The sequence below is a fragment of the Paenibacillus sp. P22 genome, assembly GCF_000469945.2.
GTDB classification, from domain to species: domain Bacteria; phylum Bacillota; class Bacilli; order Paenibacillales; family Paenibacillaceae; genus Paenibacillus_O; species Paenibacillus_O humicus.
Genome location: NZ_CBRA020000037.1, coordinates 1 through 45,038, shown reverse-complemented (window position 1 = coordinate 45,038; position 45,038 = coordinate 1). Strand labels below are relative to the sequence as shown.

Sequence of the window (45,038 nt, the reverse complement as noted above, 5' to 3'; positions counted from 1 at the left end):
GCTGGCCGGAGGCGGCGAGCGGGCCGTGCTGCTGCGCGAGTCGCTGGTCACGGGAGCTGCCGGAGCCGCTTTCCTGCTGTCTCTGGCAGGACGGCGTCCGCTCGTCTACCGGCTGGCGGCGAGGTTCGTGCCGGCGGAGGATGCCGCAGCGATGGAGCAGAGATGGGAGCTTGCGGAATACCGCCGGGCCTCGCGGGTGTCGACCGTGTTCTGGGGAGGGCTGCTGCTGTCGGAAAGCCTGCTGAGGACAGGGCTGGTTTTCGTTCTGAGCGTCGAGACTTTTTTGGCCGTATCCGGCCTGCTCCTATATGGCGGGCTTGGACTTGGAGCCTTATGGAGTATGGCATACCGCCGGCGTACGCTGAGACGAATCGGCGCGGAGAGAGCCGGGCTGAAGGCTTCGGAAGCATGATGGAGTTAGCAGGACGAGGACTTGACGGCAAAAAAGCAGGAGGGGGCGAGGCCCCTCCTGCTTTTTTTGGCGATGCAGCGTCGTCAGCGGCGGCTCCTGCTCCTGCTCCGGCTGCGGTAGAACAAATAGACGGCTGCGGCGGCGCCTGCGGCGAGCAGTCCATAAACGACGTTGGAGAAGACGTCCATGAACCCGACGACCGATTCCCAGGAAGCTCCGACGGATGCGCCGACGCTTACAAGCACGATATTCCAGATGAGCGAGCCGATCGTCGTATACAGCAGGAACAGGGGCAGATTCATGCCCGACATGCCGGCCGGAATCGAGATCAGGCTGCGCACGAGCGGCACGAGCCGGCAGAGCAGCACCGCCCATGGGCCATAGCGGTCGAACCAGCGGTCGGCCTTGCGCACATCCTCCGGCTTGAGGCGCAGCCAGCGGCCGTACCGTTCGACGATCCGCTCCAGCCGCTCGGCATGGAGCCAGGCGCCGATTCCGTATAGGATCAGCGCTCCGGAGACGGAGCCGATCGTGGCGGCGATGACCACCCCTGTCACGGTGAGGCTGGTCTGTGTCGTCATGAATCCTCCGAACGTAAGAATGACCTCGGAGGGAATCGGAGGGAACAGGTTCTCGAGGGCGATCAGCAGCGCGACGCCGGCGTAGCCGAACTTGTCCATGACCTCCGTAATCCAGGCTTCCAAAAAAGCGCACTTCCTTTCGGGAGTCCCGCCTCGGGCGGCGGACATTGGTTTCCCCTTATACGCTTGATGCCGCCGCTTGGATTCAGAAGATGCTTCCATGGCGGCCGCTCGTCTCAGCCCCGCTCGATCGATGAACAACATCGAATGTTGCTGGAGGATGCTTCAAGCTGTCGCAAGCAAGCCGGTTCCATGCTGCATGAGGCTCAAATGTCGGGCTTCCATTCTGCACTCCAGAAGAACGGATTCCTCTTGTTCATCGAAAAAAAGGGCAGCCGCCAGTCCTGTTCAAGACTGGCGGCTGCCCTTTATACCGTTCCGAGGTGTTGGGGAAATAGGCTATCTATGTCCAAGGCGCTGTCTCCCGCCGGGTGGCGGAGGGAGACAGGAGGCCGAATCAGCCCAGATGCTGGAGATAAGGAGTGAGATCGACGCCCAGCTCCGCGGACAGCCGCTTGCCGAGCTCGGCATCGGCGCGGAAGAAGTTGCAGATCGCGCGCAGCTGTGTGGACGCCTCGACGGAGGCGAGATCGGCGGACAGGTTGCGGACAAGCGCATCCTGCTCGGCCGGGGAGTAGCGGCGGAACACTTGGCCGGCCTGGCCGAAGTCGTTGGTCTTGGCGATGCGCTGGCGTCCTGCGGCAGCTCCGGCTTCGAGAGGAGCGGCAGCTTCGGCATAGGCCGGATCCGGCTGAGGCGCGTCGAGGTGGCGGCTCGGCTCATAATTGACGGAGCCGCTGAACTTGCCGTGCTGCATGGCGCCGTCACGCTGGTTGTTGCTCACCTGGGCGAACGGGCAGTTGACCGGCAGCTGCAAGTAGTTCGGTCCGATCCGGTAACGCTGCGTATCGGAGTAGGAGAAGAGGCGTCCTTGGAGCAGTTTGTCCTCGGACGGCTCGATGCCCGGGACGACGACGCCGGGATTGAAGCCGACCTGCTCCGTTTCGGCAAAGACGTTGTCGGGATTGCGGTTCAGCTCCATCGTGCCGACATGCACGTAAGGGATATCCTCCTCGAACCAATCCTTGGTCGGATCGAGCGGATCGAAGTCGAAGGAATCGAGATCGGCCGGATCGAGGATCTGGACGAACAGATCCCATTCCGGGAAGTCGCCGCGGTTAATGGCGTCGATAAGGTCGCGCGTGGCGTGGTTGAAGTCGCGGCCCTGAATCTCCGACGCCTGCTCGGCGCTGAGGCTGCGCACGCCTTGCTTCGGCACCCACCGCAGCTTGGTGTACACGCGGTTGCCATGCTCGTTCACCCATTTGAACGCATGGACGCTGGAGCCGCGCATCTCGCGGTAGTTCGCGGGAATGCCTTCGTCGGAGAACAAATGCACCAGCATGTTGGTGGACTCGGGAGTCAGCGACATGAAATCCCAGTAGCGGTCGGCTGTCTGCAGGTTCGTGCTTGGATCCGGCTTCAGGGAGTGGACCATGTCCGGGAACTTCATCGCGTCGCGGATGAAGAAGACCGGCAGGTTGTTGCCGACAAAATCGTAGTTCCCCTCCGTCGTATAGAACTTGACGGCGAAGCCGCGAGGATCGCGCAGCGTCTCGGGGGAATGCTGGCCGTGGATGACGGTGGAGAAGCGGACGAAGACCGGCGTCTCGGTTCCGGCATCCTGCAGGAACGCCGCCTTGGTCCAGCGCTTCATGCTGGCCGCCGTGCGGAATACGCCATGCGCGCCTGCGCCGCGGGCATGGACGACGCGCTCAGGCACGCGTTCCCGGTCGAAATGGGCCAGCTTCTCCAGCAGCTGGTAATCCTCCAGCAGCGTCGGGCCGTTCTGTCCGGCAGTTCTGGAATTCTGGTTGTCTCCGATCGGGACACCCTGGTTCGTCGTAAGTCTGTTCATCGCAAGCTCCCCTTCCTTCGGCTCGAATTTTTCGGCATAAGCGCCCATGTATGAGTTCATTCTGTTGCCATAAACTTTATACGTTTCTAATTTGATAGTCAATACTTTTTTATAATGATTATAATAAACTTATGGAAGGATTTTTCTGGAAGACCGTGAAGTAATATAGAGCATCGGGAGCCGCTGCGGAGCTGCCGCAATTCCATCAGCCGGGAGTGTGAATCATGTCGTCCAAACGCGTGAATTCCACCTTTATGTACGCGCTAGGAATGTTCGCCATCATGGTGCCCAGCCAGGCTTTCACGTCGTTCTACAGTTATTACTACGTGGAGAAGCTGGGGCTCGGCATCGGTCTTGCGACGCTGGCCCGATCGGTCTATCTCGTATGGGATGCGGTCAACCAGCCGCTTCTCGGCTACTGGTCCGACCGGACCCGGTCTCCCCGAGGCCGGCGCAAGCCCTGGCTCTATGGAGGACTCCCCGCATTCGCCATCCTGTTCGTGCTGATGTTCTCCGTCCCGCCCGGGCTGTCCGGAGCCTCGGCTGCCGGAGAGCTGTTCTGGTGGTTTCTGATCGTGCTGATTTTGTTCGAGAGCGCTTCATCCGTCCTTTGGGTCAATTACGGCTCCCTCCTTCCCGAGCTGTTCGCCGGAGCCGCGCTCCGGGCCAAAGCCTCCGCCGTCCAGCAGAGCTTCCAGATGCTGGCCATCCTGATCGGCACGGCGGCCACGCCGCTGCTGTTCAAAGCGGTCGGCTTCAGCGGCATGTCTGTCGCATACGCCGCTCTCTTCCTTCTATGCATGCTCGTCTTTCTGAAGCATCTGCAGGAGAGCCCCCGCAGCCCGCGTCCCGTCTCCGCTGCCGCTGCGGCAAGCTTTCCGCGAAACGCTGCGCAACCGCAACTTCTGGATTTTCCATCTGGCGAATTCGTTCGCCCAAACGGTGAACGGGCTGCTCAGCTCCATGATTCCGTTTTATGCCAAGTATGCCCTGCATATTCCGGAGAGCCAGGTTTCCATTCTGCTTGCCTCCGTATTCGTTTCCGTCATTCCGCTGGTCGCGGTCTGGTATCTCATTGCCCGGCGTCTCGGCGGCTTGCGCAGCTGGCGGCTGTCGCTTGCCGTGTACGGAGTCACGGCGATTCCGCTCTGGTTCGCGGGAAGCCTGGGGACGGGGATCGCGGCGGGAATCTCGATCGGCTTCGGTCTGGCCGGATTTCTGGTGACTCCGGCGGTGCTGAACGGGCATATCATCGATCAGGATGCGGAGCGCACCGGGCGGCGGCGGGAGGGGGTCTATACCGCAGTCGGAGGGTTCATCAACCGTTCCAGCGGGCTCATATCCGCTGTGGCTTTCTGGATTGTAGGCCGCATGTTCGGCTATGTCAGCGGCCATGACCCGGGACCGGATCCGGAGCAGGCCTTCCGCTGGCTGATCAGTCTCGTGCCGCTCGGCCTCATGGCCGTATCGCTGGCGATATCATTGCTGTACCGGGAGGAGAAGCGGCATGGGGAGCAAAAAGCTGATTCTTAACTGCGACGACTTCGGCCAAAGCCGGGCCGCCAACGAAGCGATCATTTGCCTGCTGGAGGAGAAGCTTGTCTCTTCGGCCACAATCATGGCGCCTGCCCCTGCATTTTCCGAGGCGGCGGCATGGTGCAGGCGGACCGGCGCCGTCAATATCGGGGCCCATCTGACCTTCACGAGCGAATTTCCCGGGTACAGATGGGGCAGCCTCACCGGAGGCAGGTCTCTGCAGGACGCGGAAGGGTACTTGCATCTCACCGTGGAGGCGTTCGAACGCCGCGTCGATGCGCGCGAGCTTCGCACGGAGATGAGGGCGCAGTTCGATGCGATCCGGGAGGCGGGCATCCCGGTCTCCCATGCGGACAATCACATGGGCAGTCTGTTCGGCCTCGCTACGGGCAGAAGCTTTCTCCCGATGGCGCTGCGGGAATGCTCGCGGAGAAGGCTGCCGTACCGGTTGTTCCGCCGGATCTGGGAGCGGGATCAGTTCCTGGCTTCGATACCGGGAGCCCAAGGAATATTGGATAAGGTCCTCGTGCTGGCGGATGCCTTGAATGTTCCCGTTCCCGACTATCTGGTCAGCCATTCCTATCATGCGGAGCCCGGAGAGACGTACGATTCCTTCAAGGAGATGATGATTCGCAAGCTGTACGCCCTGCCGGAAGGCATTGTCGAGACGTATATCCATCCCGCCGTGCCCGATCCGGCGATGGCCGCCATCATACCTTCCTGGGAAAAACGGGAGTGGGAATTCCTGCTTCCGCAGGATGCCGACTTCCGTTATGCGATCCGGGATGCCGGCATCGAGCTGACGACTTATGCGGAAGTCGACCGGGTGCAGCGTCAGCCGAGGCTGCGCTCCTGGTGCCGTCTTTGGCGCTTATTAGGAAAATAAGCAAGAAAAGGCTATTATTCGACAAACAATCATTAATTTCGCCAAAATCTAACAAAATACAACTCTACGGGCGATAATAAGGAGAGCAATAGGTCCGGCACTGAGGCTGGGACCCTCTTCGCTCATGTAAGGTGCTCCGAGGCAAGGCGCACGGAATCGAGGTCTTCATGTTGTCCAGCAGCTACCGTCATTTTCAACGGAATCTTATCCGCAATTATTGGGCTGGCTCTCTCCTGGCCGTTTTGGGTGTAGGAGGAGCTGTCATATGGATTACGCTCGGCGTCGAGGGCGAGCAGCTGGCCGTTGTGACCGCCGTGCTGCTCGTATCCTTGCTGATCATGGGATCGTTGGAGGGACTTGTGTTCCGCAGCCATCTGAAGCCGATCCGCAAGCTGTTCATGGCGGATCAGTTCAGTGAAACGGAGATCCGCGCAGCTTATCTGAGAGCCCACCGCCTGCCGATGCTCGCCGTGTTGCGAATCATAGGGCCGCATTTGTTCGGCTTCATAGTACCCGCTCTCATCTTGGCCTCCATCAGCGTGGAATTCGGCTGGCTTACCCTCAAGCCCTACTTCCTGAGCATTGCCGCGATCGCTTCGTTTCTCGTCGCCTGCCTGCATGCGCTCGTGGAATTTTTCCTGACGGTCCAAGCGGTAAGGCCGGTGCTTGTGCAAATCCGCGACTGTGCCGTCAAGGCGGGAATCAGCGGCCTGTCGCTTGAAGGCAAGGTGCTGGTGCCGATCCAGCAGAAATTCCAACTGAGCGTATTCGTCATCGGAACGCTGCCCGTCATCCTGTTCCTGCTCTCCACGCAGATCCGCCAGACTGTCCACGGCAGCGGCCATCACAATCAGGATTGGGGCTGGTCGGGATTCGTCCTGATCGTCAGCCTGGGCTTCGCTTCCTTTGCCGCCTGGCTGCTCGGTCGCAACATCAAGCAGCCGATCGAGGAGCTGTACGGGACGATGCAGCAGGTCCGCCGAGGCGATCTGGGCGCTACCGTTCCGGATCTGTACTCGGATGAATTCTCCCGGCTCGTCGACGGGTTCAACGATATGATCCGCAGCCTGGAGGAGCGCGCCAAGATGAACGAGCAGCTGCTGCAGAGCTACTTCTCGACGCTTGCCGCCGCGCTCGATGCCCGTGATACCTATACGGCGGGCCATTCCGACCGGGTGGCGGGGTACGCGCTCATGATCGGACGCTCCGCCGGCCTGAATGCATGGACGCTAGATGCGCTGCACAAGACCGCTCTCCTGCATGATATCGGCAAGATCGGGGTCCGGGACAGCGTGCTGCTCAAGGAAGGCCGCCTGACCGACGAGGAGTTCGACCAGATCAAGCTCCATACCGTTATGGGCGAGAACATCCTGAGGCAGATCGAGCCTGCCGAGGCGATGGCCGCCTTCCTGCCCGGCGTCCGATCCCATCATGAACGCTATGACGGCCAAGGGTACCCGGACGGCCTGAGCGGGATGGATATTCCGATGATGGGCAGAATCATCGCCGTGGCCGACGCCTTCGATGCGATGACTTCCGACCGTCCTTACAGGCGCGGGATGCCGATCGACCGTGCGCTCCGGATTCTGGAGGAAGGCAGCGGCACCCAGTGGGACCCGGAGTATGCCAAGCTGTTCATCGATGCGATGGGCGGAGTGGGTCAATCCGGCACGTCCGATTCGGATTCTTCCGCTCGCGCAGGCGGGCTTTTGCCCGGCGGGAAAATGGAAGAACGGGGACTGGGGAAGCGGAAGAGCTCCTGACGGAGCAAGGTTTTCGGCAATCGGCCGGGCGGGCAGCCCGGTTTTTTTGCATTTCCGCTCCACTAGCCGGATTTCGGCGTCTAACGCTTGAGGCGATGCTTCGTTGATGAATTTTTTGTTTCCTGACAACAAGCTGTCAGCATTGCATGGGTATAATGGGAAGAAGATCGGCATGAGGAAAAGCGGGGAGAAGAAAAATGGCGGGAATGGACCATGCCGGATGGGAACGGTATCGCGGCAGCAGCCCGCTGCAGAGAGCGGATTGCGGCGGAGAAGGCAGCAGCCGATGGAGCTGGCCCGCTCAAGGCTCGGCCATGGCTGAGCTTGGCGGTTATGGGCTGCAAGGGCTGGATCGCCTGCGCCGCCCGGAAGCGTTCGTCCGTGCGGCGGAAGTGATGGCGTCGTTGCCGGAGCGGGACCGGTACGAGCGCGGCGAGCTGCTTGTCCCCGGCTTGCTGCTGAAGAGCTCGGGGAGACTGCAGGAATATTACGCTCCCCATAATGAAATCGCAAGCAGCCGGGCGAAAGTTCTGATTGCCGGACTCACTCCCGGCTGGAGGCAGATGGAAATCTCGCTTCGGACGATGCGCCGCGCCTTGATCGATGGCCGGGATGCCCCCGGGGCTTGTCTGATGGCCAAGCGGGAAGCGAGATTCGCCGGATCGATGCGGCGCGACTTGCTGGCCATGCTGGAGCGGCTCGGCCTTCCCGGCAAGCTGGCGGAATGGGAAGCGGCGGAGAGCGCGGCTCGTGAACCGGCTGGCAAGCATTCGCCAGCCTCCGACGGGCTTGCTGGTTCTCCGGCCGGCCTTGACGGGCATGAGGCTGCGGATGGAATGAAGGAGCAGAATTCTGCCGGGCAGGCACACCTGCATTTTCCGGCAGGGGAGCCGTTTGCCCTGCTGGATCACCGCTTGGTCCATACGACATCGGTGCTGCCTTGTCCGGTATTCATGGACGGGGCGAATTACTCGGGCCATCGTCCGCCGCTGAGACGAAGCCCGCTGCTGGCCGAGATCATGATTGGCCATATGGGGACCGAGCTGAGCTCGATGCACAAGCCTCTGATCATTCCCCTCGGCCGCGCCGTCGAGGAGGCGCTGCGGCTGCTTGCCGCAGACGGATGGCTTTCCGAAGCTCAAGTGCTCTGGGGCTTTCCGCATCCGTCGGGCGCCAATGGCAGCCGCCATTCGCAGTTTGAAGCCGCACTGCCCGGCATGCTGGAGCGCATGCGGGATTTCAAGCCGGATTTTGCCTATCAGTCTCCTGCAATGGGAGCTGAGCGGTCTTTATTAAACCTAGAGGAGTTGTGAAGCCGAACGATGGAGCCGCTGCGCAATTTGTACACCGATGAGAAGCTTGAAGCCGTCGCGGATACGCTCCGCAAGCTGGAGCCGGCCTTTCCGGCGGGACGGTTCATGGACCTGGTTCACCGCGACCCCTGGGGGGAGGCTCCGTTCAAGGAAAGGATGAGGCTCGTCACGCTCGCGCTGCGGGACACGCTGCCGGAATCGTACGAAATGGCTCTGCATCTCTTATGTCAGGCGGCGAAAGAGTTCCGTGGCGTCGAATATATCTTCTTTCCCGATTTCATCGAGCTTAGAGGCATGGAGAAGCCGGAGCATGAGCCGGCCTCCCTCGCGGCATTGGCCGAGATCAGCCGGTATTCGACATCGGAATTCGCGATTCGTCCGTTCCTGCAACGCCGCCCGGAGGCCGTCATGGAGCGGCTCGCGCTCTGGTCCAAAAGCCCCGACGAGCATGTCAGGAGGCTCGCAAGCGAAGGCTGCCGCCCGCGGCTTCCTTGGGGGACGAGGCTGCCCGTGTTCGTCCGGAATCCCGAGCCTGTGCTCAGCCTGCTGGAGACAATGCTGGACGATGCCAGCGAATATGTCAGGCGCAGCGTTGCCAACAATCTCAACGATATCGCCAAAGACCACCCGCAGCGGGTGCTGGAGCTGGCTGTCCGCGAGATCGGAAGCTCGGCCCGGACGGACTGGATCCTGAAGCACGGCTGCCGCACCTTGCTCAAGCAGGGATTGCCGGAGGCGCTGGCGCTGTTCGGCTATCCGGCCGCGGCCGATGCCGGCGTGGAGCGGTTCCGCATCCTGACGCCGTCGGTAGAGTTCGGGGGCGAGCTTGAATTTTCCTTTGAAGTGCACAATCGGGGAGAATATTCCGTGCCGCTGCGAATCGAATATGAGATCGGCTTCGTCAAGGCAAGCGGCAGCCTCTCGGGCAAGCGGTTCAAGCTGTCGGAGCGCAGCTACCCGCCGGGAATCTCCGCCGTCGCCCGGCATCATGCCTTGAAGCCGATCACGACCCGCCGCTACTACCCGGGCGTCCATGCCCTGAAGGTGCTGGTCAACGGCGTCGAGCTCGCGGCCGGACCGTTCGAGCTGACGATGCCGGCGGCAGAAGCGCGCGCATAATCCGAAAGCCCGGCTATGGATGAAGGTCATCCGCAGCCGGGCTTTCTTGCCGTGATCCCACTATGCAGGCTCCCGCCTTGGAGCCAGAGGCCGGGGAGCAGGTCGCCGGCCGTCCGCAAGGCCGACTATAGGGAGGCGGAGGCTCAGGAATAAGGATCAGAGGCGAGGAGCAGGCTGGGGCCGTGCTTTAATCTCTTTTCAAGCCTATTCAAGCCCCCAGGCTGCCGCTAACCGTTCCGGCGGCCCGGATACGGACGGCCATGAGAGCCGCGAACAGGCAGGCGAAGCCAGCCATCGCGAATGCGACGGTATAGCTGCCCATGAAATCCCGGATCAGGCCGGCGCCATAAGCGGCCGTTGAAGCGCCGATCTGGTGGAAGACGACGATCCAGCCGAAGATCATGCCGGATCTCTCTTTGCCGAACGCCTCCGCGGCCAGCTTGACGGTGGGAGGGACCGTGGCGATCCAGTCCAGTCCGTAGAAGACGGAAAAGATCAGCAGGTTGACGGGGCTTGCATGGAGGGCGTATGGCAGGAAGAGCAGGGACAGTCCGCGCAGCCCGTAGTACCAGAACAGCAGCCGGCGGCTGTCGAACCGGTCGGACAGCCAGCCCGACAAGGTCGTCCCGACGAGGTCGAACATGCCCATGAGCGCCAGCAGCCCGGCGGCCGTCACGGCGGCGATGCCGGCATCGCCGCAGGCGGGAATGAGGTGGGTGCCGATCAGGCCGTTGGTCGAGAACCCGCAGAAGAAAAAGGTGCCGGAGAGCAGCCAGAACACCGGCGTCCGGGCCGCATCGCGCAGCGCCTGCAGCGGGCCGAGGAACACATTGCCGCGGAACGGTTCTGGCGGCGATGTGTCGTCGGATCCGTAAGGGGCGAGACCAGCCTGATGAGGATGGTCTTTCATGAACAGGGCGACGAGCAGCAGGACGGCAATGACCGCCGCGACCGCCGCAAGCACCGCCGTTCTCCATCCGGAGCCGACGGTGATCTTCGCCAGCAGCGGCAGGAACAGCAGCTGGCCGGTGGCGGCGCTGGCGGTCAGCATGCCGACGACGAGTCCGCGGCGCTTGACGAACCACCGGCTGGCGACGGTCACCCCGAGCACATTGGCCATCATGCCGGTGCTGAGGCCGGACAGGACGCCCCACAGCAGCTCGAATTGCCATAGGCGGGTGATGAACGGAGTCAGAGCCAGGCTTGCGGCGAGAGCGGCCAGAGAGAGCCCAACGACACGCTTGATGCCGAATCGGAGCAGGAGGGCGGCCGAGAAGGGGCCGGCCAGTCCGTAGAGCAGGATTCCGATGGAGACGACGCCCGAGATGCTGCCCCTGCTCCAGCCGAATTCGTTCTGGAAGGGGAGCATGAACAGGCTCGGCATGGAGCGGACGCCTGCGGACACAAGCAGCGTGACGAATGTGACGGCCAGCACGAACCAGCCGTAATGGAGCGGCTTTGCTTGCGGAGGATTGAGGTTCAAGAATCAGACCGCCTTTAATTTTAGTTGTACATACAATATATGAAAACGAATCTCCGCAAGTCTTGCAGCTTGGCGAAGTCCGGATTTAAGGGCGGTTATTCCAGCGTTCCGCTGGCGGTCTTCAAATCTTCCGACAGCTTGCGGGCCATCTCGGGTCCGAGCAGCTCCTCGTAGCGGATGCGAAGGCTGCGGGAAGCCTCGACGATCGTATCGCCAAGCTCCAGTCCTTTGGGCGTCGGATAGACGCGGACGGTTTTGCCGTCGACACGGCGCTCGGCAAGCCGCCGAATCTCCAGCTTGTCGATGAAGCGGGTCAGAGTGGAGGGCGCGATGGAGAGCTTGGAGGCCAGCTCCTTCTGCGAGATGCCCGGCGATCCATTGACGAGGCGGATGACATAGCCGTACATGGGCGTCAGTCCGGTCGGCGCAAATTCCTCCTCCGCCATTCGGGTGATGGCGCGTCCGAGACGGTTGGCGGTGAAGAACAGGCATGTATCCAGGAAGCCGTCATCCGGTCCCTGTTGAGCTTGAGGATTGGTATCCATGGATCAACCATCTCCTTTCAATTTTGTATGTACAACGAATATAATGGGGTAGGGCGTCGCTGTCAATGGGCGCGGACGGCACAATGCAAAAAAGAGCGCCGAGGCGCTCTTCGTCCTGCAAACCCGCCAGCTGCCTTCTGCCTGAGGCAGGGCTTCAGCGTCTCATATCGGATTGGATGTCCTTCACCAGCTGAATGGAAGCTTCGATCTCGACCTTGCGGGTCGATACGCTCTCGATGCTGCAGCCGATCGGGATGCCCTTCTCCAGGCCGAACTGATACAGCTCGCGGAAGGTCTCCCGCGAGAGCTGGACCGATTTGTCCAGAATATCGTGGGAATGAATCAGCTCGTTCTCGAGCCACTTGGGGATGCTGATGCCGAGCCACTTCATGAACTCCAGCGTTTTCGCGGAGCCGCATGGCGCCAGATTGAACAGAATCGGCGCCATGCCGATGCCGTTGTCGCGGCAGTGGTAGTAGTAGTCGGACAGAAAGCTTTTGGACGCCTCCACGTCGTAGGTCGCCTGGGAGATGAAGAAGGCGCAGCCGGACTCCTGCTTGTGGAGCGCGCGCAGATGCTCGTCTCCCTTGCCCCGGTGCCGTTCCGGGATGACGACGCCGCCGAGCATCAGCTTCTCGTTCAAGCTGGTGCCCAGACGATAGGCTTCGGGCAGCTTGACCTGCACCTGCTGCCTGCTCGACGAGGCGCCGACGAACACCGAATAACGCTGCTCGTCGCGGTTCTGGTGAATCCATTCCTCCAGCTCGCTTCGGCTCCCGCCGGCGACGCAGTGGTAGATGACAGCCGGAAGGCCGAGCTCCTGCTGGAGATAGTCCCGATAATAGGCGGTCGGATCAAGCGAGGCCAGATAGGGGAAGGGCCGGTCCTTGTCGGTGCGCTGGGCTTCGTCCTGGACGTCGTACAGCACGAGGCCGTCGAGGCCGATGCCCTGCAGACGCTCGATCTGCTTGTCGGCGATTTCCCTCACCTTCTCCGCCGGATGCGTATTTTTGGGCGGGGTCATGCCGTAGGTGATGATGCCGCTCTGCCGGCTCAGCAGCTTGTCCTTAAGGGTGGGGGTACTCATGAAGGGCCTCCTTGTGCCGCGCTTGCTAGTCTTTTACCTAGTTTAGCACTTCGAATACCTGTCTTGATATTCCTTTTCCGAATAGCTGGTTATAGGCCGAAAAAGCCCCTGCCGGAGGCAGGGGCTCTTCGCTATTCTCCTTTTTTGGATCGGAAGCCTCGTCAGGTTTGCAGCAGCCACAGGGCCGGCGTCGATGGCGGCTCCCAACCTGTCAGGGAGGTGTGGTTCTGGCGGCAGGAATACGTCTTGCCGCCGTAAGTGACGAGATCGCCTATTTTATAGGCGACGCCAGCGGCCCAGGCTTGAGGGCCGGTCGGCGGCGTCGTGGAGTCGGAAGTCTTGCCGGCAACGGTCGCCGACGGGCTGACGTTGCCGGCCGCATCGACAGCCTGCACGCTCAGAGTGTAGGAGGTGCCGGCGCTGAGGCCGCTCACCTTGTACTCGAGCGTCGTACCGGAGACGGTGGCGACCAGGGTGGAGCCGTTGTAGATGCGGTAGCCGGTGACGCCTACGTTATCCGTCGAAGCGCTCCACATGAGCGAGATGCTGGAGGCGTCGAAGGTATGGATATGAAGGCCGCCAGGCACGGTCGGAGCCGTCGTGTCCGGCGTGGAGCCCGTCGGCGTCGTGACGTTCAGGGGGGCGCTGGAAGCGCTGGCGTTGCCTGCGGCGTCAACGGCCTGGACCGTGAAGCTGTAGGCGGTGCCGGCCGTCAGGCCGGTTGCCGTGTAGGTCGTCGTGGAGCCGGACACGGTGGCCAGCAGCGTCGTGCCGCGATAGACTTTGTAGCCGGTAACGCCGACATTGTCGGAGGAGGAGTTCCAGGCGAGGCCTACGCTCGTGGAAGATACCGTCGTGGAGCGCAGGTTGCCCGGGACAGATGGAGCTGTCGTGTCGACCGGCGTGCCGCCGCCGTTCGTCAGGTTGACGTCGATGGCTTGGTAGAAGGCGTTGCCGGTGTCCGCGATTTCCCAGACGCCGAGGATGACGTAGTAGCCGCTGCGGTCGGTCGGCACGCTGCAAGTATGCGTGACGGTGGCTTCAGGCTGCTTGCCTGTATCCTTGATGTAGCAGAACTGCTCCAGATCCGCGCGGGCGATCGCCTTGTTCGGATCCCAGCCTTTTTTGGTGATGTAGTATTTCCATTCGGCCGTGGCATGGCGGGCCGTCAGCTTCCACGTGAACGTGTTCGTGCCGCCGCTCAGGTTGACTTTGCTCCAGCGCGTCGCGGATTGCACATTCATCTCCGGGAAGGCGCCTGCGCCCGTAATTTGGCCGTCGGCCGGGCCGCCTGTCGGGAAGTTGCCTTTGGCCTCAAGACTCTGAGGCTCGTACTGAATCGCGCCGCAGCCGGTGTTGACGCCGGTGCTGCACAGCTTGGAGCGGCTGGACGGGGAATCGATATAGCCATGCGCGGAGGCGCTTCCGGCAAAGGCTTTGGCGCAGGCGAGGGCCAGCAGCATCAACGCGAAAGCGGCTGCCAGCTTCCAGATGAACATGCGGCTGTCATTCATTCGTACACTCATTAATCATGCCTCCTGTAAGATGGATAAATGAAGTTCCTTCTGTCTGATCCGTGGCGGGAACGGGGTTCCTCCGGGTCGGCGACAGGCCTCCTTTGCGATAAAGTGGGAGACATTGGAAGGTCTCTTGCTACCACAATAAGGCATTTAACGTGAAAGCAATAGGGGGAAAAATATTCCTAGCAGGGGGTAAATAATGCTTTATCCAGACGAAGCGAAAGGAAATGCCGCCTTTGCCGCTCTTTTCGGCGGGAGGCGGTTTTTTGCTTCGGCGAATGCCATAGGAGCATGCGCGCAAAAAAGACCGTATCCGCCTTAGGCGGGATACGGTCTATCTAATTCCAGCAAGCTTCGGCAAGTGATGTCGGTCAGCTTCCGCTCTTCAGGCCTGCGGCAACCTCCCGGATCTGATCCAGGTGGCGCGCTTCATGGAGAGGAATCAGCTCCACCCATTGCTTGGCGCTCATCGGCCCGAACGCAGGGTGGTCGAAGCCGTGGCTGTCCATGGCGTCGGTGCCTATCGACGAAGCCAGAGCTTCGAGCGTGCGCTGCCGCGCGCCATGGAGAGCCTCCAGCGCATCTGCGAGCGTATGGTAGCGCCCGGAAGGCTCGGCCTGGCTTGGAGCTTGAAGCTTGCGGGAGCGGTCCTTGACGAGCTCCAGCGGGGCAGGGCGGAGATCGGCGCGTTCCGGGGCCAGCAGCGAGGCCTCGATGCCCTTGACGATGCGCGCCTCCAGCAGCGACAGATGCTCGAGGATCTCCATGACGGACCAGCCGCCTCCAGCGGGCTTCTGCGTCAGCAGATCAACGGGTATGGCATGGACCTCTTCCACAAGCTCCGAACGGGTCATTTCCAGGGAGTCGATTACATTCATGGTCACAGCTCTCCTTTTTTGGGGGACAGGCTGCAGGCTCAGGCTTTGAGACGCTGCTCCTGCTCTTCTTCTTCTTTGCAGGCAAGCCGGTCTGCAAACGCAAATGATCTGCGGGGCGTCCTATTCGCCGCCCTCAGGCTCTACGTCGAACTCGGGCAGCGCCCATACCGAGACGCTGCCGCCATTTACCGGGAAATCAGCGAATCCGTCCTCGCCGATGACGATCCGCTCCGCGCGGGTATTGGTAAGATCGACCCACACCTGGCCGGAGCGTTCCTCGCCGACGAACATCCGCTTGGAGCATTCCTCCTTGTTGCAGACCACGACCGCGCATCCGGAGCGCTCGAATTCCTGCACGCCCCTGCGCACCCATCCGATCACATTCGGATCGTCGAAGTAGTCGTCCTGATCGCCGTAAGCGCGGTGATAGCGGGCGTACAGCAGCGGGTCGATGGCCATCTTCTTGCCTTCCACCGGAGCCTCTCCGCCGATGCCGTAATAATCTCCGTAGAAAACGACCGGATAGCCGTCCTTGCGGAGCAGGATAAGCGCATATGCGCTCTGCTTGAACCAGTCGTCCACCCACGATTCCAGCGCTTCCCCCGGCTGGGTGTCATGGTTGTCGACGAGCGTCACCGCCTCCAGAGGGCGTTCCTTGACGATGGAGCCGTCGAAGATCGTGCGCAGGTCGAAGCCTTGACCGGCCTGGGCCGCTTCCTTGAACCGGTAATGAAGGGGGGCGTCGAACAGGTCGACGCTGCTCTCCACCGCATCCAGATAAGCGAAGCAGTCCTCCGGAATGCTGTTCCAGAACTCGCCGACGATGTAGAACGGACCGTCCTGGTCCTCCCGGACGGCATGGGCGAAATCACGGATGAACGTATGGTCGATATGCTTGATCGCGTCCAGCCGGAAGCCGTCCACGCCCGTTTCCTTGACCAGCCATTTGCCCCATTTGATCATTTCTTCCCTGACCTCAGGGTTGTTGTAATCGATGTTGGCGAACATCAGGTAGTCGTAGTTGCCGAACTGGTCGTCGACATTCTCGTTCCAGTCCTTGTTCTCGCCGAGGATGCGGTATACGCCGGTCTCGTCCCGCTTGGCGTCGAAGTCGGTTCCATTGAAATGGTTGAAGTTCCAGGTGAAGTCCGAGTACTTGCCGCCGCGTCCGGGGAACGTGAATCTCGTCCATCCCTCGATGTTACGGGCATCGGATATCTCCTCCTGGCGGTTGTCGCCTTCGACTTCGACCACCTTGAACTTCTCCTTCTCGTCCGCGCCGGCCTTATGGTTCATGACGAGATCCGCATAGACGGCGATGCCTTCCAGCTTGCAGGCCTGAATAGCTTCGAGCAGCTCCGCCTTCGTCCCGTATTTCGTGCGGACAGCGCCCTTCTGGTCGAATTCGCCCAGATCGTACAGGTCGTAGATGCTGTAGCCGTTGTCCTCCGGAGAGGAGGCTTTGGTGGCGGGAGGGATCCAGACGGCATCAATGCCGGCTGCCTTAAGCTCGGCGGACCTTTCCTTGAGCCGCTGCCAATGGCGGCCGTCGGCGGGTACATGCCATTCAAAAAACTGCATCATCGTATGGTTGCGCTCCATCGTGCGGAAATCACCCTTCTGCTTGTCGTTTCCGCATCATTAACCTTCGGAGGCGGCCGGTTAATCAAGGCAGCGGAGCCTCGCCAAAAAGCCCGCCTCGGGCGGGCGGGCATAATCAGTCGGAAGCCGGGCTGACGGGGACCCCGCCTCGATTTCGAAGGCTTCCCGCCTGAGGGGTGAAGCGCCGCTTCCTTCCCCTCTGGACGGACTTGTCAGGGTGCGAGCCCCTTCGCCAGAAACGCGATCGTCGCTTCGAGCTCGGCCGTCTCGTCCCAGCCGTCGGCGTTCCGATCGGCGGCGACCAGATGGGCGAGGATATAGCCCATGATGCCGGAGGCGGTAAGCCGGAGAACGGTCAAGGGCGGCAGCGGGGCGAGGCTGCCCTCGTCCTGGAACTTCCGAATGACCGACAGCAGCTGGGGAAGGACGAGCGGCATCAGCGTTTCCCTGGCCTGCTGCTGAAGCTCGGGGTGGAAGGGCAGCTCCTGGAGCAGCACCTTGAACAGCCGCTTGTTCTGGGAAATGAACTGCAGCCGGTTCGTAGCCATTGCCCGGAGGAACTCCTCGTAGGCGCCGTAGCGGGCATGGAGCACGTCCTTGAATTCCCGCAGCAGAAAGGGGGCCAGCAGCTTGATGATCGCCGGCTTCGCAATCGTCAGCAGCAGGTCCTTCTTCGTCTTGTAGTGGCGGAATATCGTTCCTTCGGCAACGCCCGCCCTGGAGGCGATCTCGCTCGTGGAGGAGGAGGCATACCCTTTCTCGGCGAACAGATCCGCTGCGGCGGCGATGATGCGCGCCTGCTTGTCGGTCATCTTGCCTTCGCCGCCCTGCAGCAGCTCCTCCAGCCATGGTTCTCTCTCATCGTTCATCATTGCCAACTCCTTATGGCGTCCATCGTAACACAGCCGGCAGGCTCGTTTAAATGGAGCGCTGCTTCTTGAGCGCCAGCACATTGAGCAGGGCGAACAACAGGGAGAAGCCGAACAGCACGGCGAGATCAGGCCATATGGAGGCAAGCCCTTCTCCCCTCAGCATGACGCCCTTCAGCGCGTCGGCGCCGTAATAGAGGGGCATGACGAGGCGGATATGCCTCAGCCATTCATTCATGGCATCGAGGTTGAAGAGGCCGGAGAAGAACACTTGCGGCACGATGACGAGGGGGATGAATTGAATGATCTGGAACTCGTTGCCCGCATAAGTGGAGAGGAGCGTGCCGAGAGTGAGCGCCGTCAGCGCCAGCAGCAGGTTCACGAGCATGAGCAGCCAGAAGGAGCCCTCCATATACAAGCCAAGCACCGACGTGGAGTACCAGGCGATGAGGGCGGCTTGAAGCAGAGTGAACAAGCCGAATCCGCCCAGATAGCCGGCGACGACTTCCCATCTGCGGATCGGCGCGGCCAGCAGCCGCTCCAGCGTCCCGGTCGTCCGCTCGCGCAGGAAGGAAACGCCGGCCAGCAGGAAGACGAAGAAGAACCCGAACAGGCCGACGAGCACGGGGCCGAAGGCGTCGAAGGAGCTTAGGCTTGCGGAGCCGTGCAGGTAGTCCACCTGCAGCTTGCCGTCCATGCTCCCGGATGCCGCGGCGCCGGGGGAAAGAGCTTGTTGGAGAAGCCCGAGCGACGCCTTGGATACGGCAGGATCGGTTCCCTCCAGCGCGATGCGCGGCGCGGCGCCTCCCAGATCCAGCAGAGCGTCGATATCCCCATGCTCCAGAGCGGTCTCTCCCGACTTGGAGTCTCCATAGCCGCGGATGGTCGCACCGGCCTGACGAAGCTGTTGGGACACGGTCTCCTGCGAAGTCCCCGGGACGGTGACGAGGCCGATGGAAGGGGCCGGGGAGGCGCCGCCGAAGACGAAATGCATGAGCGTCAGCACGAGCAGCGGCGCCAGGAACAGCAGCGCGAGCGTGCGCTTGTCGCGCAGGAACTGGCGGATGATGCGGTAGGCGAGAGCGCGCGTCCTCATGCGGTGACACCCTCTCCCATGGCGATGAACGCCTGCTCGATGCTGGAGGCGCCGCTGCGCTCCATCAGCTCGCGCGGAGATCCGGCGGCGGTCAGCTCGCCGCTGCGGATGAAGGCGATGGAGTCGCATTTCTCGGCTTCGTCCATGACGTGAGTCGTCATCAGAATCGTCGTGCCGCCGTCGCGCAGCTGCAGCAGCTCCCGCCAGATGGATTGGCGCAGCACGGGGTCGATGCCGACCGTCGGCTCGTCGAGCAGCAGCAGCTCCGGCTCGTGCAGCAGCGAGATGGCCAGCGACAGCCGCCGCTTCATGCCTCCGGAATAGGCTGCGACGCTCTTGTGGAGATGATCGTCCAGGGCGACGAGCGCCATTACGGCGGCGATCCTTTCCTGCAATCGGCTTCCGCGCAGCCCGTAGAGCTTCCCGAAGAAGACCAGATTGTCCTTGGCGGTCAGATCGGCATAGAGAGCGTCCGACTGCGCCATATACCCGATGCGCTGCAGCACGGGCAAGGCTGGCATGCTCCGGCCAAGAACGGTCACTTCGCCTTCATCGGCCTTGTCGATGCCGGCCAGCAGCTTGACAAGCGTTGTCTTCCCGGAGCCCGACGGGCCGAGCAGTCCGGTCAGCCGGCCGCGAGGAATCTGCAGGCTGAGGTTCCTCAGCACTTCACGATTGCCCAGGCGGCGGGTAATCTGCCGCAGGTCGGCGGCTGGAAGCGTTGGATGATCCATGGAGGCTTCATCTCCTTCAAAAAAAGTGATTACTCACTTCTATTTTAAGCCGAAAAAAGGAAATAAAGAAGGGTTATCTTTCGATACCTATTCCATTCCTGACCTATGCTTCTTCTGCGCAGGTATGGAAAGGGGCCGGCTCCATCGTTGCTTTCGCCGGAGCAGCCGGCTCCAATGTTGCGGCCAAGTCCGTCGTATTCTCTATTTGAACCCTTCGGTTTGGTCCCACAGCGTCAGAAGCGGTCCTTCCCTTCCGAAGACGGGATCGGAGACGGGCATCGGCACGAGCCGGATCTCCTCCAGAACGCGCGGACGCTCGCCGGGCTTGCCTGTGCGGATGTTGTAATCCATGCCTCCGGGATAACCGCCGGAGACAAGGAAATCGGCGCTCGCCTGAAGCTTCTTGTGTCCGGTTCCTGCCGGCAGGACGATCACGTCGCCTGCCTGAACCTCGACGATCTCTCCTTGCTCTCCTCCCAGCTGGAGCTTGGCGCTGCCGCGCACGACGCCGAGCGCCTCATGGGCATTGCTGTGGTAGTGATGATAGGAAAAGACTCCGTTCGTCCACGTATTTCCCCATCCGTTGGAGGCGAAGAGCGGCTCCATCCGTCCCGGCCCGGAGACGGCCGAAGGATAGAGAAGGACGGGAAGGCTGTGATGGTTGGGAATGCTGCCGTCATCGCGGAATGAAAATGTTCGGACGGAAGGGCGATGCTCGGGAACGGGTTTCATAGCGGGCCTCCTTGGTTTTACGGTTATGAGGCTATCATACCCGCGGCGCGGTGCGGGCAACCTTTTCTTCCGCTGCGCGGCGCTTCGCCAGAGATTCACGCCGGGCCTTTTCGAGGTAAGAGAGAGAAAGACTTCATGACGGTCGAATACGGAAGAGCCGAAGGGAGAACTGGGAATGGAAGAGCGGGTATATGGACACGACGGGGGACGGGAATTGCCGGAAGCGGATCGCGTTCGGAAAATGGCCGAGGAGGCCATGCAAGGCGAGGCGGATGCCATGATCGAAGCGGGGCGTGCGGCGGCGGCCGGATTGCCTGCCGGAGCGGCTTCATCCGAAGCCTCAGGCGCCCCCGCATCGCTGACGGATGGCATCGCATCGTACGCGGCGGCGTTCCCGGATGGCTCCGAGGACGGGGCAAGCGCGGCGGCGCCCTCGGGAGGGGATGCCGCCGATGCTTATGCCGCCGCTGCCGAGCTGGATCAGGCGTCGAGCCAGCAGAGCGCCGGCGCTCTGCTGGTCCACCCGGCGGAAGGAGGCTCCATGTGCGCGCTTGCAGCCGGCATGGATGATTCCCGCCCGGACTCCAGCCTGCTCTCGCCTCCTCTCGGGGAACGCTTGAATGAGCTTCTGCCCGCAGCTTCCGGCTGGGAAGTCGAATGGAGACGAGCCGCGGAGGCGCAGTACGAGCAGCATATGGCCGAGATCGGCAGGGAGCTCGACCAGGATATTCTGATCGCGCTCGTCGGCGACGTGAACGCCGGCAAATCCTCGACCCTCAACCGCATTGTCGGCGAGACGGTGGCGGCAGTCGGGGCGGAGCCTGGAGAAACGGCCGATATCCGCCCGTACCTGTTCAAGGAGCGGATCTTCTTTGTCGATACGCCGGGCTTGAACGACGTGCGGGTGGAGAATTCGCAGCAGACGATGGATTATTACCGTCAGGCGGACATCATCCTGTTCTTCCTGAATGCAGCCGGAACGGTATATTCGGAGGCGGAGAAGCGCTCCTTCGAGGCGATCCGGGACACGAATCCGAATATTCTGATCGTGCTCAACAAGATCGATGCGGCGGACGAGGTCGACCGCATCACGGCAAGGGTGAAGCAGGAGACCGGAGGCAAGTACGATGTCGTTCCCGTCTCCTCCCGCACCGGCGAGAATATCGAAGCGCTGAGGGCCGCCATTCTGGAGCTGCTCCGAAAAAAGTCCAAGGATCTGCTGTTCGCGAAAAATCTCAAGGAGAAATCGGCGGCGGCTAACAAGTGGATCCTCGGAGCGGCCGCCTCCGCATCGGCCATCGGAGCGGCTCCGATTCCCGGTGCGGATATCGTGCCGATCACGGCGGTGCAGATCGGACTGCTGACGCGGCTGGCCGTCTTGTACGGCAAGCCGATCAGCAAGGAGACGGCGCGCGAGCTCGTCGTCGCCACTGTGGTCGGCAATATCGGCAAAAGCGTATTCAGGCAAGTGCTGAAGCTGTTTCCCGGAGCGGGGTCCGTAGCCGGAGCTTCGGTGGCGGGAGCGATGACGCTGGCGCTCGGCTACGCGGTCAAGTATGCCTACGAGAACAATATGGATATCAATACCGCTACGATCGGCAAGCTGTACGGCATGTTCCGCAAGCAAGCAAAAGGGTAAGGAGGCTTTGGGAAATCGGGGCCTTGCATTGGGAAAAGGGATCGACGGGCCTGCCGGAGCCATGCTGCCGGCGGGCTTTTTTGTGCGCGGAGATCCGTTCGGGGCAACGGTTTCTGAGCATGATGGCGATGAAGGTCGTATTCCCGCCGAAAAATAGTTTTCTCGATGGTGAACAGAAACGGTTCAAGCCGCCGAATGAAGGGTAATGAACGTCCATATGCCTGCCGACATCTAGATTCCTAAACCAGCCGCGGGGAAGTGTCATCTTTGAGTACAATAGCCCACCTAACACCTGAGAGCACGCAAGTGCTGGAGGGGAATTCCGTCCTGGCTGCGCTTGAGCAGGCTTTGGCGATGATCGAGTTCGATGCCCAAGGAAATGTGCTCTGGGCCAATGAAAACTTTGCCGCGGCAATGGGATACCGGAAGGACGAGCTGCCGGGCCTGCATCACAGGGAGTTTTGCACGGCTGAATTTGCAGCCAGCGAGGCCTATCTGAAGCTATGGGAAGAATTGAGGAAAGGCCGCAAATTCCAGGAGAAGATTCTGCGTCTGGCCAAGGACGGGAGGAAGCTGTGGCTGGAAGCGACCTATATGCCGATTATCGGAGCCGACGGCGGCGTGAAGGCCGTCTTGAAGGTGGCGACCGATATTACGGAACGCGAAGCCGCAGCCGCGGGCGTGAGGGAGAAGCTGACGGGAATGGCGGAGGAGCTGCGGGAGCGGACAGAAGTCGGCATCGGGCGCAATGAGCGCATTGCGGCGACGTTCGAGGAACTGGTCGAAGACAGCGAGTCGAAGCTCGGCTTTCTTCTGGATCTGGAGCAGCAGGCCGAAGCGGTCGGCGGCATCGTCCAGATCATCGGAGAGATTTCGTCCCAGACGCATCTGCTCGGCCTGAACGCGGCGATCGAAGCCGCGCATGCCGGGGAGCATGGACGGGGGGTTCAATGTCGTGGCGACGGAAGTGAGAAAGCTCGCCCAGAGAGTGCAGACCTCCGCCAAGGAGATCGAGGAGACGGTCGAGGCCATATCCGGAAAGATCGGCCGGCTCAGCCAAGACACCCGCAGGTCGCAGTCCGCGATGCGGGACAGCCGAGCCCGGATCCGGGAGGCCGTAGCGGAGTTCCATTCGATCGGAGATGCTGCGGAGCAGCTGGAAGTCGAAGCCCAGGCTTTGAACCGGCTCCTCTGAGCGGCTGTCTGGATCTGCAGAAATAAATGCCGCGACAAAAAGGCGCCTAGGCGCCTTTTTGTCGTTTGGCAGACCGACAGGCTTTCGACCGCCGCCGGCTCGGCCGGCACCGTTCCAACTGCCGGCAGTTGAGCGCATGAAGCCTGCACGCCGCTTCGGAAGAGCGGAGAAGAAGGAAATCAGGCGGTAGCTTCCTGCTGTCTGGGCTCGAACGTGCGGCAGCCCGCTTCCTCGGCCTTGCGGTCCGTCCGCTCGCCGGACAGCGCCACTGTGATCGCTGCCGCCGCGCAGACGTTGTTGAGAGACCAGTTCTTGCAGCTGCTGACCTCGCATGTTACTTCGCATGCCATTGCATTCACCTCCGTCTCGATGCTGCTGGATACCTGTCCCTAATAGGGTATGCGGGCCGCTGAACCGGCATGACTCGCATGAATGCGGAGCGGACTTTGATTCTCTTGCAACCTTCCCGTGTATATACCGTCTGAAAGGGTAAGCAGGGTGCGCACCTGAAGCAAAAGCGGAATGATCAGGGAGGAACAACATGATGAACAAGACTTGGAAACGAACCGCAGGCTCTCTTTTGGCTTTGACGATGGCTCTCTCCGGAGGCGGCGCTGTATTTGCCCTCGAAGGCCAGCCGGCACCCGCAGCAGGCGAAGCGGCCATAACCGCCGTTCCCGGAAATGCGGCAGCGATCAAGAAGATGTACAACGAATATATCAGGCTGGCATCCAGCTCCAAAACGCTGGGCCAGGCCGTTGCCTATTTGAACAAGCATATTGGCGAAGCCGACAAATGGACGGCCTCCATGATGGTGCTGCGTCTGGAGAATGCGCAGACTGCCGGGCTGGAATCGCTGCAGGACCGCATCGCCGCGAGCTCCGTGCAGAAGTCGATCGACGCGGCTTGGCGCAAGGGAAGCAGCGGCTCGATCGATTCGCTGATCAAAAACGCGGCCGACGAGAAGACGAAGAAGCTGCTCGGCGAAGCCCGCAGCCAAGGCTACCGCATCTCCACGGCGGAAGGAATGTACTTCCCCGAAATCGATTATGTGTCCTATGAAGCCTACAAATCCCATGTCGGGGCCGATATCGCCGCATATATCGCGATGATGTCCCTCGAGACGTCGAAGCCGACGCTTAGAGATGCGGCGATCATCATCGGCTGGGGAGAGCTGCTGCAGCGCAACCTGGCCCAGGAGAAATTCCTGCGCAGCTATCCGTCCTCGAACCGCAAGGCCAAGGTGGAGTCCATGTACCGCCTGACCAAGTGGAACGTCTTTTATGGCAGCAACAACACGCCTTTGTTCGATTACGAGAGCAAAGTCATCGATGCCAAGGCGGTTGAAGCCTACAAGAAAGCCGTGGCGGACGGAGATGTCTCCAAGAGCCCGCTGCTGCTCAAGCTGTCCAACTTCCTCAAAGTCTCCGACCGCAATGGCGGCAAGCTGACCGATGAGCTGAGTCTCTGGAGAAGCAAGCAAATTCCGATGCAGTACAACTGAGTGCTCGACAGCCGGCCGGATTTTCCGGGCCGGCTTTTTTATGGCCGGCGGCTCCTCCGCCCCGTGCCCAGGCTCGCGGCGAGCGATGTCGCCGCCCCGTCCAGCCGTGAAGTCCTCTTGCGCCGATGATTCCGGTATGGGCTTGCCATCGTTCGGGAACGCTCTTTGAACAGCGAGACAGGGAAGGCGTTTCTAAATCCGGGAAACCGTTGAAGGAAGAACATGAGGCTTACTATGCGGGAAAGGGATGAGGACATGGAATCATTCGCAGAGAAGGACAAGTCGGTGCGCGAGGAAGTCGAGAGCGAGGAGGCCGAAGTCGGCAAGGGAGGCGCCGAAGTGCCGAGCGAGAAGGTCGAGCAGCAGGACGATCCCGAGCCGGAAGGCGGCAAGGCAAGCGGCCAATCCGGGCTGAACGCCTAAAACAAATGCAAAAGGGTATCCGGCCGGCTGCGGCTGGATACCCTTTTTTTATCTCCTACCCTTTCAGGCTGCTCCTGCCTGGCTGCCGGCTAACTTCCTCTGCGCTCTGGCGGAGGCGGGCGGCCAGACGCGAGCGTTCCTTGCGGAGCTTCCAGGCCGCTTCCCACAGCCGGGCGCGAATCTCGTCGTTCTCCGCTTCCTTCAGGCGGCCGTATAGGCCTTCCAGCCTGCGGTTGATTTCCTCGAATTCGCTCCAGAGCTTCGAACGGGCCTCATCCCGGAGCAGCTGCTCCTGGAAGCTTTCTTTGTCCTGCAGCTGCTGCAGCAGCTCGCGCCGCCATGGATCGTCGCCGATCCGCACCGCGTAATTGTACAGATCCAGCTGGTCATCCATCCACTGAGCATACTTTTGCGCATTCGTCATCGGCTTCTCTCCTGTTCTCCAAACCCATTTATACCGACTATTATACTCGGTTATAAAGAGAGCGCAACCCTTCCCTCCGAAAGGCAAGATTGGAGGAGCGTCATGCCGGCGGCAGCCCGAAAGGAGATTCGGCTTCGGGACAGGGAGCTTCATGAAGACGGAGCGGAGATGACGCGGTTCCTTCCTTGCTCTTTGGCTGCATAAAGAGCTTGGTCGGCGGAGCGGAACAACGCCCGGTAGCCATCCTGCACGGGCAGCGCCGTCCTGCCGAAGCCGGCGACGCCGAAGCTTGCCCGGATGCCGAGCGGACGTCCGTCCGGGTCGAGGGCAGGAGTGCTCTCCAGCGCCATGCGGATGGATTCCGCCAGCTGTTCGGCCGTGAAGCTGTCGATGCCGGGCAGCAGCAGCACGAATTCTTCGCCGCCGTAGCGCGCGAACAGGACGTCTGGGCCGAGCAGAGAGCTGCATACGGAGACGGCGTGCAGCAAGGCGGAATCGCCGGCTTCATGACCGAGCGTGTCGTTGATGCCTTTGAAGTGGTCGATGTCGAACAGAATCATCGAGACGGGAAGTCCGTCGCCGAAGCAGCGGCCAAGCGCTTCCTCCGCTTCGCGCATGAAGGCGCCGCGGTTGAGAATTCCCGTCAGCGGGTCGCGGGAGGCCAGCCGCTTGAGCTCCTCCTGCAGGCTTCGCCTCTCCGTGATGTCGCTCAGCACAAGCAGGCAGCCGCCGGCTTGTCCCCCGCCTCTCGAGATGGGAGCGGCGTAGACCTCGCACCAGCGAGGCTCTTCGCCCGGCAGCGGAGGGCTAGCGAACGAATAAGGCTTGCCCGGCTGCTCCCAGGCGCTGCGGAAGGCGGCGGCGGCTCCGTCCGGAAGCTCGAGGCTGCCCAGGCTCTGCCCCAGGGCGGAGCGCGCCAGCGCGGGCAGCAGAACGCGGGCGGAACGGTTGCTGTCGAGCAGGCGCCAGGAAGCGTCCAGCACGAGCACGCCTTCTCCCATGCTCTCCATGACGTTTTCCCGCGCGACGGGAAGCAGGGCCATTTTGTCCGTGGACAGGAAGGCATAGACGAACAGAAGGCTCGTGAAGCAGAGCACGACCGGCACGGGATCGACTCCGTTCGGACTGAAGCCCAGCAAGTAGAGGAGCGAGGCTGTAATCGGAAGCAGGATTCCCGCGAACAAAGCGATCAGCTGGCGGCGGTAAGCTTTGTTCCCGGGACGGAGCAGCGCCTGGAACATGAGGCAGAGAGCCGCGAAAAGGGTGCCGAAGGTGTAGCAGCCATGGACCACGTACCATTCGCCCATCGTGAAATCCATCGTCGGCGTGGACAGACCCCTATGGAAGTAGATGTCCTGGTAGAAAAGATGATGATGGCTGTTGGTCAGAACAAGGAGAAAGGTAATGGAGGGGATGACGAACAGAAGCCAGCGTCCCCAAGCGGGAATCAGGTCGGCCTTGCCGAGAAAGTGGAGCGCGAGCAGCAAGGTGAGCACCGCGGAGAAAGGCATCCCGGCATACTGGACGGTCGTCCAGAGCATCATGCCGTCAAGAGTCTCGGACGTCTTCTCCAATGCGGCTCCGAACGTATAGAAGGAATTGGCCAGCGCCATCAGGATGAAGACGAGCTTGCCCGAGAACAAAGCCCTGCTCATCAGGGCATAGAGGGCGACAAAAACGTTCAGGACGCCGGCCAGAGCCGTCAGAACGATATAGGTAGAGGTAAAGGCTGTCACGTCATACATCCCGTTCCAGTGGAATCTAGTTTCCTCAGCGTAGCACAGCCGCAGGCTCGATGGAACAGCGAATGTGACGATAAGCCGCAATATTTATGGAGAAGGAAAGGAAAAAGCCCCGGAAAGGGGCTTTTCATCTCCGCAGGCGCATGGAATTCGCGCTTCCTCTCCGACAGCCGGGAAGGAAAAGGGGCGGAGCGCCAAGGCTAGAGTACGCGTCCCGCCGCTGCCGCGCCGCTGCCGGCTCTCAGCAGATCCAGCAAAGACTCGTTGAACAGGGCCGGCTCATCGTAGAGCATCGCATGGCCGCTTTCCTCGAAGCGGATCATGGTGGAGCCGTGGATGCGCGCCTTGGTCTCCTCGGCCAGCTCGAACGGGCAGATCTCGTCCTTGACTCCCTGGAAGATCGATGTCGGCACGCTGATGTTCGAGAGATCATGCCGCAGGTCTTCGTCGCGGAGCGATTCCATCGCCCGGATCGTGCCATGCGCGGTCGCCTCCAGGCAAAGCATCGACATATAGGCCTCGAATGAAGGCGAAGGCTTCTTGAGCGTGAACTTGGCGCCGAAGTCGCTGATCATCGCCGGGCGGTCCCGGTAAGTGTCGTCGATCATCTCGTCGACCTTCTCCGGCGGCGTCCCATAAGGGAAACTCTCGGATTGCGTGAAGCGCGGCGCGGCGGCGCCAGCCAGAACGAGGCGCTCTACGCCGTGCTGCCGGTGGCGGCTCATGTACCGTACGGCAATAGCTCCGCCCATGGAGAATCCAAGCAGGGTGAAGGACGAGAGGCCGAGCTTGTCCACGACGGCCTTCACGTCGTCCGCCATGCGGTCATAATCATAGCCTTCCCATGGAGAGTCGGATTTGCCGAAGCCGCGGAAGTCGATGCCGATGTAGCGGTATCCGTTTTTCGGCAGAAGCACGGATTGGGTTTCGAACATGCGCTGGCTGGCCGGCCAGCCGTGCAGGAACACGACCGGATGTCCTTGGCCGAGATCCTCGACGTACAGGCGGACGTTCGGCTCAACTTCGATATAGGTTCCCATGGATAAAACCTCCTTGAACTCTTTTTGTTTCCGTTGGGTTGTTTTCGCAGGTTCTGGAAGGAAAAGAAGAAAGCAAGCATGTCCCCTCTTACCCGGCACGGCGCATGGCGACGCGCCGGTTTCGGTTCCCGGCGGGAGGTCGAGCCCGCCTGAACGGCGGAGGCAAGTCCGGAGCGGGCGACGATTCGGGACGGGCCGGCGGGATCGTGCAAAGTGCCGGTCCATGCTACAATGGAGGAACGAGTGTTCGCAGAAGGAGACGGAAAGGGGACGGCGCGGATGGAACGGCTTGGAGCGGAGGAAAGCGGAACGGAGCAAGCCCGCCGAACGGATGGGAGCGGACCGAAGCAGGCTGCGGCAGCGCCGGCAGGATCGGAAGCTGCAGATGCGGCAGAAGCGCCGGAAGCGCCGGTGAAACCGGAAGCGGTTGTAGCGGCGGAAGAGATGGACAAGCCGGAAGCTTTGGGGAGACTTGAAGCAGCCGAAGCGCCGGAAGCGATGAGCACGCCGGCAGCGACGGATATATCGGAAGCGCCGGAAGCGTTGAGACAACCGGAAGCTGCAGAAACCGCGCCGGCGGTTCGAATCGCGGTAAGGGCGCTGGCCGAATATGCATGCCGCAGCGGCAGCATCGAGACTGGCTTCCGCAGCCTGACCTCCTTGACGGAAGGGACGCGGATCCACAAAGCGGTGCAGGCCGAATATGGAGAAGGCAGCGAGCGCGAGGTGTTTCTTCGCATGGAGCTGGCCCTGGGCGGCGTGGAATGGACCGTGGAGGGGCGCTGCGACGGCTTGCTCGCCGCAGAAGGCGGTCCCGTCATCGACGAGATCAAGTCTACTTCCGGGAGGCTGGAGGATCTGGGAGGGGAAGGCCACCGGGTCCACTGGATGCAAGCCCGGGGCTACGCTTATATCTATGCCATGCAGCAAGGCCTGGAACGGATGGATGTTCAGCTCACCTATGTGCAGGCCGACTCGGGAGCGGTATTCCGGATCCGGCGGAGCTTCGGGCTGAACGAGCTGCGGGAGGGAATGTTCTGGATGCTGGAGCAGTACGCTCCCTTCGCCCGGATGCTGCGCCGGCATCGTCTGGAGCGGAATGCCAGCCTGGAGCGGCTGGAGTTCCCGTTCCAGGGCTTCCGTCCCGGCCAGCGCAAGCTGTCCGCCGCCGTCTACAAGACGCTGGAGGATAAGGGCGGGCTTTTCGCCAAAGCCCCTACCGGCATCGGCAAGACGATGTCGGTGCTCTGGCCCGCTGTGCGCGCCCTCGGAACGGGCGCGGCTTCACGGCTGTTCTATTTGACGGCGCGCACGACGACGCGGACTGCCGCCGAGGATGCGGTCCGCCGCATGGAAGAGCAGGGGTTGAAGCTCCATGCCGTCACGCTGACGGCAAAGGAGAAGATCTGCCTGCAGGAGACCGTCAGCTGCCGCAAGGAGGACTGCCCGTTCGCGGACGGATACTACGACCGGATCAACGGCGCGGTGCTGGATCTGATGGAGCATGAGACGCTGATGACGCGCGAGGTCATCGAGCGGTACGCGCTCAAGCACCGGGTGTGCCCGTTCGAATTTTCCCTTGAGGCGGCCTATGCCTCCGATGCCGTCATCTGCGACTACAACTACATCTATGATCCCAAGGTTTCGCTGAAGCGGTTTTTGGCCGAGCAGGCCAAGGGGACCGCGCTGCTCGTCGACGAGGCCCATAATCTGCCCGACCGCGCCCGCTCCATGTACAGCGCGGAGCTGGACAAGGCGCCTTTCCTGGCGCTGCAGCGCGCCTACAAGGGTTTGTCCGCCGGGCTGTCCGCCGCTGCCAAGGGCGTCAACGCGGCGTTCATCGCTCTGCGCAAGGAAGCGGAGGCTGGAGCTGCAGCGGGAGAGGGCGGGCTGCGTCCGGCAGGTCCCGGCGCGTATGTGTCGGAAGCTCCTCCGCAGCAGCTGCTGGAGTCGGTCCATGCGTTCATCGCGCAGGCGGAGCCGCATCTGGCGGCAGGCGGGGATGAGGGCGGAGCGGAGACCGCGGCGCTGCTGCTTGAAGCCTACTGGGCAGCCAAGGCGTTCGCAGCTGCCGGGGAGTGGATGGACGAGCGGTTCGTTGCGATGGCCGAGCTGGCAAGGGGCGGCGTGAAGGCGAGAATCATGTGCCTCGATCCATCCCGTCTGCTGCAGCAGACGGGCAAGGCCTACGGAGGACGCGTGTTCTTCTCCGCGACTCTGTCGCCGCTGCCCTTCTATATGGATCAGCTTGGCGCCATGGAGGAGGATCGCTCCTTGACGCTGCCGTCCCCGTTCGGACGGGAGCAGCTTGAGGTCCGCCTCGTGCCGCTGTCCACGCGTTATGCCGACCGCGGCGCCACGCTTAAGCCGCTGGCCCGCCTGCTGCTTGAAGCGGTGCGGGAGAAGGGCGGCAACTGGCTCGCCTTCTTTCCCTCCTATGCTTATATGAACGCCTTATACGAACAGCTTCTGCTGGAATTGAATCCCGGCAGCGCCGCCGCGCTGCCGGATGGTGCGGAAGCGGGTGAAGCTGGCGCCGATTCCGTGAAGGCTTCCGGAACCAACCCGGCGGAAGGTTCGAGCGAGCAAGAGGAAGCGAGTGGGGGCAAGAATCCGAGCGGGCAAGAGGAAGCAAGCGGGGACAAAGGGTCGGTCCTGCATGCGGAAGGCGAGGCTGCCGATGCCCGAGAGCCTGCGGAAGAAGCGCTGTTCCCTGCGCGGGCGGGAAGCGGGGGCAAGGAGCGCGGTTTGCGGCTGCGCCTTCAGAGGCCCGACATGGACGAGGAGGCGAGGGACCGCTTTCTCGCCGCTTACCAGCCTCCGGAGCCCGGGGGCGATGCCCTGCTCGGCATGGCCGTCATGGGCGGCATCTTCTCCGAGGGCGTGGATCTCGCCGGCGAACGGCTGGAAGGAGTCGCGGTCATCGGCGTCGGGCTTCCCCAGCTCGGTCCCGAACGCGACCTGCTTGCCGCTTACGAGAAGAAGCAAGGAAGGAGCGGCTTCGATTACGCTTATGTCTATCCCGGCATCAGCAAGGTTCTGCAGGCCGGCGGGCGCCTCATCCGCTCCGAGAGCGACACCGGCGTCCTGCTGCTCGTGGACGACCGCTATATGCAGCCCCGCTATCAGCGGCTGCTGCCGGAAGAATGGCGAAGGGAAGGGGAGGCGTAAGGCACGACGGGCGAGCGGGCCGAATCGAGGCGTTTCTCTCCCTCCTCTCGGAGAAAGCCGTCTTTTCCGGCAGACCGGTCCGTTCATCCCGTTGCCGTGGCCTTGTGTCCGGGGCTTTCGCTGGCCAAGAAAGCGCGCATTTGCTGATGAAAAGAGGGCAGAGCCCGCGGCAGAGAGGGTACTCTGCTTGCGGGTTCTTACTTTTTGTGGAAGTATGGAGGGTAGAATTGCTTGCCGCTCTTTGTGAACTCACTTGCTTGTTCGGCCTCGCTTCCGGGAGCTCGGATCCATTCTCGCGCTTGAGAGCATGAGCATGATCAGCGTCCGGAAATCATTCAGCTGCGCCTCGAGTTGCTCCCGCTCATTCTGCGGCTGCCCCGTTGTCATATCCCCGATTCCGTCCTTCCGTTCTCAATCGCATCTCCGGCTCATATCCTGCAAGTACAAGCTTTAAAAACTTATCTTCATGCCCGCCTGCGGACAAGCAGGAAAATCCGGATGGAAAGAGAAATAGTCCTGATTGATAATTATACCGTTGGGTTAATTAATGGGTATGGTTAAGCTTTCCTTTATGTCTATTTTCAGGGCCAGATCGGATAATGGGAGCGGTGATGGGATGGTTGTGGGAAAAAGGGCTGTCATAATCGGCGCCGGACCGGGCGGGCTGGCGGCAGCGATGCTGCTGGCCTCCCAAGGTGTGGACGTGACTGTCGTGGAGAAGCAGCCCTATGTAGGAGGGAGAACCTCGGGCCTGCGTCTGGGAGCGTACAGCTTCGACCGCGGTCCGACGTTCCTCATGATGCTTCCCGTCATGGAGGAGCTGTTCCAGCGCAGCGGGCGCAGGCTGCAGGATTATGTGGAGCTGAAGCGGGTCGATCCTCTGTATACGTTGAAATTCGGAGAGAAGGAATTCTCTCCCGGAGGCAGCCACGAGGAAACGGCGGCCCATGTCGAGGAGCTGTTCCCGGGCAATGGGGCGAACTACCTCCGGTTCATGGAGCGCGAGCGCAAAAAGCTTGCCGGTCTCATGCCGCTGCTGCGGCAGCCGTTCTCGCGGCGGTCCGACTATCTGTCGGGACGGATGCTGCGCGCGCTCCCGAAGATGGATGTTCTGGACACCGTCCACAGCCGATTGTCCAAGTATTTTACGGATGAGCGGCTGCGCTGGGCGTTCTCTTTCCAGTCCAAATACCTCGGCATGTCGCCTTGGGAATGTCCCGGAGCCTTCACGATGCTGAGCTTCCTGGAGCATGAATACGGACTCTATCATCCGGTCGGAGGCTTGAACCGCATCTGCGAGGCGATGGCGGAGGTGACGCGGGAGCATGGAGGCGTCATCCGAACCGGGATCGGGGCCGAACGGGTGCTGCTGAGCGCTGGCCGCGCAGCCGGAGTCCGCCTGGAGGACGGTACGGTCGTCGAAGCGGACGACGTCGTCATCGGCGCCGATTACGGGCATGCCGTCAGCACGCTGTTCGAGCCCGGGGAGCTTCGCCGCCATGCGCCGGCCCGGCTGGAGAAAAAGAAGCTGAGCCTCTCCACATTCTTGCTGTATCTGGGCATCGGGGCTCCGCTGCAGCTTCCCCACCACAAGATCGTGTTCGCCGAAGATTACCGCCTCAATGTGGATGACATGACCAAGCGGCTGCGGCTGTCGGAGAACCCGTCCGTCTATATCCATAATCCGTCGCGGCTGGATCCAACCTTGGCCCCGGAAGGGAAATCGGCCGTGTATCTGCTGATGCCGGTGCCTAATAACCGGTCGGGAATCGACTGGGAGCGGGAAGCGCCCGGCATCCGCAGAAGGATGCTGGACGTTCTCGCCCGGGAGAGCGGCCTTGCGGAGGTCGACAGCCTGATCGAGGAGGAGCGGATGCATACGCCTGCGGACTGGGAGCGGGAATCGTTCGTCTACCGGGGAGCGACCTTCAATCTCGCCCACAGCCTGGATCAGATGATGTATATGCGGCCGCATAACAAGTTCCAGGATGCGGAGCATTGCTTCCTCGTCGGCGGAGGCACCCATCCCGGCAGCGGGCTGCCGACGATCATGCAGTCGGCGATGATCAGCTCGGAGCTTCTGCTGAGGCAATATGAACGGCAGGCTCGGACGGATGCCCATGCGCCGCTGCAGGCGAGGAGGGCGGGACGATGAGGATCGCCGTCATCGGTGCCGGAGTCGGCGGGCTGGTCTCGGCGCTGCTGCTGCGCCGGCAGGGACATGACATCGACGTCTACGAGAAGGAGGCGGCGCCGGGAGGACGGCTGGCCTACGAATCGGACGAGTCGGGCATGTACCGGATCGACCGGGGGCCGACGATCGTCCTGCTGCCGGAGCTGCTGAGGGAGATTCTCTCCGAAGCCGGAGTGCCGGACGATGCCGTGCAGCTGCTTCGCTGCGATCCGCTGTACGACTTCTACTACCCGGACGGAACGCGCTGGACCAAGTGGCAGGATCGAAGCCTGCAAGAGGCCAATCTGGAGAGAGCGTATTCCGGCGGAGGGGCTGACTTCCGGCGGTACATGGAGGATATGGAGGAGCTGTTCGAATACGGCTTCGACGCATTTCTATCCCGTTCGTTCCCCGGCATCCGTTCCTTCCTGACGCCTGCCAACCTGAAATTCCTGCTTCGCTCGAGAGCCTACCGGGCTATCGATCCTTGGGCGGGCTCCTACTTCCGCAGCCGCCGGATCCGCGAGGCGTACTCCCTGCAGTCGCTGTACATAGGAGGATCGCCGCAGGAGGCCCCGGCTCTGTACGGCTTGATTCCCTACAGCGAGCACAAGCACGGCATCTGGTATTTGAAAGGCGGGTACGCCGGATTGGCGCCTGTGCTTGAGCAGGCCTGCGCCGACCAGGGCATTCTCATCCGCTGCTCGGCTCCGGTGGACAAGGTCGTCGTATCGGGCGGACGCTGCACGGGCATCCGGACCGGCGGGGAGGAGCTCGCCTACGATGCGGTCGTGTTCAATGGAGACTATCCGGCGCTGGCCGGGCTGCTGGAAGGATGGCGCGGCAAGCCGCGCCGCTTCCGCCCATCCTCCGGCTGCCTGCTCATCTATGCCGGGACGGCAAGGCGATGGGACCATGCCGGCGTTCATCAGTTCTTCCTGGGCGAGCGCCACGGAGACCATATGAAGGATGTGTTCCGGCGCGGACGCTTGTCCGAGGAGCCCTCCTTCTACATGTTCAACCCTGCCGCCATCGACCCGGATGCCGCTCCCGATGGGCATAGCGCGCTGTACTTCCTCGTCCCCGTGCCGGCCGACGAGGCTCTGGATTGGGACGGTGCGGGCGAGGCGCTGGCGGGACGCGTGCTGGAGCGGGCCGAGAGGCTGCTGCTCCCCGGCTTGCGGGAAAGCATCCGCTGGCGCCGCATCCGGACGCCGCGCGATGCCGCCCGCGACGGCCTTTACCGGGGAGGCAGCTTCGGCATCGCTCCGGTGCTGACTCAGTCCGGCAGCTTCCGTCCTCAAGTCAAGCCGCTTCCGGTGGAGGGGCTGTATGCGGTCGGAGCTTCGGTCCATCCCGGCGGGGGCATTCCGATTGTCATGCAAGGCGCGCGCCTGCTCGCCCAACAAATCGCAAAGGAGCTGGAACCATGTTGAATCCGCGGCTGGCCGCCTCATGCGAGGAGGTCATGAAAAGAAGCTCAGCCAGCTTTTACGAAGCCTTCCGCCTGCTGTCCTCGCCCCGTCGCGAGGCTGTTTTCGTCATCTATGCCTTCTGCCGGATGATCGACGATTCCGTAGACGAGCCGGACAAGGCCGATTACAGTCTGGACGAGCTGGAGGCGCTGTTCGGCAATCTCGACGAAGCGGAAGGCCACTTCATCTGGCCCTCCCTGCGCTGGCTGATGGCCAGCTTCCCGCTCGCGAAGGAGCCGTTCCTGACCCAGATGAGCGGACAGCGGCTGGACCGTGTCCAGACCCATTACGACTCGCTGGATCAGCTGGAGGATTACTGCTACCGAGTCGCCGGCTCCGTCGGCGAGATGCTGCTTCCCGTCCTGCACGAAAGCCCGGACAGGGACATCGTCGAGGCGGGGATCTGGCTCGGCAAAGGCATGCAGATCGTCAACATCATCCGGGACGTCGGAGAAGACCGAGGTCTTGGAAGGCGGTACATCCCGCTTGAGCTGATGAGGCGCTGCGGGTATTCGGAGGAAATGTTCGAGGCCGGAGAGGTGGACGCGGCGTTCCGCCGGCTGCTCGGCGAGCTTGCCGGGACGGCCCGGGAGTGGTTCGGGCGCGGCCTCGCCCATCTGTCCTCGTATCCCCAGGAAAGCGCGTTCGCTATCCGCCTCGCCGCGCATTACTATTTTGCCATTCTGCACGCGGTGGAAGAGAACGGATACGATGTGTACGGCAAGCGGGCGTATGTGAGCGACGAGGCCAAAAAGACGATTTTCCGGGCGGTGATGGCCGATATGGCCGAGGCGGAGCGGGAAGCCGCCGATCCGGGAGAAGGGTTTACGGCGGAGGAGGAAGCCGGAATGCAGCCCTCGTCTCCGGAGAGGCTGGCTCAATGAGCCGCCCCGCGCAGGAGGAGACATTTCCCGTCCATCCTTCCAGAAGCACGGAACGGGAGGGGCACATGGACAGCGGCCTTCAGAATCTCCAGGAACGGCCTGGCAGCCAGAAACGGCAAGAAAGGCAAAAACGGCAAGCGAGAGAAGAGGGGCAAGGGCGGGCATCGGGAAAAGGGCAGCGGGCCGCTCTTCGGCGGCTTGCATCCGCATATCCCGTTACCGCTCTGTTCGCCGTCTGGTACTCCGTCGGCTTCCTGCTGATGGTGTTCTCCGAGGTGCCGAAGCCGCTTGAGTTCTCCAATGGAGTGTTTCTGGTCCTCTACGCGCTCTGTCTGTGCGAGCTGGCCGCGACCGGAATAGGCGCAGTTCCGAAGCATCGGGATGAAGCTCTCTCCCGGCCGGTCGGCTGGAGCCGTCTCGCTCTGTCCGCCGCCGGCATTGCGGCAGGCACCTTCGCGGTGGAGTATGCAGGCGTGCATACCGGATTCCCCTTCGGCACCTACCGCTACGAAAATACGCTGGGATCGCTGCTCGGCGGCGTTCCGTGGACGATGGGGCTGGCATGGGTCGGAGTCATTCTGAACGGCGCCCTCCTGTCGGGCTCGCGGGGCAGGCTTGTCCGCGCCCTGGAGACGGGCGCATGGGTCGTGCTGCTCGATCTGGTGCTGGATCCTGTCGCGGAGGCGCGGGGGGTTCTGGCACTGGCAGGACGGCGGAGCCTACTACGGCATCCCGGCCGCCAATTTTGCCGGCTGGTTCGTCGTCGGGGCGCTCCTGTCCCTGCTGCTGCCTTCCGGCAATGTGCTTGCTTCAGCCCGTTTTGCCGCGCTGCGGGTCATGCAGGGAATGCTGCTGCTGTTCGGGCTGCTCGCGGCCAAGGCAGGCATGATGCCTGTATTTCTGCTGTCGCTGTTGGTCATGGCGGCCGCCGAAGGGAGGGTCCGCTTTGATTCAGGCCGATAAGAAGACATGGTTCCGGCGGCTGTTTTTCCGCTATCAGCAGCACTACCTGTTCCCGAGATATCTGCACGGCCTGTATGTATCGGGAGACATGGAAGGAGACCGGGAAGGAACAGGCGCCGGCGTTCCCGTGCTCTATGTTTGCAACCATGTGTCCTGGTGGGACGGGCTTGTGCTGTTCCAGCTGACGGAGCAGCTGTCCCGGCTGGACCATTACATCATGATGGATGAGCAAGGCCTCAGGAACTATCCTTTCTTCCGGAAGATCGGGGCGTTCTCGGTCAACCGCGGCCGGCCGCGGGACATGCTGGAATCGATGAGCTATGCGGAAAGCCTTCTGCAGGCGGGGGCGCCGGTGTGGGTCTTTCCGCAGGGAGCCATCATGTCTCCGGATGCGGACATTCGGGCTGCAAGCGGAATCGGCCATCTGATGCGCCGGGCCGGGTGGGCCGAGCTCAGGCCGGTCACGCTGCGCTATTTGCTCGGCGATCACCAGAAGCCCCTTGCGGCTGTCCGCTTCGGCGAGCCCGTGAGGCGGGATTGGAGCCGCATGGACCGCAGCGAGGCCGCGTCCGAGGTCGAAGTCCTGCTCCGGGAGCAGGCGGCCGAGCAGCGGAGGATTCTTGCGGAATGCCCGCTGCCCGGGACCGGGAACGGATATGAGGCGGTCTGGGAAGGCGGCAGGAGAACGACAGCGGACCGGTACCGGAAGCTCAAGAAGGGGGTCCGGCCATGGCAGCCATTCTCGCGGCATTGACGGGCGCGCTCGCAGTCCAGCTGCTGTTCGTGCTGTGGAACCGCCGTTACCTTGTGGAGCTTGGCGAGCCAAGCAGGCACAGGGGGGGCCGGCAAGAGGCGGGAGGCCGGAACAAGAAGGAAGCCGAGAGCCGGGTCGGAAGCGCCAGAGCCAGAGCCAGAGCGGACATTCCTCTAGAGGGTTACAAAGTAATGCCGAGTGATATCTCTATTCTCGTGCCGGCCCGCAATGAAGAAAGGAATATCGGAGATTGCCTGCAGTCGCTGCTGGCGCTGCGCGGGCGGCCGCATGAAATTCTGGTGCTTGACGACCATTCCGAGGATGGGACGGCGAGCATCGTGAGCAGGATTGCCGGCGATCCGGAGTCAGGGGTGAAGCTGCTGCAGGGCGGACCGCTGCCTGAAGGCTGGATGGGCAAGTCCCATGCCTGTTCCCAGCTGGCGGAGGCCGCTTCAGGCCGATGGCTGCTGTTCGTGGACGCCGATGTCCGGCTTGGTCCGGACGCGCTGGAGGCAGCCGCGGCGGAAGCCTCGCTTCAGCGGAGCGGACTCGTCAGCGGATTTCCCCGGCAGGAAACCGGAGGCTGGATGGAGCGGCTCGTCGTATCCATGATGATGTTCACGATATTGATCCATCTGCCGCTGCGGCTCGTCTCCCGCTCGGACGATCCGCGCTTCGCCGCAGCCAACGGCGCCTTCATTTTCGTCGAAGCCCGGAGCTACGAGAGAATGGGCGGGCACGGGGCGGTCCGCGAGTCTCTATTGGACGATATGGATTTGATCCGCCAGGCGAAGCTCCGGGGCGAGCCGGTACGGCTCGCCCGGATCGACCGGGTAGCGTCCATGCGCATGTACCGCAGCCCGGGCGAAGTATGGAGCGGCTACCGCAAAAACCTGTTCCCCGGCCTCGGGAGAAGCCTTCCCTTGATGGGATTCGTATTCATCGTCTATGCCTTGCTCTATCTGGCGCCTCCTGCCGCTCTGCTGGGCGGACTGGCGGCATGGGCCGTCTCCGGGGCGGCTCCTCTCTGGCTGGGCTGGGCCGCGTCCGCGGCGGCGCTGGGCATGGCGGTGAAGACGGCGGCGGATCTATCCAGCGGACTTCCGGCCTGGTACGGCATGTTCGTGCCCGCCAGCATCGTGCTGACGATTTTCATCGGCCTGGATTCGGCGAGGGTCCATTATGCCGGAAGCGGCTACGAATGGAAAGGCAGGCGGTACGCATGAGCGGAAGCCGAAAAGCCGTTGTCGTGGGCGCCGGCCTGGGAGGGCTCAGCTGCGCGATCCATCTGGCCCTTCAGGGATGGAACGTGACAGTCGTCGAAAAGGAGCCCCGCCCCGGCGGCAAGCTGCAGCGCGTGGAGGAAGCCGGCTACCGGTTCGACAACGGCCCGAGCACGATGACGATGCAGCCGGTCTTCGACTCGGTGTTCGAGGCGGCCGGACGGCGCAGAGAGGATTATGTCGAGTTCTATCCGCTCGATCCCGTCGCGCGCAATGCCTTCCACGATGGGACGGTGGTGGATGTCACCGGCGACATCGGTCACATGGAGGAGCAGATTGCCCGCTACAGTCCGGAGGACGCGCTGAAATACCGGCCGTTCATGAAGGAAAGCGCCCGCTTGTATGAGCTGGCTTCCAAAGAGTTTCTCAGCCGCCTCGTGCTGGATTGGCGGGACAAGCTGCAGCCTTCGCTGCTCGCCGGCTTTGGGCGGATTCGTCCGTTCACCCCGATGAGCCGGACGATCCGGACCTATTTCCGCCATCCTCATACATTGGCGATGTTCGGTCGTTATGCCACCTATGTCGGCGCATCCCCGCAGCGCGCTCCGTCCATCTTCAATATGATGGCTCATGTCGAAGCCGGCCAAGGGGTGTTCGGAGTCAAGGGAGGCACGTACTCCATTGTAGAGGCTTTCGCGAAGCTGGCCGGAGAACTGGGGGTCGTCATCGCGGCCGGCGACGCGGCCAAGGAGATTCTTATTGCCGGAGGGAAAGCGGCGGGCGTAGAAACCGAAGGCGGCAACTTGTGGGAGGCCGACGCCGTCGTGGTCAACGCCGATGCGCTGGCGGCCGTGCCCCGCCTGATTCCGGACCATCCGGGAGCTTCACGGATGACCTCCAGGCTGCATAAGCTGGAGCCTTCCGTCAGCGGCTTCGTTCTGCTGGCCGGGGCGGAGAGCGACTACCCTCAGCTCCTGCATCACAATGTCTTTTTCCCCGAGCGGTACCATCTTGAATTCGACGACCTGTTCCGCAAAGGAATTCTGCCGGAGAAGCCGGCCGTCTACGTCTGCCGTTCCGGCGGAGGGGCGGTTAGGGCGGGTGCGGGCGAAATTCCGAGGTCAAGCCTGTTCGTGCTGGTCAACGCTCCCGCGCAGCGCGACGGCTATTCCGTGGAGAACAGGAAGGAAGAATATGCCGCACGCATCCTGGGCTTGCTGGAGGACCGCGGCCTGCGCGGCATCGGAGCGGCTGTCCGGCGGGAAGGAGGCTTGCTTCGGATTCAGACGCCGGATGATCTGGAGCGCCGGACCGGAGCCTGGAGGGGGAGCATCTATGGCATGTCTTCCAACGGCTTCCGCCAGTCCTTCTTCCGCTACCCGAGCAAGGATTCCCGCCTTGGCGGATTGTGGTATGTCGGAGGCTCCACCCATCCGGGCGGAGGCACCCCGATCGTGACGATCGGCGGGCGGCTGGTGGCGGAGCGCATCGCCAAAGAAGGAGTAAGAACGGGATGGGCATGATGCGGGTCTCGAGACAGACACATCGGGATGGGCAAGAACATGATGATGATTCCAGCACCGCAGCAAGCATGCGGCAGGACCCGGGGGAGCGCGCTTCCGCCGGTTCCTTTGCATGCATGCCGGAGCCCGCGGCAAGCCGGCTGCCGATCTGAAACCTGGAACGGCATGAGCCGTACTACCTGTCAATCCATGATCTGACGGCAGCCACACCGCCAGCTGTTCCCGGTGCAGCCGAGAGATCCTGGGAATACAGATGCAGGAGCGTGGCAGGGATGTCTTTTTTCAAGAATATGATGGCTTCAATCGGGATCGGGTCGGCCAAGGTCGATACGGTTCTGGAAGTATCCTACAGCGGCATTCGTCCAGGGGATGAGATCAACGGACGGGTCATCGTGACGGGAGGGGCGGTACCCCAGCAGATCAACGGCATCGAGCTGCTGCTCATGACCTCCTTCATCAAGGAAGTGAATGACCAGAAGGTCCGGGAAAACGCAGCGATCGCCAGGCTGCCCCTGCGCACGGCATTCGAGGTCAAAGCCGGGGGCAAGGAAGAGATTCCGTTCCGCTGGCAGCTGCCGGTGACGGCGCCGATCACCGCCGGCGGCACGCAGATCTGGCTGAAGACCGCGCTGGATATCGCGAGCTCTCTCGACGCATCGGACGAGGATTACATCAAGGTGCTCCCCCATCCTTTGGTGGGCGAGGTGCTGGAAGCGTTGTCCTCGCTCGGATTCCACACCCGCGAGGTCGAATGCAAATATGCCCCCCACAGCCGGTATGGGACGTCTCTGCTGCAGGAATTCGAGCTGGTTCCGGGCAGAGCGTCGGGCTTCGGCAAACTCGACGAGCTGGAGATCGTCTTCATCCCTTCGGCTGCGTACGTGGATGTGCTGATGGAGGTCGACCGCCGTTCGGGCGGCTTTGCCGAGTGGCTCGGTACGGATGAATCCCGTATTTCCTTCCGTCTATACGAGGCGGATATCCAGCGCGGCAGGACTGCCCTGGCCGAGAATCTGTCCTCCCGCATCCGCAGCTGCATGTAAGAGCTGTCCGGACGGCATCCTTCGTCTGCTGAGGCTGTCTCCCTGAATATTCATCCGGATTTCCTTTGGCAAGCAATCAACCGGTCGAGGGAGAGCGGAATAGCAATAAATATAGCATGGAATAAGAAGAGAAGGCCGTCCTCCGCATGCTGGAGGGACGGCCTTCTTTTCTGCGGACAATCAGGATCAGACCGAAGCCGGCAGCGAGGTCTTCTCCAGGAACAGGCGATGCAGCTCGCGGACCGTCCCGCCCGGCGCGCCGGAGCCGATCGGCCCCTGGCCGTGGAGCTGCACAACCGGAATGATTTCGATGCCGGTGCTGGTCAGGAACGCTTCATCGGCATCCAGCAGCTCGGCCGGCGTGAACGGCTCCTCGATGAACGGGATGCCGGCTTCCAGCGCGATGCGGCGGACCGCTTCGCGCCTGATGCCGGGCAGGATCCGATTGGACAGCGGCGCGGTGCGGATGGCGCCGTCCTTGACGAGGTACATGTTGGAGCTGGAGCCTTCGGTGATGTATCCGTCCTCCCGAATCAGCACGGCCTCGAAGCAGCCCGCATCGACGGCCGCCTGCTTGGCCAGCACGTTGGGGAGCAGATTGAGCGACTTGATATGGCAGTTCATCCAGCGCTCGTCGGGATGCAGCAGGACGGATGCGCCCTGCTTGCGCAGCTCGGGATCCACTTTCCTGGAAGGCTTCACCGTCATGGACAGAGAGGCAGGCGCATCCGGGAACGGATGGTTGCGGGGGGGCGATGCCCCTCGTCAGCTGCATGTAAATATCGGCATGGCGCAGCCCGCTCCTCTCCAGCAGCTCGCTCATGACGGCCAGCAGCTCGGCGCGGGAGATGCCGGGGTTCAATCGGATCAGCTCCGCGCTGCGGTAGAACCGGTCGAGATGCTCCTCCAGCATGAAGCCCTTTCCGTCGTAGAAGCGCATGTACTCGTAGACGCCGTCGCCGAATTGATGGCCGCGCTCCTCTACCGGAACGACCGCCTCCTCCAGCGGGACGAACCGGCCGTTGAAATAAGCCAGACTCATGTCAACTCCTCCTTCTTGTCCTTGTCCGAAATCAGCTGCAGCCGGGGCCATTTGGCCAGCCACTGCTTGGAGCGCGTCCTGCGCAGGAACAGCCCGGCATCTGTCAGCCGGGGCCCTGGCCGCAGCCGGAGGCCGAACAAATCCTCCAGGCCATGCGGGGCGAGTACGGCTATGGCGCCGTCCTCCCTCATCGCGGCGGCGACGGCCGTTGCCGTCTCCGGCCAGCAGCTCATGGCATCGGCGACATCGCCATAAGGCGGGAGTCCGCTGACGACATGCATGCGCGCCTGGTTTTTGCAGGACCAGCGCAGCTCCGGGCAGCCTGCGCCCAGCCTGTGCTCCCATGCCTTTTCTTCCGCTTCGTCCGGATGCTCCTGATCATAATAGATGACGTCCGCATCTTCAAGCGGCGTGCGTTCCCGGTAGTCATGCAGGCGGTCCCAGACCAGATTGCGGACATAACCGGCGGCCAGCCAGGCTCCTGGCGGGCCGTGATCTCTCAAATGACTGAGATGAGCGGGAGCCTGCGGATCGGACAGGAGTAAGGCAACGAGCCGTTGTTCAAGCTGCTGCTTGCGTTCGGCTCCATCTGTCCGCTGGAAGCTCCCTTGGATGTCGTTCATGCCCGACCTCCCTTCTTTCAGGTGTAATGCCCATAGAGAAGCAGGCGTATTCTCATAGAGATGCTTACCGGAAGCTTCGTACCCGGATCTTGCCTTCCCAGGGATCCGCACTTACCTCTGAGAGGGCGTCGTCTTCCGCCTCCTGCCGGCAACTTAAGAGGGGCCTCCTTCGTCTTATTGCTTCAAGACTATCATAAATGGAGATTAAAGGAAGGGCTGAAATGAAGTGAATGAACCGGGAGAAAGGAAGGCTGTCCATAGCGGGTTCCGCGGCTGCCGGATCGTCTGGATCAACGGGGCTTTCGGATCCGGCAAGACGCAGACCGCCTGGGAGCTGCACCGCAGGCTTCCGGGCTCCTATGTCTTCGATCCGGAGAATGCCGGCTACTACATCAGGGCGAACATGCCCGATTCCTTGCAAAAGGGGGATTTTCAGGAGTTCCCGCTGTGGAGGCGGTTCAATTACGACATGCTGTCCTATCTGGCCGACCTTCACGACGGCGTGCTGCTCGTGCCGATGACCGTGACGGACCCGCTCATATTCGCGGAGATTGCGGGACGGCTGCGCAGAGACGGGAGGGATCTGCGCCACTATGCGCTGCTCGCTTCCGAAGGAGAGCTGCTTCGCCGGCTGCGATCCCGGGGAGAAGGCCGCCGTTCCTGGGCTGCGGCTCAGATCGGACGCTGCGTCCGCGAGCTGAAGCAGGATGCTTTCGCCGAGCAGCTCGATACGGAGCCTTGGAGCGTCGCCGAGACGGCGGAGAGGATCGCGGCGCTCGCCGGTCTCGAGCTGCTTCCGCGCAGCGGCGGGGCTTCCGGGGCTTGGAGCCGGCTGCTGACACAGCTGCGCCATGTCCGATGGCAGAAGGGGATCGGCAAGAAATAACCGCCTGGCCTCGCCCGATCAGTGCGGAGAGCCGGGAGCGGCATGCGTCAAAAAGGACTGCAGCCCCGATTGGGCCGCAGTCCTTGGCTTCCTTTAGGCGAGCAGCGAGCGTCCGCGCTTGCCGCTGGCATCGTCTTGGCGGATGATGCGGCGCGGATTCAGCATGTCTGCCAGCGGATGCTTCTCTCCGGAAAGGGCGGCCAGCAGCATCGAGGCCGCCAGCGCACTGTAGACGGTGCCGTTGCCGCCGCAGCCCATCGAGTGGAAGATGCCGGGCTGCTCCTTGTCTTCCCCGATGAACGGAAGATCGTCCGCCGACTCGCCGAATGTGCCGCACCAGGCGTATTCCGCTTCGAATTCGGCGTCCGGGAAATAGCGCTTGAGATCGGAGAGCAGCATGTCGGAGCGGTCGCGCAGGAACGTCTCATCCCCGGCGGGGTCAGGACGGTCCTCGTCGAGCCCTCCGGCTACGATCCTTCCGTCCGGCGTCGTCCGGAAGTAGAAGTAAGGCCGGGCCGTTTCCCACACCATGCTGTCTTCCGGCCAGCCTGTCGGCACGCTGCCCGGCCGGGTAGCCAGGGCGTAGGTCCGGCGCAGGATCGGCTTCAGCTCCGAGGCTGCGCTGATGCCCGGGATATAACCGGTCGCCACGACGATATGGCTGGCCGACACCTCTCCATCCCCCGCGCTGATGACCCAGCTGCCGCCGCGCCGGCGCACCTCGCGGACAGGAGATTCCTCGAAGATGGGGACGCCATTATCCGACGCCATCCGCAGCAGCGCCCTCGCGAGCCGGGGCGGATTGGCCAGAGCGTCGCCGTAAGTCGTCATGCTGGCCGGAAAAGCCTCCGCAACGCTGGAAGGCATGGCGGCGGAAGCGCCCCAGGCTACGGGGAAGCCGTTCTTCTCCAGCATCCGGAACTCCCGCACCAGCTTGGCTTCATCCGCTTCCGATGATGCGGCGTAGAGGCTCGAAGCCGGCCGGAATCCGTCGTTCCATTGGCCTGCGGCGGCGGCCAGCCGGCCGAGCGAGCCTACCGCGCCCCGGCACTGCTCATAGAACCGGACCGCCGCCTGGCCGCCATACCGGTCCGCCAGCTCGCTCATCATGATATCGTTGGAGAACTGAAGCACTCCGCAGGTCCCAAATTAGCCTGGCTCGGGCTTGATTGCATCT

38 protein-coding genes and 4 pseudogenes are annotated in these 45,038 nt (G+C 62.2%); 22 read left to right on the top strand and 20 right to left on the bottom strand.

The genetic code is table 11. From position 1 onward, the window contains the following. The coding region (locus BN871_RS28275; RefSeq protein WP_048745231.1) for a VC0807 family protein at positions 1-412 on the top strand (412 nt) is incomplete at its 5' end. Positions 413-495: 83 nt separating this feature from the next. Here the strand turns inward: BN871_RS28275 and BN871_RS07630 are convergent. Further along, complete coding sequence (locus tag BN871_RS07630; protein WP_048745230.1) at positions 496-1,116, bottom strand: DedA family protein; 621 nt, start codon at positions 1,114-1,116, stop codon at positions 496-498. Positions 1,117-1,510: 394 nt separating this feature from the next. Next, positions 1,511-2,971, bottom strand: a complete 1,461-nt coding sequence (locus tag BN871_RS07625) for a catalase (protein ID WP_048745242.1) — start codon at positions 2,969-2,971, stop codon at positions 1,511-1,513. 224 nt (positions 2,972-3,195) lie between these two features. On the opposite strand from BN871_RS07625, the pseudogene BN871_RS07620 reads away from it, so the two are divergent. The 5 genes and pseudogenes from BN871_RS07620 (at position 3,196) to BN871_RS07600 (ending at position 9,588) form a co-directional block, all read left to right on the top strand. After that, positions 3,196-4,504, top strand: a pseudogene (locus BN871_RS07620) (MFS transporter). Continuing rightward, positions 4,479-5,393 carry a polysaccharide deacetylase family protein gene (locus BN871_RS07615; RefSeq protein ID WP_021879026.1) on the top strand — a complete coding sequence of 305 codons (915 nt, stop codon included), beginning with the start codon at positions 4,479-4,481 and terminating at the stop codon, positions 5,391-5,393. The pseudogene BN871_RS07620 and the gene BN871_RS07615 overlap by 26 nt, the downstream one beginning before the upstream one ends. A 167-nt stretch (positions 5,394-5,560) precedes the next feature. Then, positions 5,561-7,156, top strand: coding sequence for an HD domain-containing phosphohydrolase (locus BN871_RS07610; RefSeq protein ID WP_083436308.1), 1,596 nt, complete (start codon positions 5,561-5,563; stop codon positions 7,154-7,156). A 197-nt stretch (positions 7,157-7,353) separates the two neighbouring features. Continuing rightward, a complete protein-coding gene (locus BN871_RS07605) occupies positions 7,354-8,469 on the top strand; it encodes a hypothetical protein (RefSeq protein ID WP_048745229.1) in 1,116 nt (371 codons plus the stop codon). Between the two features lie 9 nt (positions 8,470-8,478). Next, entirely contained in the window at positions 8,479-9,588 is a 1,110-nt protein-coding gene (locus tag BN871_RS07600) for a DNA alkylation repair protein (RefSeq protein ID WP_048745228.1), read from the top strand. Positions 9,589-9,796: 208 nt separating this feature from the next. On the opposite strand, the gene BN871_RS07595 is transcribed toward BN871_RS07600, so the two are convergent. The 10 genes from BN871_RS07595 to BN871_RS07550 all read right to left on the bottom strand — a co-directional run bounded on the left by BN871_RS07595 (position 9,797) and on the right by BN871_RS07550 (position 20,134). Further along, positions 9,797-11,071, bottom strand: coding sequence for an MFS transporter (locus BN871_RS07595; RefSeq protein WP_021879031.1), 1,275 nt, complete (start codon positions 11,069-11,071; stop codon positions 9,797-9,799). 95 nt (positions 11,072-11,166) lie between these two features. Beyond that, positions 11,167-11,616 (bottom strand): MarR family winged helix-turn-helix transcriptional regulator, encoded by a 450-nt coding sequence (locus BN871_RS07590; protein ID WP_021879032.1) that lies wholly within the window; start codon positions 11,614-11,616, stop codon positions 11,167-11,169. 154 nt (positions 11,617-11,770) lie between these two features. Beyond that, a complete protein-coding gene (locus BN871_RS07585) occupies positions 11,771-12,703 on the bottom strand; it encodes a methylenetetrahydrofolate reductase (protein WP_021879033.1) in 933 nt (310 codons plus the stop codon). A 161-nt stretch (positions 12,704-12,864) separates the two neighbouring features. Next, positions 12,865-14,229, bottom strand: coding sequence for a lytic polysaccharide monooxygenase (locus tag BN871_RS07580; RefSeq protein ID WP_053086952.1), 1,365 nt, complete (start codon positions 14,227-14,229; stop codon positions 12,865-12,867). A gap of 365 nt (positions 14,230-14,594) precedes the next feature. Then, positions 14,595-15,101: a DinB family protein gene (locus tag BN871_RS07575; RefSeq protein WP_048745227.1), complete on the bottom strand. Its 507-nt coding sequence runs from the start codon at positions 15,099-15,101 to the stop codon at positions 14,595-14,597. Between the two features lie 120 nt (positions 15,102-15,221). After that, entirely contained in the window at positions 15,222-16,703 is a 1,482-nt protein-coding gene (locus BN871_RS07570) for an alpha-amylase (RefSeq protein WP_021879036.1), read from the bottom strand. Between the two features lie 212 nt (positions 16,704-16,915). Then, positions 16,916-17,575, bottom strand: coding sequence for a TetR/AcrR family transcriptional regulator (locus tag BN871_RS07565; RefSeq protein ID WP_232312890.1), 660 nt, complete (start codon positions 17,573-17,575; stop codon positions 16,916-16,918). 46 nt (positions 17,576-17,621) lie between these two features. Continuing rightward, a complete protein-coding gene (locus BN871_RS07560) occupies positions 17,622-18,668 on the bottom strand; it encodes an ABC transporter permease (RefSeq protein ID WP_048745225.1) in 1,047 nt (348 codons plus the stop codon). Beyond that, complete coding sequence (locus tag BN871_RS07555; protein ID WP_048745224.1) at positions 18,665-19,402, bottom strand: ABC transporter ATP-binding protein; 738 nt, start codon at positions 19,400-19,402, stop codon at positions 18,665-18,667. The genes BN871_RS07560 and BN871_RS07555 overlap by 4 nt, the downstream gene beginning before the upstream one ends. 201 nt (positions 19,403-19,603) lie before the next feature. Beyond that, positions 19,604-20,134, bottom strand: a complete 531-nt coding sequence (locus BN871_RS07550; protein WP_048745223.1) for a cupin domain-containing protein — start codon at positions 20,132-20,134, stop codon at positions 19,604-19,606. Positions 20,135-20,309: 175 nt separating this feature from the next. Here BN871_RS07550 and BN871_RS29865 point away from each other — a divergent pair, with 175 nt between their 5' ends. The 3 genes and pseudogenes from BN871_RS29865 to BN871_RS29855 all read left to right on the top strand — a co-directional run bounded on the left by BN871_RS29865 (position 20,310) and on the right by BN871_RS29855 (position 22,968). Then, entirely contained in the window at positions 20,310-21,773 is a 1,464-nt protein-coding gene (locus BN871_RS29865) for a GTPase (RefSeq protein ID WP_332310203.1), read from the top strand. A gap of 354 nt (positions 21,774-22,127) precedes the next feature. Continuing rightward, positions 22,128-22,661: pseudogene (locus tag BN871_RS29860) on the top strand (PAS domain-containing protein); the annotation flags it as partial. Positions 22,662-22,695: 34 nt separating this feature from the next. Next, positions 22,696-22,968: a methyl-accepting chemotaxis protein gene (locus tag BN871_RS29855; protein ID WP_332310204.1), complete on the top strand. Its 273-nt coding sequence runs from the start codon at positions 22,696-22,698 to the stop codon at positions 22,966-22,968. Positions 22,969-23,147: 179 nt separating this feature from the next. Here the strand turns inward: BN871_RS29855 and BN871_RS26660 are convergent, their stop codons facing one another. After that, positions 23,148-23,318: a DUF1540 domain-containing protein gene (locus BN871_RS26660; protein WP_083436304.1), complete on the bottom strand. Its 171-nt coding sequence runs from the start codon at positions 23,316-23,318 to the stop codon at positions 23,148-23,150. Positions 23,319-23,509: 191 nt separating this feature from the next. Between BN871_RS26660 and BN871_RS07535 the strand changes: the two genes are divergently transcribed. Then, positions 23,510-24,472 carry a hypothetical protein gene (locus BN871_RS07535; protein ID WP_021881800.1) on the top strand — a complete coding sequence of 321 codons (963 nt, stop codon included), beginning with the start codon at positions 23,510-23,512 and terminating at the stop codon, positions 24,470-24,472. Between the two features lie 255 nt (positions 24,473-24,727). After that, positions 24,728-24,895, top strand: coding sequence for a hypothetical protein (locus BN871_RS07530; RefSeq protein WP_021881801.1), 168 nt, complete (start codon positions 24,728-24,730; stop codon positions 24,893-24,895). A gap of 55 nt (positions 24,896-24,950) precedes the next feature. On the opposite strand, the gene BN871_RS07525 is transcribed toward BN871_RS07530, so the two are convergent. From BN871_RS07525 to BN871_RS07515, 3 genes are all read right to left on the bottom strand, one after another. Next, the gene (locus BN871_RS07525; protein ID WP_021881802.1) at positions 24,951-25,319 is read right to left on the bottom strand and encodes a hypothetical protein; all 369 of its coding nucleotides are present in this window, start codon (positions 25,317-25,319) and stop codon (positions 24,951-24,953) included. 149 nt (positions 25,320-25,468) lie between these two features. Then, positions 25,469-27,055, bottom strand: a complete 1,587-nt coding sequence (locus BN871_RS07520; protein ID WP_198158022.1) for a histidine kinase N-terminal 7TM domain-containing protein — start codon at positions 27,053-27,055, stop codon at positions 25,469-25,471. A 206-nt stretch (positions 27,056-27,261) separates the two neighbouring features. Beyond that, positions 27,262-28,101 (bottom strand): alpha/beta fold hydrolase, encoded by an 840-nt coding sequence (locus BN871_RS07515; protein WP_021880471.1) that lies wholly within the window; start codon positions 28,099-28,101, stop codon positions 27,262-27,264. Between the two features lie 243 nt (positions 28,102-28,344). Between BN871_RS07515 and BN871_RS07510 the strand changes: the two genes are divergently transcribed. The 10 genes and pseudogenes from BN871_RS07510 to BN871_RS07470 all read left to right on the top strand — a co-directional run bounded on the left by BN871_RS07510 (position 28,345) and on the right by BN871_RS07470 (position 41,310). Further along, positions 28,345-31,272, top strand: coding sequence for an ATP-dependent DNA helicase (locus tag BN871_RS07510; protein ID WP_232312889.1), 2,928 nt, complete (start codon positions 28,345-28,347; stop codon positions 31,270-31,272). A gap of 616 nt (positions 31,273-31,888) precedes the next feature. Beyond that, positions 31,889-33,427, top strand: a complete 1,539-nt coding sequence (locus tag BN871_RS07505; protein ID WP_083436303.1) for an NAD(P)/FAD-dependent oxidoreductase — start codon at positions 31,889-31,891, stop codon at positions 33,425-33,427. Continuing rightward, the gene (locus BN871_RS07500) at positions 33,424-34,881 is read left to right on the top strand and encodes an NAD(P)/FAD-dependent oxidoreductase (RefSeq protein ID WP_021880467.1); all 1,458 of its coding nucleotides are present in this window, start codon (positions 33,424-33,426) and stop codon (positions 34,879-34,881) included. The genes BN871_RS07505 and BN871_RS07500 overlap by 4 nt, the downstream gene beginning before the upstream one ends. 32 nt (positions 34,882-34,913) lie before the next feature. Continuing rightward, complete coding sequence (locus tag BN871_RS07495) at positions 34,914-35,804, top strand: phytoene/squalene synthase family protein (protein ID WP_232312887.1); 891 nt, start codon at positions 34,914-34,916, stop codon at positions 35,802-35,804. Next, a pseudogene (locus BN871_RS07490) lies at positions 35,801-36,430 on the top strand (carotenoid biosynthesis protein); the annotation flags it as partial. The gene BN871_RS07495 and the pseudogene BN871_RS07490, both read left to right, overlap by 4 nt. Next, the gene (locus BN871_RS30180; protein ID WP_374725880.1) at positions 36,420-36,767 is read left to right on the top strand and encodes a carotenoid biosynthesis protein; all 348 of its coding nucleotides are present in this window, start codon (positions 36,420-36,422) and stop codon (positions 36,765-36,767) included. The pseudogene BN871_RS07490 and the gene BN871_RS30180, both read left to right, overlap by 11 nt. After that, a complete protein-coding gene (locus tag BN871_RS07485) occupies positions 36,751-37,521 on the top strand; it encodes a lysophospholipid acyltransferase family protein (RefSeq protein WP_048745220.1) in 771 nt (256 codons plus the stop codon). Before BN871_RS30180 ends, BN871_RS07485 begins: the two co-directional genes overlap by 17 nt. After that, positions 37,497-38,747 (top strand): glycosyltransferase family 2 protein, encoded by a 1,251-nt coding sequence (locus BN871_RS07480; protein ID WP_053086951.1) that lies wholly within the window; start codon positions 37,497-37,499, stop codon positions 38,745-38,747. The genes BN871_RS07485 and BN871_RS07480 overlap by 25 nt, the downstream gene beginning before the upstream one ends. Beyond that, positions 38,744-40,267 (top strand): NAD(P)/FAD-dependent oxidoreductase, encoded by a 1,524-nt coding sequence (locus BN871_RS07475; protein ID WP_048745234.1) that lies wholly within the window; start codon positions 38,744-38,746, stop codon positions 40,265-40,267. The genes BN871_RS07480 and BN871_RS07475 overlap by 4 nt, the downstream gene beginning before the upstream one ends. 272 nt (positions 40,268-40,539) lie before the next feature. Then, complete coding sequence (locus BN871_RS07470) at positions 40,540-41,310, top strand: sporulation protein (RefSeq protein ID WP_048745219.1); 771 nt, start codon at positions 40,540-40,542, stop codon at positions 41,308-41,310. Positions 41,311-41,496: 186 nt separating this feature from the next. Here BN871_RS07470 and BN871_RS07465 read toward each other — a convergent pair whose 3' ends face one another. The 3 genes and pseudogenes from BN871_RS07465 to BN871_RS07460 form a co-directional block, all read right to left on the bottom strand. Further along, a complete protein-coding gene (locus BN871_RS07465) occupies positions 41,497-42,018 on the bottom strand; it encodes an aminotransferase class IV (protein ID WP_269745408.1) in 522 nt (173 codons plus the stop codon). Between the two features lie 97 nt (positions 42,019-42,115). Next, positions 42,116-42,223: pseudogene (locus tag BN871_RS29600) on the bottom strand (D-amino-acid transaminase); the annotation flags it as partial. 125 nt (positions 42,224-42,348) lie between these two features. Then, on the bottom strand, positions 42,349-42,975 hold the full coding sequence (locus tag BN871_RS07460) for a nucleotidyltransferase family protein (RefSeq protein WP_053086950.1): 627 nt from the start codon (positions 42,973-42,975) through the stop codon (positions 42,349-42,351). A 226-nt stretch (positions 42,976-43,201) separates the two neighbouring features. Here BN871_RS07460 and BN871_RS07455 point away from each other — a divergent pair, with 226 nt between their 5' ends. Further along, entirely contained in the window at positions 43,202-43,861 is a 660-nt protein-coding gene (locus tag BN871_RS07455) for an AAA family ATPase (RefSeq protein WP_021881752.1), read from the top strand. A 93-nt stretch (positions 43,862-43,954) separates the two neighbouring features. On the opposite strand, the gene BN871_RS07450 is transcribed toward BN871_RS07455, so the two are convergent. Continuing rightward, the gene (locus BN871_RS07450) at positions 43,955-44,995 is read right to left on the bottom strand and encodes an FAD-binding oxidoreductase (protein ID WP_048745218.1); all 1,041 of its coding nucleotides are present in this window, start codon (positions 44,993-44,995) and stop codon (positions 43,955-43,957) included. Positions 44,996-45,038: the final 43 nt, after the last annotated feature.

What these genes read in the sequence shown, in the direction of transcription:
- BN871_RS07615 (WP_021879026.1), top strand. Translation starts at nt 4,479, where the DNA reads ATGGGGAGCAAAAAGCTGATTCTTAACTGCGACGACTTCGGCCAAAGC.
- BN871_RS07580 (WP_053086952.1), bottom strand. Translation starts at nt 14,229, where the DNA reads ATGAGTGTACGAATGAATGACAGCCGCATGTTCATCTGGAAGCTGGCA.
- BN871_RS07625 (WP_048745242.1), bottom strand. Translation starts at nt 2,971, where the DNA reads ATGAACAGACTTACGACGAACCAGGGTGTCCCGATCGGAGACAACCAG.
- BN871_RS07590 (WP_021879032.1), bottom strand. Translation starts at nt 11,616, where the DNA reads ATGGATACCAATCCTCAAGCTCAACAGGGACCGGATGACGGCTTCCTG.
- BN871_RS07570 (WP_021879036.1), bottom strand. Translation starts at nt 16,703, where the DNA reads ATGGAGCGCAACCATACGATGATGCAGTTTTTTGAATGGCATGTACCC.
- BN871_RS07575 (WP_048745227.1), bottom strand. Translation starts at nt 15,101, where the DNA reads ATGAATGTAATCGACTCCCTGGAAATGACCCGTTCGGAGCTTGTGGAA.
- BN871_RS07480 (WP_053086951.1), top strand. Translation starts at nt 37,497, where the DNA reads ATGGCAGCCATTCTCGCGGCATTGACGGGCGCGCTCGCAGTCCAGCTG.
- BN871_RS07470 (WP_048745219.1), top strand. Translation starts at nt 40,540, where the DNA reads ATGTCTTTTTTCAAGAATATGATGGCTTCAATCGGGATCGGGTCGGCC.
- BN871_RS07495 (WP_232312887.1), top strand. Translation starts at nt 34,914, where the DNA reads ATGAAAAGAAGCTCAGCCAGCTTTTACGAAGCCTTCCGCCTGCTGTCC.
- BN871_RS29855 (WP_332310204.1), top strand. Translation starts at nt 22,696, where the DNA reads ATGCCGGGGAGCATGGACGGGGGGTTCAATGTCGTGGCGACGGAAGTG.
- BN871_RS07610 (WP_083436308.1), top strand. Translation starts at nt 5,561, where the DNA reads ATGTTGTCCAGCAGCTACCGTCATTTTCAACGGAATCTTATCCGCAAT.
- BN871_RS07515 (WP_021880471.1), bottom strand. Translation starts at nt 28,101, where the DNA reads ATGGGAACCTATATCGAAGTTGAGCCGAACGTCCGCCTGTACGTCGAG.
- BN871_RS07600 (WP_048745228.1), top strand. Translation starts at nt 8,479, where the DNA reads ATGGAGCCGCTGCGCAATTTGTACACCGATGAGAAGCTTGAAGCCGTC.
- BN871_RS07560 (WP_048745225.1), bottom strand. Translation starts at nt 18,668, where the DNA reads ATGAGGACGCGCGCTCTCGCCTACCGCATCATCCGCCAGTTCCTGCGC.
- BN871_RS07550 (WP_048745223.1), bottom strand. Translation starts at nt 20,134, where the DNA reads ATGAAACCCGTTCCCGAGCATCGCCCTTCCGTCCGAACATTTTCATTC.
- BN871_RS07500 (WP_021880467.1), top strand. Translation starts at nt 33,424, where the DNA reads ATGAGGATCGCCGTCATCGGTGCCGGAGTCGGCGGGCTGGTCTCGGCG.
- BN871_RS07465 (WP_269745408.1), bottom strand. Translation starts at nt 42,018, where the DNA reads ATGACGGTGAAGCCTTCCAGGAAAGTGGATCCCGAGCTGCGCAAGCAG.
- BN871_RS07565 (WP_232312890.1), bottom strand. Translation starts at nt 17,575, where the DNA reads ATGATGAACGATGAGAGAGAACCATGGCTGGAGGAGCTGCTGCAGGGC.
- BN871_RS07475 (WP_048745234.1), top strand. Translation starts at nt 38,744, where the DNA reads ATGAGCGGAAGCCGAAAAGCCGTTGTCGTGGGCGCCGGCCTGGGAGGG.
- BN871_RS07555 (WP_048745224.1), bottom strand. Translation starts at nt 19,402, where the DNA reads ATGGATCATCCAACGCTTCCAGCCGCCGACCTGCGGCAGATTACCCGC.
- BN871_RS26660 (WP_083436304.1), bottom strand. Translation starts at nt 23,318, where the DNA reads ATGGCATGCGAAGTAACATGCGAGGTCAGCAGCTGCAAGAACTGGTCT.
- BN871_RS07605 (WP_048745229.1), top strand. Translation starts at nt 7,354, where the DNA reads ATGGCGGGAATGGACCATGCCGGATGGGAACGGTATCGCGGCAGCAGC.
- BN871_RS07525 (WP_021881802.1), bottom strand. Translation starts at nt 25,319, where the DNA reads ATGACGAATGCGCAAAAGTATGCTCAGTGGATGGATGACCAGCTGGAT.
- BN871_RS07535 (WP_021881800.1), top strand. Translation starts at nt 23,510, where the DNA reads ATGATGAACAAGACTTGGAAACGAACCGCAGGCTCTCTTTTGGCTTTG.
- BN871_RS07505 (WP_083436303.1), top strand. Translation starts at nt 31,889, where the DNA reads ATGGTTGTGGGAAAAAGGGCTGTCATAATCGGCGCCGGACCGGGCGGG.
- BN871_RS07585 (WP_021879033.1), bottom strand. Translation starts at nt 12,703, where the DNA reads ATGAGTACCCCCACCCTTAAGGACAAGCTGCTGAGCCGGCAGAGCGGC.
- BN871_RS07460 (WP_053086950.1), bottom strand. Translation starts at nt 42,975, where the DNA reads ATGAACGACATCCAAGGGAGCTTCCAGCGGACAGATGGAGCCGAACGC.
- BN871_RS29865 (WP_332310203.1), top strand. Translation starts at nt 20,310, where the DNA reads ATGGAAGAGCGGGTATATGGACACGACGGGGGACGGGAATTGCCGGAA.
- BN871_RS07530 (WP_021881801.1), top strand. Translation starts at nt 24,728, where the DNA reads ATGGAATCATTCGCAGAGAAGGACAAGTCGGTGCGCGAGGAAGTCGAG.